The 46,842-nt window shown below is 41.0% G+C and carries 35 protein-coding genes and 3 pseudogenes; 9 read left to right on the top strand and 29 right to left on the bottom strand.

Features of this window, described 5'->3' with window-relative positions:
• From GNE10_RS03385 to GNE10_RS03375, 3 genes and pseudogenes are all read right to left on the bottom strand, one after another.
• Positions 1-947: hypothetical protein (locus GNE10_RS03385; protein ID WP_185563644.1), on the bottom strand; the 947-nt coding region annotated here is incomplete at its 3' end.
• Positions 948-1,035: 88 nt separating this feature from the next.
• Positions 1,036-1,734 (bottom strand): annotated as a pseudogene (locus GNE10_RS03380) (hypothetical protein); the annotation flags it as partial.
• A gap of 500 nt (positions 1,735-2,234) precedes the next feature.
• Positions 2,235-3,611, bottom strand: coding sequence for an ATP-dependent RecD-like DNA helicase (locus tag GNE10_RS03375; RefSeq protein WP_260446775.1), 1,377 nt, complete (start codon positions 3,609-3,611; stop codon positions 2,235-2,237).
• A gap of 96 nt (positions 3,612-3,707) precedes the next feature.
• On the opposite strand from GNE10_RS03375, the gene GNE10_RS03370 reads away from it, so the two are divergent.
• Both GNE10_RS03370 and GNE10_RS03365 read left to right on the top strand, forming a co-directional pair.
• Positions 3,708-3,872 (top strand): hypothetical protein, encoded by a 165-nt coding sequence (locus GNE10_RS03370; protein WP_185563643.1) that lies wholly within the window; start codon positions 3,708-3,710, stop codon positions 3,870-3,872.
• Between the two features lie 283 nt (positions 3,873-4,155).
• Positions 4,156-6,855, top strand: a complete 2,700-nt coding sequence (locus tag GNE10_RS03365) for an ATP-binding protein (protein ID WP_260446773.1) — start codon at positions 4,156-4,158, stop codon at positions 6,853-6,855.
• Here the strand turns inward: GNE10_RS03365 and GNE10_RS35740 are convergent.
• The 10 genes and pseudogenes from GNE10_RS35740 to GNE10_RS03315 form a co-directional block, all read right to left on the bottom strand.
• Entirely contained in the window at positions 6,833-7,777 is a 945-nt protein-coding gene (locus GNE10_RS35740) for a hypothetical protein (RefSeq protein WP_260446771.1), read from the bottom strand. The two genes, GNE10_RS03365 and GNE10_RS35740, sit on opposite strands and share 23 nt — an antisense overlap.
• Positions 7,778-8,048: 271 nt before the next feature.
• Positions 8,049-9,695 (bottom strand): TrbI/VirB10 family protein, encoded by a 1,647-nt coding sequence (locus tag GNE10_RS03355; RefSeq protein WP_185563641.1) that lies wholly within the window; start codon positions 9,693-9,695, stop codon positions 8,049-8,051.
• Positions 9,696-9,712: 17 nt separating this feature from the next.
• Positions 9,713-10,444 (bottom strand): hypothetical protein, encoded by a 732-nt coding sequence (locus GNE10_RS03350; RefSeq protein WP_260446769.1) that lies wholly within the window; start codon positions 10,442-10,444, stop codon positions 9,713-9,715.
• Positions 10,445-11,073: 629 nt separating this feature from the next.
• On the bottom strand, positions 11,074-12,192 hold the full coding sequence (locus GNE10_RS03345; protein WP_185563640.1) for a hypothetical protein: 1,119 nt from the start codon (positions 12,190-12,192) through the stop codon (positions 11,074-11,076).
• 11 nt (positions 12,193-12,203) lie between these two features.
• Complete coding sequence (locus GNE10_RS03340; protein WP_185563639.1) at positions 12,204-13,019, bottom strand: hypothetical protein; 816 nt, start codon at positions 13,017-13,019, stop codon at positions 12,204-12,206.
• 33 nt (positions 13,020-13,052) lie between these two features.
• Positions 13,053-16,397, bottom strand: a complete 3,345-nt coding sequence (locus tag GNE10_RS03335; RefSeq protein WP_260446767.1) for a hypothetical protein — start codon at positions 16,395-16,397, stop codon at positions 13,053-13,055.
• 593 nt (positions 16,398-16,990) lie between these two features.
• Entirely contained in the window at positions 16,991-17,623 is a 633-nt protein-coding gene (locus GNE10_RS03330) for a hypothetical protein (RefSeq protein ID WP_185563638.1), read from the bottom strand.
• Positions 17,624-17,645: 22 nt separating this feature from the next.
• Positions 17,646-19,658, bottom strand: coding sequence for a hypothetical protein (locus GNE10_RS03325; protein ID WP_185563637.1), 2,013 nt, complete (start codon positions 19,656-19,658; stop codon positions 17,646-17,648).
• 178 nt (positions 19,659-19,836) lie between these two features.
• Positions 19,837-20,548: pseudogene (locus GNE10_RS03320) on the bottom strand (IS1 family transposase).
• A gap of 182 nt (positions 20,549-20,730) precedes the next feature.
• Entirely contained in the window at positions 20,731-21,033 is a 303-nt protein-coding gene (locus GNE10_RS03315; protein WP_185563636.1) for a hypothetical protein, read from the bottom strand.
• A gap of 493 nt (positions 21,034-21,526) precedes the next feature.
• Between GNE10_RS03315 and GNE10_RS03310 the strand changes: the two genes are divergently transcribed.
• The 3 genes from GNE10_RS03310 to GNE10_RS03300 all read left to right on the top strand — a co-directional run bounded on the left by GNE10_RS03310 (position 21,527) and on the right by GNE10_RS03300 (position 27,935).
• Entirely contained in the window at positions 21,527-23,338 is a 1,812-nt protein-coding gene (locus GNE10_RS03310) for a hypothetical protein (RefSeq protein WP_185563635.1), read from the top strand.
• A gap of 401 nt (positions 23,339-23,739) precedes the next feature.
• On the top strand, positions 23,740-26,457 hold the full coding sequence (locus tag GNE10_RS03305) for a TnsA endonuclease N-terminal domain-containing protein (RefSeq protein ID WP_185563634.1): 2,718 nt from the start codon (positions 23,740-23,742) through the stop codon (positions 26,455-26,457).
• The gene (locus GNE10_RS03300) at positions 26,457-27,935 is read left to right on the top strand and encodes an ATP-binding protein (RefSeq protein ID WP_185563633.1); all 1,479 of its coding nucleotides are present in this window, start codon (positions 26,457-26,459) and stop codon (positions 27,933-27,935) included. Before GNE10_RS03305 ends, GNE10_RS03300 begins: the two co-directional genes overlap by 1 nt.
• A gap of 275 nt (positions 27,936-28,210) precedes the next feature.
• Here GNE10_RS03300 and GNE10_RS03295 read toward each other — a convergent pair whose 3' ends face one another.
• The 4 genes from GNE10_RS03295 to GNE10_RS03280 form a co-directional block, all read right to left on the bottom strand.
• A complete protein-coding gene (locus tag GNE10_RS03295) occupies positions 28,211-28,579 on the bottom strand; it encodes a hypothetical protein (protein WP_185563632.1) in 369 nt (122 codons plus the stop codon).
• A 178-nt stretch (positions 28,580-28,757) separates the two neighbouring features.
• Positions 28,758-28,970 (bottom strand): hypothetical protein, encoded by a 213-nt coding sequence (locus tag GNE10_RS03290; RefSeq protein ID WP_185563648.1) that lies wholly within the window; start codon positions 28,968-28,970, stop codon positions 28,758-28,760.
• A gap of 86 nt (positions 28,971-29,056) precedes the next feature.
• Positions 29,057-29,692: a hypothetical protein gene (locus GNE10_RS35735; protein ID WP_260446765.1), complete on the bottom strand. Its 636-nt coding sequence runs from the start codon at positions 29,690-29,692 to the stop codon at positions 29,057-29,059.
• A 357-nt stretch (positions 29,693-30,049) separates the two neighbouring features.
• Positions 30,050-33,421 carry a hypothetical protein gene (locus GNE10_RS03280; RefSeq protein WP_185563631.1) on the bottom strand — a complete coding sequence of 1,124 codons (3,372 nt, stop codon included), beginning with the start codon at positions 33,419-33,421 and terminating at the stop codon, positions 30,050-30,052.
• Between the two features lie 427 nt (positions 33,422-33,848).
• Between GNE10_RS03280 and GNE10_RS03275 the strand changes: the two genes are divergently transcribed.
• Positions 33,849-34,175, top strand: a complete 327-nt coding sequence (locus GNE10_RS03275; protein ID WP_185563630.1) for a hypothetical protein — start codon at positions 33,849-33,851, stop codon at positions 34,173-34,175.
• Between the two features lie 129 nt (positions 34,176-34,304).
• On the opposite strand, the gene GNE10_RS03270 is transcribed toward GNE10_RS03275, so the two are convergent.
• Positions 34,305-35,444 (bottom strand): hybrid sensor histidine kinase/response regulator, encoded by a 1,140-nt coding sequence (locus tag GNE10_RS03270; RefSeq protein WP_185563629.1) that lies wholly within the window; start codon positions 35,442-35,444, stop codon positions 34,305-34,307.
• Positions 35,445-36,067: 623 nt separating this feature from the next.
• Between GNE10_RS03270 and GNE10_RS03265 the strand changes: the two genes are divergently transcribed.
• Positions 36,068-36,787 carry a response regulator transcription factor gene (locus GNE10_RS03265; RefSeq protein ID WP_185563628.1) on the top strand — a complete coding sequence of 240 codons (720 nt, stop codon included), beginning with the start codon at positions 36,068-36,070 and terminating at the stop codon, positions 36,785-36,787.
• Between the two features lie 274 nt (positions 36,788-37,061).
• Here the strand turns inward: GNE10_RS03265 and GNE10_RS03260 are convergent, their stop codons facing one another.
• From GNE10_RS03260 to GNE10_RS03245, 4 genes are all read right to left on the bottom strand, one after another.
• Positions 37,062-37,904: a ThiF family adenylyltransferase gene (locus tag GNE10_RS03260; RefSeq protein WP_185563627.1), complete on the bottom strand. Its 843-nt coding sequence runs from the start codon at positions 37,902-37,904 to the stop codon at positions 37,062-37,064.
• Between the two features lie 61 nt (positions 37,905-37,965).
• The gene (locus GNE10_RS03255; RefSeq protein WP_185563626.1) at positions 37,966-38,658 is read right to left on the bottom strand and encodes a hypothetical protein; all 693 of its coding nucleotides are present in this window, start codon (positions 38,656-38,658) and stop codon (positions 37,966-37,968) included.
• Positions 38,642-39,400, bottom strand: a complete 759-nt coding sequence (locus GNE10_RS03250; RefSeq protein WP_185563625.1) for a hypothetical protein — start codon at positions 39,398-39,400, stop codon at positions 38,642-38,644. Before GNE10_RS03250 ends, GNE10_RS03255 begins: the two co-directional genes overlap by 17 nt.
• A complete protein-coding gene (locus GNE10_RS03245) occupies positions 39,373-40,197 on the bottom strand; it encodes a hypothetical protein (RefSeq protein ID WP_185563624.1) in 825 nt (274 codons plus the stop codon). Before GNE10_RS03245 ends, GNE10_RS03250 begins: the two co-directional genes overlap by 28 nt.
• 22 nt (positions 40,198-40,219) lie before the next feature.
• Between GNE10_RS03245 and GNE10_RS03240 the strand changes: the two genes are divergently transcribed.
• Positions 40,220-40,723 carry a hypothetical protein gene (locus tag GNE10_RS03240; protein ID WP_221642717.1) on the top strand — a complete coding sequence of 168 codons (504 nt, stop codon included), beginning with the start codon at positions 40,220-40,222 and terminating at the stop codon, positions 40,721-40,723.
• Between the two features lie 147 nt (positions 40,724-40,870).
• Here GNE10_RS03240 and GNE10_RS03235 read toward each other — a convergent pair whose 3' ends face one another.
• The 6 genes from GNE10_RS03235 to GNE10_RS03210 form a co-directional block, all read right to left on the bottom strand.
• Positions 40,871-41,308 carry a hypothetical protein gene (locus GNE10_RS03235; protein ID WP_185563622.1) on the bottom strand — a complete coding sequence of 146 codons (438 nt, stop codon included), beginning with the start codon at positions 41,306-41,308 and terminating at the stop codon, positions 40,871-40,873.
• A gap of 5 nt (positions 41,309-41,313) precedes the next feature.
• A complete protein-coding gene (locus GNE10_RS03230) occupies positions 41,314-41,958 on the bottom strand; it encodes a hypothetical protein (RefSeq protein WP_185563621.1) in 645 nt (214 codons plus the stop codon).
• Between the two features lie 216 nt (positions 41,959-42,174).
• Positions 42,175-42,753, bottom strand: a complete 579-nt coding sequence (locus GNE10_RS03225; RefSeq protein WP_185563620.1) for a siphovirus Gp157 family protein — start codon at positions 42,751-42,753, stop codon at positions 42,175-42,177.
• A gap of 2 nt (positions 42,754-42,755) precedes the next feature.
• Positions 42,756-43,019 carry a hypothetical protein gene (locus GNE10_RS03220; protein WP_185563619.1) on the bottom strand — a complete coding sequence of 88 codons (264 nt, stop codon included), beginning with the start codon at positions 43,017-43,019 and terminating at the stop codon, positions 42,756-42,758.
• Positions 43,020-43,051: 32 nt separating this feature from the next.
• On the bottom strand, positions 43,052-43,807 hold the full coding sequence (locus GNE10_RS03215; protein ID WP_185563618.1) for a tetratricopeptide repeat protein: 756 nt from the start codon (positions 43,805-43,807) through the stop codon (positions 43,052-43,054).
• 123 nt (positions 43,808-43,930) lie between these two features.
• Positions 43,931-44,968: a serine/threonine-protein kinase gene (locus GNE10_RS03210; protein ID WP_185563617.1), complete on the bottom strand. Its 1,038-nt coding sequence runs from the start codon at positions 44,966-44,968 to the stop codon at positions 43,931-43,933.
• Positions 44,969-45,006: 38 nt separating this feature from the next.
• Here GNE10_RS03210 and GNE10_RS03205 point away from each other — a divergent pair, with 38 nt between their 5' ends.
• The gene (locus GNE10_RS03205; RefSeq protein WP_185563616.1) at positions 45,007-45,627 is read left to right on the top strand and encodes a hypothetical protein; all 621 of its coding nucleotides are present in this window, start codon (positions 45,007-45,009) and stop codon (positions 45,625-45,627) included.
• 165 nt (positions 45,628-45,792) lie between these two features.
• On the opposite strand, the pseudogene GNE10_RS03200 reads toward GNE10_RS03205, so the two are convergent.
• Positions 45,793-46,842: pseudogene (locus GNE10_RS03200) on the bottom strand (hypothetical protein); the annotation flags it as partial.

Below are 46,842 nucleotides of genomic sequence, written 5' to 3'. Positions count from 1 at the left end.
ATAAATAGCTCTTTTTGAATAGATTTTATTAGAATTAGTTCTTCAAAAAAAAGTTGCTCTCCACTGATTAATTCTTTAATCATAGGAAATCTCATTACAATGCGTTTAGAAGGTTTTTCTTCAATAGAAAAGAGAATATCTTTAAGTTCTAAAGCGAATTTTCTAGCGCACTGAATGAGAGAATTATTATCAATGATATTAAAATTTGCAATTAAATCAATTGAGTCAGCACTATGTTGAAGTTCATATTTTATATAGCCTAAGTCTATACTTTTTCCTAGTCTTTCATCAGGTGGTTCAATAATTACTTGATTTACTTTTCGTATAGCTTTATATCCAAAACAATCTAATAAAATCTCAATTTCTTTGAAATCAATTATCTTATAGAAACTTGAGAGATTCTTGATAAATATATTATCGCGTATACCTTTTATGTCAACTGAATTTAGCTGATTTATATCGAGATTCTTGTTATCATTAAGCTTAAAAAATAAAAAAGAAAAAGCGGAAGCTATTTCTTCTTTGCTATAGCCAAATGTCTGAAAATTGTTGTTTTTATTATTAAAAATATTATTGTTTATATGATTCGGCCAGAATAAAGAGTCTAGACAAACTAAATAGCTCTTTAATGTAGATTTATCAATTTCTTGAATTATCTTTTTAAAAGTTTTATTAAGTTCACGTCCGATAAATAAGAGTGATTTTACAGATTGAAAATAACTAGTAGATTCTTTTGAGAATAGTTTTTTTGATGTAGTATGATCAATTAAAACCTGTAAAGTGTTAAACTCAAAATCGTATGTAGAACAACGGAATATACCTTGTTTTTTTATTTCTTTCAATAATTCTACTTCATTTTGTGATAAGCCTTGCATCAGTAGAGGTAATGCTTGCTTTGAGTTTTTATTGAGAATATTGCTTCTCAACTCTTCTACTATTTTCTTCATAAATTATCTAATAGTTTTAATATAGACTATCTCATCAAAACTCTGTTGTCAATTTTTGAATGATTGCGATAGCCTCGCTCACCGCAGGCATGACTGATTCCCTCAGTGTTTGTTCTAAATTTCTGTCATACTGTTCGATAAACCGAGTTATTTGCCCTAAGCATTCAGCTTGTTTCTCTGACAATTGTTCACTGATGGCGGGAATAATGACAGGACGACCAATTACTACTTGTAAATAGTCCTCTAGTTCCTCCAAACAGGGAAAAGCTTTGGCTAAGTTCTGCTTAACTTCTTGTTGTTGTTCTACAGATAACTGCCAAGCATTGAGTGAGAGAAATTTGTCAATACGTTCTTGATAGTCTGTGTACCCCTTTTTATACTCTTCTTTCAGTTGAGTGCGTAAAACAGGTGCAATATTATCTCGAATTCCGATTAGTTGATTCCAGACCAAGGGCGCTAAGTCTATAGAACAAATCCAATCACCATTGTCATAATTCATCCATTCTTGGACTGAAGCAATTTCTTGCCTTAATTGGTTTGCTGCTTCGTCTAAAGCTTTGAAAACTTTGATGCCCTTTAAACCAACTTCTGAGGTTGTAACCTTCACTAAGTCAGATTCTTGTTCATCTTGAGAATATTTAAGAACATCTGTCCATTTTGGAGCATTACTCTTGGTTGTCTTCTTCAATTGAATCTTGAAACGGATGCGAGTTTTATTCAGCTTAGAGAGATTATATCTTTCAACAACAGCGTCTTTTAGAAAGGTTTCGCTTGAATTAGTAATCACTGCTTATACCACATTTACTAGGAATAATAATTTTTACCCTCAGTAAATAAAGTGTAAGCTTTACCTTTTTGCCACTAATTTAGGCTATAATTTTATTCATAAAAATCATTTAATTGCTTACTAAATATAGTTAAATTTGATTGTAGTTTTAAAAATAATTTGAGACTAAAAAGCTGCTAAAATCAGATTATCAGCAGAAAAATTGTAAAACAAGACAGTCTTTCTATAGTTATTAAGCAGTTCTTAAAGTGAGCAAATGTTTCATAATACATTATCTATTTTAGAATCTAGCAATCATAAGCTAATCGTCATTTTTTTCCAGATTTATTCGCTTTTAGTAATGGCTTAAACCCTGATTTAATGCAACTTAAATGCTCATTATCTTATTTGATTTGTGAAAATCATAAGGCACAGAACCCCGATTTATTTAATAAATCGGGGTTCTCACTGTTCACGAATGATTAATCGGAATTTTGTGTCGAGATTGCTATACACAATTATTACCGGATAACCAATATCCGTTGTCTAGCCCGTGAGCTAGAAACATAGTACAAACGATTAAACTCTCTAATCTTTGCCAGGACTGCCTTACTGTCATCTCCTCGTTCTGGATAAAGTCGTTTACTCAAATCTTGACCATCAATACCCGCTTCTAAGAAAGTGCTACCTTGGCTATTGTGAACAGTTAATGCAAAGCAGTTTCTGATGTTGGCAAACTGCTCTGAATGTTTGTAGTACTGCTTCCACAGAAAGGGATTACGCTTGGCACTTTTGAGTAAACGTTTGGTTTCTTGGTCAAATTGTTTTTGCTCATCTTCATGCAGAACATAGATTTGACGCACAATCCCTTCATCTGTCTCTACCTTTAACCTCCAAGTATCATAGTTGTTATAACGATCCCCAAAGACATCTAAAACAGTAAACTCTGTAGATGTAGAAAGAATCGTAGTTTTACCATCAGGAGCCATCACAGGATCTCTGGTGATTAATCTCTCTCCAGGAATAAAGCGATTGATATTTTCACCATATAAATGTGTGCGAATCTGCTGATTGTAAAAGTCAACTTGAGTATTAGTCCATGACAAAATTCGGAAACAATCTGGGTTTTGAGCAAATTCTCTCTTCATCTTTTTGCAGGCATAACGCAGCAAAGTTTGACGTTTAACCATCAGCGCCCCATTACTTTTATCAGGCAGATATTTGGCATAAGGCTCAAAAGGAAACTTGCTCTTGGTGACTGCATAGCGAGAAGCAGTGACAAACTCTAACAAAGGGCTACCAGTTCCCTGACGCACAACTTGAGTCAATACTGCTTTATCTGGCACTTGAAAACTAGGGGATTTTCCTTCATTAACTGGATTTAACTGTGCTGGGTCGCCCATGAGAATAATTTTGATTTTTGTCCAGGTGGATGATTGGTTAGCAACATCCTCAATCCAGCGCCAGAGTTGTTTGCCAATCATGGAACATTCATCAATAAAGACAACATCAAATAGATTGATGTAAGAAGGCCCAGTTTGGTCAAGTACTTTCTCTTTACCTCTAGTTACCATACCCAGTCCTAACAACTGGTGAATGGTGAAGAATTCTACCCCAGTTACGCCATTTTCTGCCGCCATACGTTGCAGCACACCTACAGCTTTATTAGTGGGTGCAGTCAGTACAACTCGCTTACCCGTTGCGACAAGAACTTTAACTAGTTGGAATACAATAGTTGACTTGCCGGTTCCCGCATAGCCAACCAGCAGAAATAAAGCAGTCATCACGGTTGGCTGTATAAATGTCCACATTGCATCTAAAGCTTTTTGCTGCTGTTGGGTGAGTTGAAATGGAAAAGAACCTGTTGCAGCGAAAGTAGGAAGTGTTTGGATCATCATCGCTTCGCTAATTCCATTAATTGATCCACTCAATGCAGCGATAGCTGTTGGTTTTACTTCTCCGAAAAACAATACTCCTTCTGGTTTGAGGAATATATGTTTCTATATCCATTCGGCATCATCAGAAATCAATATATTAAAAGTTTTGGTATTGCTGAATTATGGGATAATTCCGGACAATTTGGAACAAATCTTCAATGGTTTCAACCGCCAATTAATGCCGCATTTATGCAACGCCAAAGTTTTTTAAGATTCAGATGATTTAGTTAAATCTGAAATTGCACATATATATTTTTCCATGAAGGTAAACATCTTCAATCTTAAAATTATTGTTACTCGGAAATCCTACTTTAATTCTTGTCATTACAAATTTTCGCGCTCGTCACCATACATTAGACCTAGTAAATCTGACTACGCATTAATACGTGTTTTAATATACCGAATACTGTAATATACTGAAAATAGTTTTTAGCGTAGGCGTGGCCCGCCTTAGACATCGCTCGTTTTTTAGCCGGCCTCACTTTGGAGCGTTGCTCCCATCTCTATGTTATTTATCAAACAAAAATACCTGCCCTACAGGATTGCATTTTTCAGTGTGGGAGTAACCTTGCTAGTAAAGCTGGGACTAGAGCATCTAACCGGAATCACAAGTTCTTTCAGCTTGTGGCTGATTGCGAGCGCTATAAGTACTTGGTACGGTAGCATTATTTCAGGATTGGCATCAGTGTTTTTGGCTGCTTTAGCTAGTCATTACTTTTTTACAAATCCATCTTCTACTCTCGATAGTCTGGAATTTGTATTATTTGTTATCGAGGGTCTATTAATCAGTGCGCTAACAGCTAATTTCCAGTCAAGCAAACAGCAGTCAGATACTGATAAAATAGAAGCCCAAATCAATCTAAAAGATTTATTACAGAGTCAGCGTTCACTTCGTCAAGGTGAAGAACTATACCGAACATTAACCCAAAATCTACCCAATGGAGTAGTTTTTCTCTTTGATCGAGATATGCGCTTTATGGGTGCTGAGGGTACAGAACTGCAAATCTTTGGTTTACCAAAAGAAGAGTTCCAAGGTAAAACGCTGCACGAAACTGTTCTCCCTGAGACTTACGAACTGATAGAACCAGCTTACCGTAGTACCTTACAGGGTACTCCAATGTGTATTGAAATTCCTTATAACAATCAAGTTTATCTAATACAAACTTTTCCAGTTAAAGATGAAAATAGCAAAATTCTGACTGGCTTGGCAATCTTCCAAAATGTCACGAACCGCAAACAAGCAGAAGCAAAAATTATTAAGCTGAACCAAGCTTTAAATCGACGAGTTAAAGAATTACAAACTTTGTTAGAGGTGATTCCAACTGGCATTGCCATTGCAGAAGATCCAGAATGCCGAACTATTCGAGCTAATCCGGCTCTTGCTAAACTGCTTGGCATACCTGTTGACGCAAATGCCTCTCTCAGCGCTCCCAATGATGAACGTCCAACTAACTTTAAAGTTTATCAGTCAGGCAGAGAATTAGCTCCAGAAGAACTGGCTATGCAATATGCTACCACTCATGGGGTGGAAATACTGGATTCGGAAATTGAGGTGGTTCGTGATGATGGTGTGAGAATTAACCTATCGCAGTATGCTGCCCCTTTATTTGATGAAGATGGAAAAGTGCGGGGGTGTGTAAGTATATTTCTAGATATTACCCAGCGCAACCAGGCAGAAAGAAAATTGCAAGCAGCTAGAGATCAGTTACAGACTGTACTGGAGGCTGTACCTGGAATTGTATCTTGGGTCAGTTCCGATTTGTGCTATCTAGGTGTCAACAAGCACTTAGCTAATAGTTTTAATTTGTCTCCCGAAGCTTTTGTTGGTCAGGATATTGGTTTCTTAGCTAGTGGTAATGGGTTTCGTGAGTTCGTGCAAAAGTTCTTTGCTGGAGATCGATCTGAAGCATTATATGAGTTGAAATCCATAAGCGCAGATCGTAGCTATTTAATTGTGGCTCAAAAATATGACCAAAACAGAGCCGCTTTTTTAATCGGCATTGATATCACCGAACAAAAGCGTGTAGAAGAAGAACTGAGACAAAAGACTGAAGAACTGGCAGAAATCAATCGAGTAAAGGATGAATTCGTTGCTGTCTTGTCTCATGAGTTACGTACTCCCATGCATAATCTTCACGGTTGGGCGCAACTATTGCTAACTGAACATGAGATGGATGAAGCACTGAAAATTGAGGGACTGGAAACGATTGAGCGGAATGCCCGTCTACAAGTTCGCTTAATTGACGATTTGTTGGATCTGGCTAGGATGCAGAAGGGCGAAATGAATTTGGAAATCGAACCTGTTGATCTAGCAAGTGTAATTCGGTTAGCAGCAGATACTATTCGATTGTCAGCCGAAACAAAGGGCATTCAAATTCAGTTACATCTTGATGCTACTGTGTCCAACGTTTTAGGTGATGCCATTCGTTTACAACAAGTGGTTTGGAATTTGCTTTCAAATGCAATCAAGTTTAGTTCCAAGAATGAAAGTGTAGAGGTGAGGCTGGAGGAAGTTGAGTCTCAGGCTCAGATTACTGTTATCGATAGAGGGAGGGGCATAGAAGCAGAATTTATACCCTATGTTTTTGAACGGTTTAGTCAGCGTGACGCTTCTACTAGTCGTTCCGCTGGTGGATTAGGGTTAGGGCTAGCGATCGCTCGTTATATTGTAGAACTTCACAATGGCAATATCACAGCAGCCAGCGCGGGATTCGGCAAGGGTTCGACATTCACGGTGAGACTACCTATCGTTAAAATGACAGGGCAGTTAAGCAATGATGAACTAGTACTAGGAGAATTGTTGCATGGCAATAAGGAAATTGACCAATTGCAGAACTTGTGCATTCTGGTTGTAGATGACGATGCAGATGCTCGGATGTTAATGCAGACTGTTCTTCAAAGCGCCGGGGCAGATGTATTAGTGGCAGCATCAGTAAAAGAAGCATTGGCAGTTTTAGAACAGCGCTTGCCCGCTTTACTGATTAGTGATATCAGTATGCCAGATGAGGATGGCTTTACCTTGATTCGTCAGGTTCGCTCCCGCAGTATAGAGCAAGGGGGACAAATTCCGGCGATCGCTCTTACTGCTTTTGCTGAAGCCAAAAATGAGCAACGTATTTTAAAAGCAGGGTTTCAACTTTTTATTGCCAAGCCAATTAAGCCAATGGAACTTGTGGATAAGATCATTGAGGTGTTAAAAACTTGATCGAAGAGCGCTGCTGTCCTAGTCTGAGTAGGCGGTCATTTAAGGCGATTCTTCCTAATTCAGAAATAACCTCAACTGGAACACCAACAGATTTAGCTGCTTCTGGGATTGTGACTCTGCTATTTCGCAACAAAGATAAAGCTTGCTGCACTTTAGCAACAACTGGATCGCTTTTGTTGGTATAACCCCGATTAATAGCAATTCTCAGCCCGGTTTCAATATCATCTACTCTAGCTCTGCGATTTTTATCTATCAATAGTGTCTGCTGTCCAGCGATTGTGCTACTTTCAGAAGCCGCTTTGCGTCTACGTGCAGTGCTGGGGGCGATGCCTTCTCTTCTCCTGTCGGAGACGCTATGCGTAGCTTGCTTAAGCGTAGGGGTACGAGAGGCTTCTCTACGATAGGCTGCGCCAACGCCAACGTCTTCTGGTGCGTCCACTATGCGTAGCTTGCTTCCCTGTAGGGGCACGACCAACGCATTTGCAATCTGAATACCAACATACCCAGTGTTTCTACGCACTGGGACAATATCGAAGTTGTAGAGTCGCTTTTGTCCCGTTTTGTCTACAGTCTGGACAAGTAAGTTAGTAATGGTAGTGGTGGTAGCCCCTGGAAACTTTAGCGGTTGGATTGCACGCAGAAAGATGGTTGTGGCGCGTCCGCTTTTTAAATCTGTATCTGTGGTGTAGACCAGTCGTGAAGGATCTGCTACCAAAATGTAGGCGATCGCCTCGTCGGTTTGAGTGAAGCTAATGGGCGTAGCACGTCCTGGAGTAACTTGAACCTGAATTCTGTTGTTTGCAGCCATATCCGGTTCAATCAAGCGATATGCAGGAGTTTGTGCTTGTGCATATACAACAGGTATCGTTACCCCAAACAGTATTGTGGTGCTAGTAATAACAAGAGTGACAAATAGTTTCATACCAATTTTTAATTTTGGACTAGAAGCTTTGACTTATAGGCTGTTCCAGTAATCTCAAATATTAAGTTGTAGAACGTTCAGTTTGTATCTATTCAATAACCAGGATGCTGTATATGAATTGATTCCAATTTGTTTGAATTTTAAGCATTGGTGAATCAGGGGATGATTTCGTCCAATTTGTCAGGAATTTTCAATGGTTTCAACCGCCAATTCATCCCGCATTTATACAACGCCGAATTTGAAATTGCTGACTACCCGCACCAAATTGGTATCATCGTTCAACTTTCAAAAAACTATTGACGACAACGGAGACTTCTGTACCTTCAGGTAAAAACTGGATATTGGGACGTTGTAGTAATTCTTGCACTGCTTGGTCAGAGCGTCTAGACATACGTTCACTGATTGGACTAAAAAAGCCTTCTAGCGCCGCCGCCCAAATCTGAGGATTAGAGTTACTAGTAATAGTACTTTGATTAAAAGTGCCACTAGAAACAACAGTGCTAGATTGAGTGCGGGGCTGATTCACTATGCTTCCCACCTTACCCAAACTACTGAGTAATCCAACTAATAAATCTTGTTGGGCAATATCTGTCCCCACATCATTCAGCTTTTTAGCAATTAACGGTTGTTGTCCTCGACCGCGAATTAACAGAGTCTCAGCGGGAATAGTTTCTTGTTTGACTGTGCCTTGGGAGTCAGGGTAAACAAGCGCGATCGCACTAGCAGATACTAAGTTATTCTTTTTACCTACTGCCACTGTTTTCGTTACTAAAACAGTACCAGCTGGGAGTGCCACCGTGCCATCTGTGGCTGTGAGAGGTTTGGTTAACTCGATAGCAAAGCGATCGCTCTTATTATTCCCTCCCTGATCCCAAATCATTGGCATGATAATTCTACCTGGAGCAGATGTACCCAGTGCTACCTCTTTAGTTTCATTTACATTGAGATTGGCTAGAGCTACAGGGGTGCGATTGAGGATACCTACCATTCCTGGAGTCAAGTTATCAGTTTTACTGTCAGTGCTTTTGGAGCCAATTAAAACTGTTTGAATACCAGGGTCTTCGGGAGTGGAAATGGATGCCCTAGCTGTTGGTTTCAAGCCTGTTGGAGTTTGAGTGTTCACAGCAACTTCTGACTGAGTTTCAGCTGCTTTAGAGTTACCGATTTGCGACTGTCCCAGGCTAGCTAGTTGGCTCCACTGCTGGAAAGGATCGACATTACTTTCAGGCTGTCGTATTGGTGATGAAGCTTGATAACTAACAGGATTTGGAGAAATATACCGCACTACTGGGGGCGCAGGTTGAGAAATTCTTACGGGAGTTATTGGTGTTATGCGTGATGCAGGAGTTGTGCGCGGTGAAAAAGTCTGAGGTGCTGTACTTTGAGGTTGAGATGGCGTTGCTTTGGGTTTATTTTGTAGAGTTGGACTTGGGGATTTAGCAGCAATAGGTTCCACTTTAAGTTGTTGCCGTTGGTCTTGAAAGGCTAATCTGCTTTTCAGTTCGGCAGATTCATCTAAAACTGGTTCGCCTTTTGGAGATGTAGTAGGGGTTTGGACTACTTGTTTGACAGGAGGTTTCGGTTGGAGAAATCCAAACCAGATCAGTGCTACAGAGCCAATAATGATTCCCACTAAGGCAACTACTGAACCTAGTCGCACACTAGGTTTTTCTGCTAACGGTCGTTCTACTGCTCCTTCTGCATCTTGTTTCAAGCGATATTCTTCGGAAATGAGGTGATTTGCAGTAGGGTTATAACCTGCCAACAACTGCTCCTCTTCAGGGCTGATATCATCATCAGCAACCAAAGTGGCTTGGTTAGAGCGATGATTGCCGTTAGTACTGTTGAATTCCGACGAAAAATCAGCAGAGTTTTCGTTTAGGTAGTTAAATTCATGGTTTTGATTTGAATTGGTCATAATTCTACTTTTTTCCTTTAGCGTCGTTGTTGAGAATTGAACTCAACCATCTTGGTAATTTGCAGTCCAGACGATCGCACTTCATAAATTTTCTGTTCTACCAGGGGGGCATCTTTACCTAAAGGAGATCGGGGAATCTCCACTGCTTGGACGGTAAAGGTGCGGTTAAAAGGAATACGCTCATCTCTACCAGTAGTGCGGTCAACTAAGATGCGGGTAGCAATCATGTCTATTTCCCATTCCCCAGGTCGTACTGCTCTCGGTTCTGACAGATAGGAAATAATGGTGGTGCTACGCAGCTGACCTGAAAAGAAGGTAGTAGGAACTAATTCGGCAATCTTCGGTAGAGAAGCTTTGGCAAATTCCGGTTCTAGCAGCAGGGAAGCAAACCAAGTATTTGTGGGAATGCGTCCATTTCTACCAACTTGAATGCCTTGGTCTGGTTGATTAATGCCAGTGAGTTTGTCATCCCAGTTAAATGTTAGGGTTGTCCAGTCACTAACTACCTTTTGAATTACAGCTGGATAGCGCCAGTTGCGGTCTTGCTCAGAAATGTAGATTGTCTCACCATTTACCAACTGGGCAAAAGTCGTCTTGCGATCGGCAATTTTATTGACCCTGAAAGCGGTGAATAGAGTCAAAAAAAATATCAAACCGTTAAATGCAGTTAGGCAGATAAAGCAAACAGCCAGGAGGTTTTTGGCTTCTGGAAGTAATGGAGCTTGAAGTCTTTTAATTTGCAGAGTCATACCAAATTGGCATAAGTAGTATTGTTTGAAAATCCACCGAACAGCCTTGTGTTAAAGGTTTTTAATTCGTCTTGGAAAGTTCTGATGCCTGTTTTGAAAATATGGGACTAGGGACTGGGGACTAGGGACTAGGGATGAGGGTAAGTTAATTTTCATGCCCCCGTTGTGTGATTCATTACATAACCGTTTAGCTCGTTTAGCTTGAAAATAGGGGGCGTTGCTCAGTGGAAATATGAATTTGGATCGCGCACAGCCGCAGCGAAAAGTTTGAGCGCCGGAAGCCGGCGCTCAAAGCTTTTCAAGACAGAGGCGCAGAGAGTAAGAGTTGAGAAGAGTTGATTTTTGAATTTCATATTCAAATTCAGCAACGCCAAATAGCAAACAGGGAATAGGGGAATAAGGATTTTCATCCCTTGATTGTGGGATTTTCCCGTGATTGACTGTCTTGAAAAGTAACGCTCCTCCGTCGCTCTAAGCGTACCCCTGCGTGGAAGCAAGCTACGCGTAGCGTCTCTAAGAGTTGCTGTAGGCTTTACGCTGCGCTAACAAAGAGGCGGAAGTCGGCGCACCCTGCGGGATCTTGCTACAAACTTTCCGCAAAATCCAAAATCTAAAATCCAAAATTGGTATTACCCCCTACGGAGTAAAGCAATACTGGTTGCAGTTCCAATGGCACTGCTAAAAATATCAATTAAGCCTTTGACATTGGCAGAAATGCCGTTATAGATTGCCATTCCCCCACCTCCAGCTATCAATACCGCCAAAACTGGTGCAAAGATGCTCAGGAAACATAAAAATGCGACATCAGATGCTAATTCAGCACCCGACTTCACAAGCACGACGGCTGCTAAACCTACTAAAATGTTGTAACCAAGTTGAACACCAAACAAGGAAATAAACCCTGTTAGCCACGCCCAAATAGGACGACCTTGTAATGGCAGCAAAGATAAACCAACTGCGATCGGTGCAAATAGTGCTGTTAGCAACAGAGCAGCTTCCAAAATATTTACAAAGCCCCATTGCAGGGCATACAGGATAAAGCGAATGATGGGGATGGCAGTATCTCGAAACACACTACCTGGATCGTTGGCAAACTGAACAGCAGTACCGATTTGACCAGGTAAAGTTCTATTCCAAAGAAAACTAGCAAAATCTCGTAGTGGTTGAAGTGGAGATTTAGCTTGCTCTTCAGCTTTGGTAACAATTGCCTGTGCCTGGGCTTGCTTTGAGTTCCAGCATTCAACTAACTCTGTACCGACTTTTCCTTGACATTCGCTATAGAGGTTTTCTAGCTGTTGTCTAGCGATACTACTAATTGCCACATTGGTAATAGCATCTCGAAATGTTAGTTCACCAACTTGAAGCTGAAGAACGCTTTGCACTTGGTTGTAAGCAAAGCCTCGCATAACAGTAATTGTCTTCGCCAGCATATTGCCGTTGGCACCCAAAAAAATCATAATCACGATGGGCCAAACAAAGATTGATGCCAGTTCTGACCATGATTGCTTTTCAATGATTTCCTTGCCAGTGGTCAGCGCCACAAATAAGATGCTGGCGGCTCCCAAAGTGATGCCCAATTTAATCAAGCCAATCCATAATGCCGAACCGAGCGGATCTAAAGTAACTAGCCAGACGGTATTCCACGACTCAACTGTGGCGCGAGAAAGTTCTAAAGAACTGGAGATAATTTCTAGGGCATCGGATTCTCCGCCTGTTACCGGAAATGATTGAGCAATAATATGCATCATGAGTGTCAAAGCTACTGATTGGCACCAAGGGTAATGCCACCAGGCATGATCAATAAGCCTGCCTGTTGAGTGGCAGTATTACCTGCGGCAACACTCTTACGGCGATCGGCAGTATTGATGGCTGAAAGTTCCTTGGCTGTTTGAGCGGTTAAAGTGTTACTCAATGCCCTGTCAATGCGTGCTTGCTGGGCTTCAATAAGCATTCGCTCGTTGACGCGACTGGTAATGGCAGTCTGTTGGGATAGGTTTTGCAAAATCTGTTGGGTGACATCTAAACTTTGGGATTCCTCACCCAAGCTGACGCTTTCTTGAGTATCTTGTTGAGTAGCTTGCTTAATTTGAGCCATCTGACTTTGGGCTGTTTGGCTCAAAGTAGCCTGATTAGCGATCTCTGTGGCAACTGTTCTAGTAGCATATTTACCAAGGTCTTCACGGATACCATAAGAGCTTTGACCATTGGTTTTGTTCTCCAAAGTTTCAGACAGCACCGCACTAGGGTCATTGTTGGCAGAACCGTTCATGATTCCTGCCAAAACTTTGTTTAAATCTGGAATTTGAATTGCACCCAAGGCAGAATTGAGCAAATTGTCAAGAGGATTAAATAGTTCATTTTGAGCGAAATTTTTGACATCTCCCACAAAATCATTGATTTGAGATGCTGTGTCTGAAGTGAAAATACTACTACCAGTAGTTTTATTACTAACAGCAGCAGCTACCGGATCTCGACCGTTGTCTTGAGTGCGAGCAAGGGCTGGACTGGCGATAGAACCAAGTTCAAAAATTAGAATTAGTGCTATCAATCTGATAAAGGTAAGTTTAGATTTCATGATTCACCTTCCTTAATGCAGTTTTTAGATATATCAACTTGCAATCAGCCTACTTTCAGCCTGTTGGCCATCGTTACTCTCTTGGCGATCGCTTTCTTGTTGCAGAGATGCTCCGCTTTGGTGGATGTCCGCAGGACTTACGGCTGGATGTAGCCAATCGCGCAATGCTATTTTTTGATGTATCTCTCGACCAATATGCTTAAAGCCTTTGTTTTCCTTCAAAGCAGGAATGTAAGCATCGGTAAACGCTCTTAGTCCTAACAGGTTGCCTTTGGGGGTATTTGGATACTGAGCCATCACCCGTTCTCGTGCTTCCCGTTCATCCTGGTTATTGGCAACACTGGCCAACATCATTTCGCCAGGGTAAAAGCGGGTACGCCAGAATCTACCACCTGTTTCTACTAGCCAGCAGGAATAAAGGTCGCTGGTACGGGGCAAAAATGCTTCAGTTGCATTTTGACTGATAATATTGACGGGATAGCCCAGATATCTTTGGAAAGAAGTAACACCGCTACTGGTAATACGTCCGGTAATCCGGTAAGTCATGTTCTGCATAATTTGAGCGCCTGTCGAACACTCGCAAATGGTATCCGGGTCTTGGGACAACAGCAGAACAGCAATGCCTTCTTTCCTTCCCGTGGCACAAGTTTCGCCTATAATCTGGGCAAAGCCATCTTTACGTAATAATACGGAAAGCTCATCGCCAATAAACAAACTCTTGGGATGGGATAGGGCGTTACGGATACAGGCACTATGGGCGTTAATTGCCATCAAGTAAGCATCCTGTTCGTTACTCAATCCACTGAGGGCAAAGAATTTAATCGCCGGTAATGGGGAAAAAGTGCTGGGACGAGCGATCGCTTTCCCCAACCTAGATGCTAGTAAAGCGCTAACCTGATTTTGGATTTGGTTGAGTGCCTGTCGGTCAATCTCTTCAAAGGATCTCAGATTAAGGCGCTCTCTAGTGCAGAACTTGACGAAATCTGGTAGCGTGGGTATCTGCTGCCATTCTGGTGAAAGCCAGCCCATCTCAAAGGCTCGGTTGTAGCGAGTAATAATTTCTGGGTCTTTTAAAAATACGTCCAAAGCTTTGACTAGCAAGGCATCAACCCGTTGAGCTAGATGGGGGTTTTTGACTTTACCCATTGCGATCGCTGTTAATGCTTTGCGAATAAAGTCCTTCCAAGATTCCATGCGCCGTTCCCGTTCTGACTTGTCGAACCGTCGCAAATCTGGCGGTTCCAGTAGGTTACTGCTGCCACTGGAAATATCGTAATATGCTCCTTGTTCGCCCAAAAGTTCAATTGCCGTCTTGAAAGTGCTGTTACCACTAGCAGAGATATCCATACCAACAACGGGAATATTGTTAGCTAATGCCTCTAGAGCAAAGCGCCATCCCAAAACGCTCTTTCCTGAGCCAGAAGTACCTGTAATTAGAGCGCGTCCAATCTGCTGGTGAAATAAATCTACATAAATAGGCTTGCCACCACGGCTGGTAAGGAATTCCACACCTTGTTTATCAATGTCCTTCGGGACAGTTAGGGGCATGATTCCAGCCACAGTATGAGTATCTAAAGTTATTCTGCGCTCGCTGAGATTGCCTCCATGCAGCAACCATTTGCAGGTAATCGGCAGGGTTTGCAGCCAAATTTCCCAAGCAATATTACGCTCTCGAATTACTTTGGCAGTCTCAAAACTGTTAGCCAATAAGTTGCAAGCGTGGGTTAACTCTTGGGCACTGTGGCGGTAAACTAGAAATACAGGTGCACAGTGCAACGCTTTCGTGCCTTCGTAAAGTCGTCGCTGGGCTTCAAAGGATTCCTCCTGTTTGATTTCCGCTCCAACGTCCCGTCCCTGTCCTTTGGTGATGGCTAAAGTGCGGGCTGTTTTGGATTGTTTTGCTTGACGCGCTAGGTTGTCTTGGATGAAGAAGTCATTGCTGCGGCTAATTTCAATCCAAGCTTCTGTATCGTGGACGTAGCTGGAAGCAAGGATTTTCCAGACCCACTTTAGCTGCTCTTGGGCATTAGACCAACCGACGGGGGGATCTGCTACGACCATGACTCCACAAACTTTGCTTTTACCTGTGAGGTAAACTCGGTCATTATCTCCCCGATGTTCGGGACAAGCGGAACGTCCCTGTTGTCCTTCAATCAATAATGTACAGATGTGTTTATCGGTGGTTAGGGTTTCTGTTAACTCCAGTCCCGTCTCAGTCTCCTTCAGTGTAATGACTTGGGAAATAGGAGGTGCTGCACCCTCATTAAATCGATTCCAAAGCCACTGCCACAAATCTGTAGCACTGCAAGGCGTTACTTCTAAGCCAATTTTGGTATTGAGCAGCAATTCCCACTGGATAAACCCTTGCTGAAATCCTTGCAGTAAGAGCTTTTTGAAAAACTCCTCTTGGTAAATGCGTTTATTCCCTGTAATCAATTCAACTGCCCAAGAGCCGAATTTTCTGCATTTTTCAATCAGTCCACCCACAAAATCCTTTTGCTGTGAACCAGCTTCATCATCGCTCGTCCAAGTACAGAAGGCGATTTGGTTCCAGATTTGGCGAGAACCTGCTTCCTTGAGTTGTTCCACCCGCAATTGCTCGTTGCGAAGCAGCACAGAAACTGGTTTCAAGTGGCAATCGTCTGCTAAGGCAGTAAGCGGGGTTTGGCGTTTGTGGGGTACTCCCTTGGTAGAGCCTGTCTGTAGGGGATATGACTCAGTATCATCACTATAACAGCCTGTACAAAAGGTAATTTTTTCACCGGGGGGTAGTTCTTTCAAACCCTCTTCGATAGAGTGGGCAAATTCGCTGACTTCATTTTCATGCAGTATGTCATGCAGTCCAGCGATGCGAAACCCAAACACGAGTTGATACTGAGAGTTGCCTTTATCTAATAACAGGGCAGCCACTTCACGATCATCCTTTTTAATTTCTGCAATACAGCAGATGTTTACCTCATTTTGGAAGGGCATGAGCTTACTTTTGCCTCCATATTGATTCGGTACAATCAGTGGCTTGAATCGGATTTGCACTTGCGAGTCTGCATAGCGCCGACGCACCCACCAGGGTCGATATTCGGGAATCGGTGAGATGTAAATGCTGTTACTATTGCACCACTCTGTTCCTGGTGGATTACGCCATCGATCTAAAAACTGATGGGGCTGTTTGCCTGTGAGAATCCACCAACTGATAATTAGCCAGAACGAGGTGGCAAAGAACCAACCCATACCTAAACTGAGTAAACCATTGGTGAGAACATAGCAAACTACAATGATGGCAATCCAAGGAACTAACTGTTCAGCCGGAATTGGCCCAATGCTGGCTTGCTTGCCCAGAATCCGATTGACTTTGATGAATTCTCGATTGTCTTGTGCCATATTTGTGTAATTCTCTGGTGCTGCATTAATAGTCTGTCAACCAAGAAGTGACAAGTGAAGATAAGCGGGAGAATAGGACTTTTATTCTTGTCATGAACCTCTCAAAGTTGTCTTGACGAACTATTAGCAGAATTTTTCATTATTTCCAATTTTTCTCGATAACTGACACCGCCTAAAAATTATGAGCAATATGTTATGAATGTGCTATCTGTGAGAGCCATATTTAACAAGAAATAATTCAGGAGTCATGAGTCAGAAGTATGCTGAATTCTGTAGGAGTGGTGGATGAATAAATGGTGAAAAACTACACTAAATTTGTATAAGCTGTCGCGTCTTTACTTTTCCAAAACATTCTCAATATATCAATAGTTACGGTTTTCAAAAAGTGCAAATTGTAGGTGCGACAGCTTATTGAGTGGTCAAATTTCGTGGTGGCGAGTCTAAGAGGAAAGTGAGGCTACTTAGTAGTTAACAGATACCAACTGCGGGGGCTGCCGTTGCGACTTTCCGCGTTCATCCCCCACTGATGAATTCTGACGAATATTTTCTGACTTCTGAATTCTTATTTAGTGGGTATAAAATTCAAGTTGGGTTTAGTTTATGGCTGTTGTTCCTGTGCCATTACCGACAAATATGAAAGTGATGACATCAATGGCAATTACGATGGAGAACGCTAGACCAACTTGAGTAACAATCGGCCGCCAGTCGTTACCTTGCTGTGCTTGGTTATAGGCAAATAGAGAAGCAGCAGCAACCAGCAGCAAGAATGCACCTCGGATGAGGTTAAATGTTAAACCAACAACGTTTGTATCCAAAGTGCTAGTGGAACCACCTCCTGCTTGGGAACTTTGTTGAGCTAGATTGTTGAAGAAGCTTTCTAACCCGCTTAAGAAAATAGCTTGGGCTGGAGTTGTAAAGGTATCGAGTAAAGCAGTAACAGTTATAATTGCGGCAACAATATGCCAGAAACGAATTTTTCTACCTAAATACTTTTCTAGAATTGGTACTGTCCGAATTATGTACCCAATACTCAAGAAAACAATGGTGGCACATCCCAAAATACTGACGAATATGGGTTTGGTAGCTAATAAATAAATTCCAATCGCAAGACATAGTAAAATGAAAAGTAAGTCAGTGCGGTTGATTTTCAGGTTTCTCAAGTTGGTTGAAAATTTACGAGATGACAGCAGTTTTAACTTAGAAATGTGAGATTTTGTGTTGTTCATTTTTCTCTTCTCGTTTGTAGAATTAAACTTGCATTTCTGGTTTGCTGGCTTTTCTTTGAGTTTGTTTCTGGCGTTGTTTTGCAGTATCTTTATCAGTCTGGGCTTGGGTAGAGCGAGTTGATTGCTGATTGCCCAGTAGCGCTTCTATCTCACGCAGGGGAATGCTGCACTGCAAAATCTCCGGGGGTTGCCCTGGTACTAAAACGGCATCAAGTACTTGTTCATCGTTACTATTAGGGTTAAATCCTTGAAGTAGCCGTGTACCATTGGGCAGTTTCACGACTTCAAACTCGTACTTGACTTTGCCCTTTTCAGTCCAGGTGAATGTCGGTTCATCGTCGCTGTTAAATCGGTTAGGTAGTTGTTCTTGAAATTTTTGAATTAATGCTTGGGTACTGGCTTTGAGGGAGTATTCTTCTTTCGACTGTGGTAATTTGCAGATGCCAGTCTTTTCATCAGGGGTGAGATTGTCTTGTGCGATCGCCCACTGTCCCTGAGTGCGAGTACCAGCAAAGAGTGTTTCACCTTGGGTATTTTCTAAAGCGATCGCTACCTGTTTGTCTTGTGCTTCTACCCATAAAGTTTTGTTACTGGAAATGGCGATACCTGCTTGGGGTGATTGGTCAAATAACTCACCAGCAACTTTGGCAAACCCCATTAAAGCATCAGCACAGGCAGCTTGTTGTTGCTGTGCTTGGCGTTTTGTCAGATGTTCTAAAATGTCAACATCTGCTGGCAGCTGGTTAGCAGAGTTAGGTTGGACAATATCTGCATTAGTTTCTGACTCAACATCAGAACTGCTTTGTTGTGCTGCCATCTGTTTTTCCAATCGGCTAACTACCATTTCTAAACGGTCAAGTCGTTTGGAAAGAACTTTCAGGTAGGCTTCAATTTGGTCAAGCTGTTCGCTGACGCTGGCATCCTTATTTAATTCAAATGGTTGTGATTGGTATTTGGGGTCTAGCTTGTCACCAAGATTGTCTACTTTAGAGCCGATTTTGGTAGCAGCTACAGCCAGTGGATTGTCTGCGGTTGATTCTTCAGATACAGTTTGAAAATCTTGAGACTTTTGAGACTCTGGTAAGTCCGGCTTTGCTTCTTGCAAACGACTGGCTATGTTATCTACGCGGTCATTCTGCTGTTGCAGTTCTTTGAGAATTCGTTCAAGCCGCTTTTCATCAGCCTCGGCTGCTAGCTGTTCCAAAACACCTTGTCCCACAGCAATTCCCAGAGATGCCAGTTGTCCAGCTAGTCCTGCTAAATTCACCCCATTCACTTCTCGCCCATTGGTGGCAGCTGTGGCACTTAAACGCGAAGCTTCGTCTAGAGGTTCTCTGGATTTGGAGTTTTTGGCCGCAGTTTTATTGGTATTAACTCTGTTCTGAGTTTTAGAGGATGTTTTAGGCTGAGAATTACTTTGGGTTTTAGTTGAAGTTTTGGCTTGAGTTTTAGTTTGGGCTGCACTAACAGGACTAACAGATGGTTCGTCTTCTTCACCTAAGTCATCTAAGTCGTCAAGTTTAGTGTTGAAATCATCATTTAATAGGTCGTCTAGTTCGTCGTTTATATCATCTTTTTCTTCATCTAAATCGAGTAGGTCATCTTCTAATTCATCATCGAGATCGTCTAGTTCTGTTTCAGCAAAACCGCAAATTTCAGCAATGTTAGAAGGGGTGAAGTAGTTTTCATCTTTGCTAGTAATTCCTTCGAGGTTTTTAATCAGGTACTTACCACTGGTTCTGTGGTTGGGATCGCTGGTGAGGTAGAAGCGATAGCCTCTAATCTCGTCATCATCCCCACCTCCAACGCAGAGTTCTACTGTGATGGGGGCTTTACCTGATTCCTGGCTGTAATTTTCTACATAGGCTTTAAAGTCTTCGTGGGACTGGATAGAATCATCCTGAATTGAGGATGCGATCGCTTTATCTAATGTGTTTTCAATATGGCGGAGTTTGCGGCGATCTGTCAGGTTTTCCCATGAGCGATTTTGAGAATTTTGTCTTTGCTTAGGTTTGGTCAGTGTTTTGGTAGCCATAGGTACTCAAAGCTGATTGCCTTAAGAGTTAGCCTAACAAGGCTTGATCTGGAAACAGCTAGACCAAATGGCGATTTATAAGTTGTCCAGTTGGCTAGTTTCCATACCAGAAATTAGTTATCCTGCTCAAGCATCCAATTAATTAATACGGCGTTGCTGAATGAAGGGATGAATTGATTTATGTAGGTACAATTTGATACTTCAAGTAATGAAGTAATAATTTAATTGAGTACCTCAGCATTTGTTCTGATTTAGAATAGCATAAAGTTTTTCGATGAAGACGAGCGAGATAATGACGTAACCGAGTATTCTCGTTTTCCACTCGCGTCATATATGTTTTACTCACAATTTGGTCTCCATCGGGTATAAAACTTGGGTAAACTTTCCAACCATCGGTCACATAAAAATAGCTTTTCCACTGTTCAACAATTTCCCACAATGGCTCAAAGGTTTCAGCACTATGGTCTCCTAAAACCCAAGCTAAAATTCCTTGAGTAAAGTGATTTACTGCTGTCCACAGCCACCCAACAGTTTTTTTTGAACCTATAAATGTTTCTAATTCATCTAGTTCTCCAACTTCTGGTACAGTATCGTCTTTTGGTACGTCCGGTAGCTTTTCTCCTAGTTGTTTGACCCAATAAATAATAGTAGTATGATGAACACCTTTAACCCGTTCAATACCGCGGAAACCCATACCATTAAGGTACATTTTTAAACATTCTTGTTTTAGCTCCTCTGAGTATCCTTTCGGTGGATTGTACACGTCAATAAATTGGCGTTAGCGAAGCGGGGCGGAACGCACGTCGCAGTTAGTGCAAATGTGATGAGAGTTTACCTCTTCGCTTTCCGTTTTTGCGAATTTTCATAGATCCGCAGTATGGACATTGCACAGTACATAACCTCAATTCATCCCTTTATTATGCAACGCCATTAATACTTATTTATAGCGATGGTATAAATATACAATACTTAATCAGCGACACTTTCAAGCAGTCTATACTTGAAACTATATTATCTGTGCTGGTTGCTGTACAGAGTTTATGATCATTCCTGAATAGGAGATAGAAATAAATTAATCATCAGACCAAAAATAGCCTTTTTCTCCGGTTCCTCCACCCTTCCATTCCACAGGTTCATTTGTAGCTTTGACATAAAAAGTGATTCGGTCAGGGCGTTCGGAACAACGTTCCCAACTTTCTATTATTCCTTGTCGATAAGACTGCTGATTTTTACTTTCATGCAAAGCAAGATATTGAGCAGTGTTAGGATGACGTTCAGCTATCTTCCAATGACCGCTTTTGAAATACCCGTTCTCTAAATCTTCGACATTAAGATTGTTGTGGCAAATTAGATGAATTCCTAAAACTTTTGGCATTCTAATTATTACTGTTTTCGTGTGTTATATATTATAAGTGTAGCAAGTGAATTACTATAGATGGCAGATTTGCACCGTTAGTTAAACTTTACATTCTTAGCCCGACTGCGATCGCATGATTGCACTGCGCTCCGGACAATCGCTACTCACAAAACTTCTCCCGTCGTTATGCTGATATTTTCTCAACTGAAACTTGGTGCATAATTTGCTGTTTCAAAGAATCTGTTACAACTAATGTAATAGTTTCCCAATCCTATTGTGTCGATATTTACCCAAACAATTCGCGTAACACTTATCGGTTGGAAATAAACTCTTCACTAAAAAACTCATGTATACTATGCTGTTATCGGATTAGACAGGGTACGGATTGCGGGAGTAACATAAGGGATGCTTACTGGCAAGATAAAGTAAAGGCTGACCGCCTTGGAAGACTTGTAGTGCTAATAGAAGCATTCATAGAATTGATAGTTATTGTAAATAGGCATCAAATTGTATGTATGAAACTTTTATTGACCTTGATGAATTGATAATACGTTGCCGGGATAAGCAAGCTAAAAAGTTTATCCAGGAAGCTGTCGCTTGTTATAGAGCCGGAGCATTTCGCTCTTGCATAGTTGCAACATGGAATGCAGTAGTATTTGATTTTCTTCATAAATTGAGAGAATTAGAGCTACTAGAAAATGGTGAAGCATCTAATTTATTAAAACAATTTGAAAAAATAAGTTCAGAATCAAAAGTCAGGGAGTTATGGCAATTTGAGTCTGATATTCCAAAATGGGCACTCGAAAAATTTGAACTTATTTCACCCGTAGAACAAGCAGATGTAAAAAGGCTTTTTGAAGATAGGAGTCGATGTGCCCATCCCTCTATGACATCTCTAGAAGAACCATTTGAAGCTACAGCAGAACTTGCACGCTATCACTTGAGAAGTGCAGTAATGCATCTTTTACAGCGTCCACCTGTTCAAGGTCGTTCCGCTCTTAATCAAATTTGGCAAGCTATAAAATCTGAGTATTTTCCTAAAGATACAGAAGGTGCAGTGAGTTCTCTTCATAAAGGCCCACTAGCTCGTGCGCGTTTTAGCTTAATAAAAGATATTGTTATCGGATTAACTAAAAGCCTTTTAAATGAAGAAGTACCAGAAGATGAAAGAGAACGCCAATTTTCCGCACTTAATGCTGTATCAAAAATGTATTATAAGGAAACCGGAGAAATATTAAATGCTCAATTATCTAATATTATTCTCAGAATAGTTGATACAAGCTGGGATAAAGTAATTATTTACCTTGACAATGTAACAGCTTGGGAAAGTATCAGTGAACCATGTCAGATCAAAGCAAGAACCTTCATTGAAAGGCTGAATATATATGAAGAGAAATCAAGCTATATAAATAAATTGTCAATTGAAAAAATTAACATATTAGTAAAAGCATCTCGTATAGATTTCCTTACAGATGCAGTCATTAGTAAACTTCAAATACCTTTCAAGGATTTGCTATCCCTAAAAAAGCTTTGTCAAAATAAGCAGTTTAATGAAAATATTGTTAATCCTATTTTAAAAACATTTGTTCCACAAGCATCTTTTAATGAATTAATAACAATACTTACTGATGAGAATAAATCACTTAATGAAGAAATGGAGTTTTATTTAAAGGAAAAAATAAAGGAAACTTCAGTAAAACGTATACTTTCAGTTATACAAAGAACTCAAAATGATAAGATAAACCACTTGATTGAAACCTTTTTTAAAGAAAAGATTAGCACAGCTTCGTTGGATGAATTAATTTTAATTAGAGAATATTTCATGGATGAATTGGAAGACCAGGATAAAGAGGTAATCGAATTAAATAACATAATAGATATTTCTGTAAATAGACTCATAAAAGAATGTTCTTTTGAACAGATTGACAAACTCTGGGAAATAAAATCAAACTACCCTGACCTACTAATTGATGAACATATTAACTTTTTACTTCAAACAAATGTTTCAAATATAGTAGATCAATTTATGAAATCTGGCACTTTTGCAAGTGCTAAATCTAATGCTTGCCTAATATCTAAAGTTGTTGATTTCTTGAAACCTGTACACTGGAATTACATTCTCGAAGCTTTTTGTACAAATAATCAAATATATGACTCATATGGTTGTCCAGATATCTTTATATCTTTGTTTAATCAATCTATAGAAATCACCGGAACTGTACAGCCTTACTGGTTCTCTTTCAGAGAAAAACTCAATGGTTTAAATGGAGTGGATATCAATAGACTAAAACAAGTCATTGATTCCTATCAAGCAAGAGAGTAGAGTCATTGTCACCAGATGAATATCTGAGCTTAATATTACAGGTTGATCGTAATAAATTATTATCGCAGTATGCTTTGAATCATAATATGAGAAAAATTTTGAACCATAAAGCGAGAAAAAGTTAACGCAATTTCGGGCTTTCTCACCAATCACAACATCAAACTTTGAATCAAATCATGAGATAGAGTTGAAATTCTGAAGCATAATTAAAGAATGAGTTGAAAAAACACAAAGAGACAAAACTTGGACAAAAAATCTCAGAAAAAATTGCTCTAACTTAAACTTTCAATTCAAAATATGGTTCAAAACTCCAAGATATGCTTCACTTAAAACCATGACTCTGTAGTTTTTTCTTGCGGACTGAAAGCCTGAAACAGTCTCCTGGGAAGGAGAAAGACCTCATGACAGACGATGAATTTGACCATTGGTGTAGGCAACAGCAACTAACGGCATCCTGCAAAGACTTAATCGCCGCAATTCGCGCTGCCCCACCTTCTCGCAGAGTACAAGGACGCGCCAAAAACGTTAGTGGAGTTTACCCTAGCCGTAAAATGGGTCAAACCATTCAATTTGAGAGCCACACAGTAGAACTGTGGGCGATTTATCAAATGGAACATGACCCCCAGGTGTTAGAGTTCTACGACCAACCACCGCCATTTAAAATTCAGTACCAAAACCAAAACGGGCGAAAAATAGGTCATTATCATACACCAGACTTCTTCCTACTGCGTCCAAGTGGTGCAGTCTGGGAAGAATGGAAAACCGAAACCGAATTAAAACGACTAGCCCAAAAATACCCTTCACGCTACCAAAAAACTGAAACTGGTCATTGGCACTGCCCACCAGGAGAAGCTTACGCCGCATCTTATGGACTCAAATACCATGTTCGCACTGATACCGAACTAAATCCCATATTCACTCAGAACCTAATGTTTTTAGAAGACTACTTTAGGTTCACTGCCAATATCCCCCACTCCATTACAGAACAAATACTAGCAGCAGTTCAAGCCACCCCAGGAACAACCATAGCCGCCACACTTGCAAGCATACCTGGAGTGCGTGCTAACGATATTTACGCCATGATTGCCACAGAGCAACTCTACGTAGACTTGTATGCAGTCCCCCTAGTGGAGCATTGGCGAGTTCAATTATGGGCAGACCAACAAACTCATACTGCTCATACACATTTAGCCATAGGGACAACTGGGCATCATCAAAAAATCACCTCTGCCACAACACTTTTGCCCAATACCTTATTAGTCTGGGACGCACAACTTTGGACTTTAGTTAACTTGGGCGAGAAGACAACCACACTTTTACCCGAAGTTGGGCAACCAATGCAATTGCCCACAGCATTTTTTCTGCAATTATTTGATAGCGGCACTATCACCATTCATACTTCAGAAACACACACAACCATCAATGAAAAAGTGCGTGAATTGATGGATGCTGCCTCGCCTACGGATCTACAAAGAGCCAATCACAGATTTCATCTAGTACAAGCATATTTCCAGCACCGCACAGACATATATAAGGACATACCTCAAAGCACCTTGTCTCGATGGGTCAAACAGTTTCGTGAAGCCGAAGCCACTTTTGGTTGCGGTTATGTTGGGTTGCTCCCACGTACAAATAATAGAGGAAATCGCCTACCCAAAGCACCAACAGATGCCAGCGTTTTACTAGATCAATTTATTACCGAACACTTCGAGACACCAAGACAAGCTCCAGCCGCTTCCGTTTATCGTGCCTATACAAGAGCCTGCGAAAGAGCCAACATCCCCCCATTGAGTCAGCGCACATTTTATACTCGGCTAAAAAAGCGTCCCATCCATGAGCAGACTTTAAAACGTCAGGGAGCAAAAGCTGCATACGCAACCGAACCGATTGTTTTAGAACTAGCTAAAACTACACCCCGGCACGGAGACCGCCCCTTTGCTATCTGCCATCTTGACCACACCCAACTCGACATTGAATTACGCTCTCAAGTAACTGGTCGGAACTTAGGACGACCTTGGCTGACATTACTGATTGATGCCTACTCCCGTCGAATCTTAGCAGTTTATCTCACCTTTGACCCACCTTCTTACAGGTCTTGCATGATGGCACTACGGTTGTGTGTCCAGCGTGAGGGTCGTTTTCCCCAATCCGTAGTTGTAGATGGCGGCAAGGAATTTCATAGCGTTTACTTTGATACCTTATTAGCACGTTACCACTGCATCAAAAAGACAAGACCCGGAGGTAAACCCCGTTTTGGCTCAGTAGTTGAACGATTATTTGGCACAACCAATACAGAATTTATCTTTAACTTACTCGGCAACACCCAAGCCAGTAAACAACCGCGCCAATTGACCAAAGTTGTTGACCCCAAACAACTTGCCGTTTGGACATTGGCAGATTTATATACCTACCTGTGTGAGTGGGCATACACCATTTATGACACAAGCGTACATGATTCCTTGGGTGAGACACCATTACAAGTTTATACCGACGCTATTGCTGCCACTGGGGAGAGGGAACACCGACGCATTGCATACAACGAAGACTTCCTCATGGCAACACGCCCTAGCACACCCAAAGGCAACGCTAAAGTCCAGCCGGGACAGGGAATTAAAGTCAATTATCTTTATTACTGGAACGATGCTTTCCGCAATCCGGTTGTCGAAAAAACCAAAGTCAGTGTGCGCTATGACCCTTTTGATATGGGTGTAGCTTATGCTTACCTGGAGGGAAGATGGGTCAAATGTATCTCCCAGTATTACAGCACCTTTGCCGGACGCACAGAGAAAGAAGTGCTATTAGCTGCCCAAGAAATTAGACAACAAGATAAGCGTAATGCTGTGAGTACAAATATCTCTGCCAAACGCCTAGCAGACTTCATCGCGGCGGTGCAAGAACATGAAACCTTGCTCATGCAACGATTGCGGGATTTGGAAGCGGTTGGGGTGCTGGAAAATTTAACACCCGATATTTTATGTGTACCCCAGTTTCCAAGAGTCAGCACTCTTGAGACTGAGATGGAAGCACAAAGTCAAGATGACGAACAATTGCCACCACTGCAAAACAACGTTGAACTGTTGGATCTCACACGACTGCCGATACTGGGGGAATACCGTTAATGGACAAATTTTTAACCGGCAATCTTAACGGCGAAATACAGTCGAAACTGACTCAGTTTAAGGAGTATGCAGTTTTACATCCTCAGTTAGCACGGGTAGATATGCTGTTGATGCGTGCGATTCGAGAACCCGCCGGATTTGCTCATGTGTTGGTGTATGGGCCAAGCGGTGTGGGCAAGACAACCATGATTCGCCAGATTGCTAAACGGTTAAATGAAAATGTAGCCGAACAGTTACCGGGTGTATCCAATTCCTTAAGCTATCGTAACGGCTCTGGGCCCCCAATACCGTTATTGCTGTTAGAAACACGACCACCGGATGGTGGAGTGTTTAATAGGGCAGATTACTACCGCACTGCACTGAAACTTTTGGGAGAACCATTCTATGAGCGGCGAATGCTGATAGATATTGACGCGGAACAAACCTGGGAGAAGAAAGGACGTGGGCGGACTAAAACAGCCCAATTTAATGATTCGCCTGAACTGCGTCACGCATTAGAAGAAGCGATGACCAAACGTGGAGTGCGGGCGGTGATTTTGGATGAAGCACAGCACTTAATGAAGATTGGGACTGGTGCAAGTGCTGGTAAGCTTTTAGACCAGTTGGACTGGATTAAGTCCATGACCAATGTTACGGGGGTGCTACACATTCTGATTGGGACTTATGAACTGCTGAATTTTCGTAATTTAAGTGGTCAAGCATCCCGGCGAGGACTGGATATTCATTTTCCGCGTTATTTGTATCAAAATGAACAAGACCGCCAGGATTTTCAAGCAGCATTATTGGCACTCCTAATGCAAGTACCTCTGAATGTTGATGTCAAAGAGTTGATGCAGCATTGGCTTTACTTTTATGAGCGTTCCATTGGTTGTGTTGGGGTACTCAAGGACTGGCTTATTCGAGCTGTGGCGGCGGCATTGCATGATGGTCACGATACTTTGAGTTTAGAACGACTGCATGAACATACGCTCACATTAGCCCAATGTGAACGTATGGCTTTGGATACCACTGAGGGAGAACAAAAACTCTCTTATATGGAAAGTCGCCGTGAACATTTGTGGCATTTGCTACAGATAGGTATGGGTTCGACCTCTGTACCAAAAGCGGCTGTGGATTTATCTAAGAAGGATAATGATGTAGTTGCATCGCCCCCAAAATCTGACAAACCACCGTCAAGAGCGAAACGAACTCGTAAAAAGCCTGTCAGGGAGAGCGATGATGAAACGACTTCTACAACACCAGATGAAACGTCTATAGAGCCAGCACCCAAGAAAAAACAAACTCGTAAGAAAACAAAACTTGCTGATTCTTCAATTAGTGAAGCACCACTAAAGACAAATATTATCGGCACTCCCACATTAGAAGAGAAGACACTAGATGAAAAAGCAACTCAACAGGAAATACCTAAAACCCCTAAAAAGTCTTCCCAACGTGTTGGGCAACGCAAACCCAAACGAGATACTGTAGGGCTTGAGTGAACATCCAAAAATTCAGTAGTAAACAGTTTTTATCCAGGACTGTGAACAAATTTCTCGTCCCTATCCAGATGGTGATAAGTTCGAGGCAATTGCTGTTTCTTTATATCCAATTTTACAACGGTATTTTCCAATTTGAAGATTACGTCTAAAAAGAAAAGCAGATTTAAAATGTTACTTACTAAATTTTATTAAAATATCTTTCATGTTTAGCAACATTTTACTGAAGAAAACAACTAAACTCAGTCAAAAATTAATACTAATTTTATTTGAAAAAATTATTCACTAATTGTTGGTAGAGACAGACTTCCGTAAGCATTAGGCGAATCAAAATGAACAGCAGCACCACCTTGAGGAAAGTGTTTCCGAGCTAAATAATGGCGGATTACTTGATGAATATCGTAAGCGTAACGAGCTACTTCTGGGATATTTTCATCTCTGATTCCAGAGTTTGATTGTTTTGATGTAACTTTGATAATAGACTTGAGTGATTTTAAGGTATCAACTAATTCTTGATATTGCTCATCTGGCAAGTCAGAAAATAACAAAGCTACTTCTTCAAGTTGTCCCATGTAAATTCGAGATAGAAGTTCGCAAGCTTTTGAAATTATGTTTAATTGTTCATCATTAACTTCTAGATTTACCATGTTTGTCCTTCACTAGGATAAAGTTTTTAACACCTTTAGAAATAGAATTGTTAACAATTTTAGGTTTTTATTTCCTTAAAAATAAACTATTTGGTTTGCTTTTGATGACAGCTTTGTTAGATGTTACCCAACGAACTTGAATCAAGGTATTCTAACATATTTATATCTTTTATATACCTTAACAGTCTAAGTATTCAGTCAGTTCTGAATTCTCTAATTCCTTTAAGAAACCAGTTAATGCAAATGGACATTTACAACTTAGTGCTGTTTCTATAGAATCAGCATTTAACTGATATTCTTGACAGAGAATATCAAATATATCTTTAGTTGTTAATTCTAGATTCTTATCTAATTCCCAAAGTCTTATTTCTATTACAATTGCCAGCTTCATACATGAACAATATATCAATAATTGTTATCTAATTTTAGATTTCACTCTCACACGTAAACTTTTTAAACACTTTTGTTGAACACCTACTACTGCTCAAACCAGTTGAAGTTAGAACTTGCCCCGTGTTTTCGTCGGTCAGCCTCAGCACAAGCTTTGCTATAAACCTCATCCCAACCACGAAGAAAATCTTTTTCATGAGATTCTAAATCCCCATACGGTATAGCCATTTCTCGTTCTAAAGCTTGTAATAATTCTTCAAAAGTCTGAAAATATCCAGGTTCGATTGAGATTGCTTCAAAGAAACTCAACCAATTATTTTTAAATTCTTGACGCAATAGTTGCAATGCTTCAACATTCATCTTCTTCAAAGATGGAGTCAGTGACAATCTCGCCATTTTTAACTCTTGAATAAATGCCTCAATATGCTGTTTTGCTTTTTTGTATTCAGGTGCTTGCTCCTCTAGCTGCAACGATGCCAAATAGCGAGCGCAAACTTGTTGATAATCCTCAACGGTCGGTACAACTGGTGATAACGCAGCTTCCACTCGTTCTATTAGTTCAGTTGCTCCGTTGCTGTCTGGGTTTGTATTGCCAAAAAATTTTTGACGGTAAACGGCACTAAGCCTTTCTACAACAGGTTTGATCCCCTCAGCAATCCTGACGTGGGTAGTTTCGTAGGGGGCTTTGTGGCCTCGCCCTCCTTTGGCTATTGGGTCAGTCATAAACTTGTTAACAGCTTACACTCGCTAAAATATAAACTTGTTAACATCTTTTGGGATAAACCTGTTAACAATTTTTAATTTTCCCTGGAATTGAAACTAAACCGTTTAGTTTGCCCCTGGTGTCAGCTACGCTATACCTACCCGTATTTACAAGCGCACCTGTGGAATATGGGATATTACGCCAAAGAAGTTGTTTTTCTACTTTGAAGCTGATTTTTGAAGCATAAAATGGTTAATGCTTTTTGAAGCATATCATGAGCTAAAAGTTTATTTTATGATTCAAATCACACGCAGTTTCAAAAATAATCGTAATTTAATAAAATTGGCCGTGCTATTTAAATAATTTTCTTTACCATTTTAGTTCAACTCTATATCCTGACTGCTAATATGGTGTCCATTATGTGATAACTCCTGTTTTCTGTGAAGTAATTGTTCCCTCTCTAAAATCATCGCTTCTAGCTCACTAGCACGTTCTTCTGAAAGTGGAAATATCTCCTCACCCGTTTGGAGATTGCCTCGACAAATCGTCCGCTTACCTTCATTTCGCACAATAAAATCACCACTGGGTTGCACATAAGCAGTCCAATGGCTACCAATTTTAAACTGCTCAATTTCATTACTTGCAGATTGATTGGCTTGTCGCTGTTCGTAGGTAGTAGCGATCGCTCCTACCAAATTATCATACATTTCCTTACGCCAGAGTTCACGGTGAATGGCTCGGAATTGCCCAGCAGTATCTAACTTTGGTTCTGATTCCGGTAATGGAACTTCTGGCAGATTGATTGACTCAGGATTAACCTTGAGGATAATACTAGAGCCATCTGGTTGCAAAGTAGCTGCAAATGTCGCACCAATCGGCAGTTTCGGACTATCAGGAGCAAAAGTACCTAAATTCTTACCATCAATCTGTAATATCGGTGTACCGTTGTAACGATAATGCTCTGGGTGTGATTCGGGTAACTCAAAAATTCCTACTTCCAAAGTAACGCTACGCTTTTTCCATTGCTTACTAGAAAAGTTTTCATTGGCGAAGTGATTGTATTTGATCCCCAACACTTTTATTTCATCAAACTGAAAATCCTGAAGCTGTTGACATACTTCCTCTGTAAATAGGTTATATGCCAAAGCACCAACACCTGAATCCTGACGTGATGTTGCCCAATTATGATCTGCTGGCGGGATAATTCTTAAATCCTTGGGTATATTAAGTTCATCTAAATCGTTAATATTTTCGCCAAATTTAGCTGCTAATTTATCAACTACTTTGGGGGATAAGTCTTTCAAAGCAAATTCAATTAAAGGTAATTGAGGATGAATAGTGGCATCAAATTTAATTCCCTTTTGTTCTAAAGATTCTTTCCATTTAATAGCACCTGCACCAAAAGGAACACTTAAAACATAAATATCCTGTGGTAATGCAACGCTTGGCAGTTCATAATCGTGCTGAAACGAAAACGTAATTTCCATCTGTTCTGCCAGCTTTAAACAGTCTTTGCGATGCCGATCTAATTCTGGACGGGTGTGTTGTGTGTGCCATAGTGCCGCCGCGCCTTCTCTGCGAGACGCTACGCATTGGCGAAGCTTGTCCGCAGGATTTACAAACCTCTCTTCTGGACTGGTGAATAATTCATCAATTTCCGCCCGATAGCTTTCGTAGAGCTTTCCTAGTTCCTCATTAAAGGCTTCTCTGTCATCTCCCACCCGTTCCTTAATTTCGTCTCTAGCTTGCTGAAACCTTGTTTTCAGTTCTTCTGCCCATTCCAAGGCATCTACAGATAGCGTTTCTTTGGGAAACAGGTAGCGAAACTCGTGCCTATCTCTGCTGCGAATGCGTGTTGGTTCCCATAAAGGATTGACTACAACTCTTGCAATGACGTTAATTGAGCCGGGAGCATCCGCAGGCATGGCAAAGGAGCGATAAAGCCGTTCATCTTTTTTAAAGTCAAAAAAGTAACTGGGGTGAGACTCTGACCATTTTTTGGCATCGGCGAGTAAATTTTCCCCACCTATTTCCTTGATATCTTCCAATCTTTCTGCACTTTTGGGCGAATCTACCTCAACCTGAAGTGCCTGAAATAGGCGGTTTAGTAGCTTCCTTTGTCGTCTGCCAAATCGCTCCACATTCTCACCGTCTTTGGGCATTGATGACTGTACGCGCCCAATGTTTGTTGCTACCAACCCTACTTTATTTTGACTGCTGGCAGCAGCAATCTCTGCTAAATTTTTGTATTTTAAGTTGCCTTCTTCGTCTGTAATTTCCGTATACGCCAGCTTAGGGCGTTGTTTAACTGGCTCAAATCGTCCCGGTTCACCTGTGCGGAGAGTTTCTTGAGCAATATTAGGCAGTTTACTGGCAGAACTGACCATTAATTGGTCGCCGTCAAAATCGGCTTGGTGGTATTCCTCGGCATCCTTGGGATGAATCCACACTACGTTGCGAGTTTTTTTCAATTCTGGGTCGTGGATGTTTTGGTAGAGGCGGATGTTGTCTGAGTTGACGATGGGGTAACGGGTGAGAATGACATCTCCTTCTGGTAGATGGGGTACACAGATTGTGCCACGAGTTAGGCGATCGCACGGCATTGCCATACCCGAATTATGGTTGTATCCTCCCTTAATCGCTAAATCGCGCCATTGATTGGCTATGTAATCGGTAGCAAACTTGCGGAATTTGGGGGTTTCAATCAATTGACCATATTTATCGCTGCCTAATAGGGAAATCCAGCGAGATTCCTGTGCTTGATTGTTAGCATTACCCTCAATTTCGTTAAAAGCTTCTTCTGACTGCTCTTGCTGCGATCGCTGTTGTTTGTCATATTGTTGGATGATGTATTTTGCTAACATCAAGGGATTGCGCTGCAACTCGGCAAGTTCTCTAGCTTTTTCTTCGGTGGGTTTACTCAAATCTTGTTTGACTGCTTCTTCTGAGTACCAAATAGTAAACTGCCAACTATTATCGTAGTTGGTAGCTTTGGCGTTACCTCGATTACCAATAACCGCTTGGGGAAACTCATAGTCACCGCAGGGTATTAAGTTTTTGAGTTCCGACTTTTTAATGCCTTTAATTGAGGAACGATCCATAACAATGTCGTAGCCTTTAGCATCAGTCAGATTCGCATCGGGTAGGAAAGTACCTTTGGACAAGAAGCTGGTTTTTGGGCACTGGGAATTATCTGGTTCAGCCCAATTACTCCTCCAGGCAAACCGAAATTGGAATGGACAATTCCCTTCTCCTCCCAATTGTTTGGCAAGTTGGGGCGAAATCTTGCCGTGACAGTCTCCTGTTTTATAATGAGCATACTGTGGATCTTCAAAGTCCACAATTTTAACTCGCAGCCCTGTAAAAGTTTCTGAGCCTTTGTAGCAATTACTAACTAGTAAAGAACCATAGCGACAGGCAGTATCAGGTTCTGTAGCGAAGAAGCGTCTAATTTTTTTATGCAGTGAACCATCAGCAAAGTAATAACTATTGCCAGAACTGAAAACTAACTTGCGTCGGATTCCATCCTGAAAGTTTCTTTGTCTTAAATGGTTGGCATCTGGATTTTTGCTGTCAATTTTAACCAGTAGTAGAGATTGTAAATCTTCTGCTTCAAACATCTGTTCGAGCAGAGAATTTTTAATGATTTCTGGTTCAGATAAATATCTCCCTTTACCATTGTTATACGACCCATCAAAGAGAGGTATGCTCAAACCAGAACCTTCTAAGACTCTAGTGGTTAAATCCATTACCAATCATCTATTAGATAGCTTATCTAGCAAGCATGAGACTCCAATATTCACCTTGGCACGAAATTACACTCGATAAAATCATCCAAGTGGATAATTTACTGATTTCATGGCAGACGGTATTTTATACGGTATTAGCTCTGCTAGATAACCCTCAATAAATAATAGTTGACAATATAGACACAATCTGAATTCAAAGCGATCGCTATTTCAATCACCCAGCTGACTTGCTTGTATTTTGTCCAGTTCTCTAAAAAATAAAAAATTGACTTCCAACAAAAGCTGTATTTCGTCAAGCACGAATACTTGACCGACTCTCTAGCAGGCTTCCGAGAAAGTTAAATACCTGAACAGCACTTTTAATCGTATTATCCTTTGTCCACTGTATTGCTCAAGTTACCCCATTTTGAAGCTACCACTATATTTTATGAGTAAAAGAATTCAACGGCTAGAAGATGGTTTATTAGTAATGCTTTATGACGATGACCCAGATTCACCAGGAGATGAGTTGATCGTTCCTTCTGATGATATATCCCAAGATGAGCATTACCCCGAATATGCTCATCTCAAACCTGGTGAAAGCATAATAATTAAGGAAAATCCTATCAAACCTACATCAGGTTATTATTATCCAAGTGAATATGAAGATTTAGATGAATTCCTCAATAGCGATCCTGGAGCAATTGATAGACTAGGTGATGAAAGTTCAACTATTCGTGGTTGGCGTCCACCTGAACCAGATGAATCTTGGTAAAACTTCCCTTAAGAGGCACGCATTAACAAGTTACTTTTTGGAATAACTGAAAGCTTTGATTATCAGTTTTTTTCATAAACTAGGTAAGTTATTTCAGTACAAATCATTAAGCTCGATTTCCCAAATTTTTTATGCTGATAACATTTTTGAATAAGCTGTTTGTACAGGTAAATAAACTGTAAAAATACTGCCTTTCCCGACAGTCGATGAAACAGAAATATTTCCCTGATGGGCTTCAACAATTTGACGAGACAAATATAATCCTAAACCGTTCCCCCGACGTTGATGCTTACCCTGTCGAAAGCGATCGAATAAGAGTAATTGTTCTTCTGGATTCATGCCAATACCTGTATCCTCTACTTCAATCGTTACCCCTTGAAGAGTTGAATTGAGGCGAACTTCTACTGACCCAGCATCACTGAAACGAATGGCGTTACCAACTAAGTTAGTAATAAGTCGGCGTAGTTCCAGGCGATCGCCTCTAACCCTAGCTAAAGAAGCTTCAGTACCCTTTGTCAAGATAGCTTTGAGAGTTAACTGTTTAACATCAGCCAAAGGCATTAGTTCTTGCACTACTTGCTGACATAATTCCCACAGGTCAACCACAAAGAAATCCAAAGTTTTGGCTCCAGCTTCATACTGGTAAACTTCTAACAAGGTATCGACCATTGACAACAAATTTTGGTTACTCTGAGCCATTTGTTCTAAAGATTCACGCATTGCTGATAAGGTATTGCCAAAAACACCTCTTTGCAGCAACTTTAGGAATTGGTCAGCAGCTATCAACGGAGTTCGCAGGTCGTGAGTGAGACGGGTCACAAAATCTTCCCGTCGCTGAATGAAGAACAGTTGTTCGTCCATACTGTGTTTCAGTCTCAACAAAGCCCGCACCCTGGCCAGTAATTCTTTCTTATCTATCGGCTTGCGAATAAATTCATCTGCACCTGCATCTAAACCTTTGACGACACTTGATTTTTCAGAAGCTGTCACCAGCAAAATTGGGATAAAAGGTAAGTTTGAGTTGTGCTTAATTTGCCGGGTAACTTCATAGCCATCCATATCCGGCATCACCACATCTAGGAGTACCAAATCGGGAGGAGATTCGGCAATTTGTACCAATGCTTCAGCACCACTGTCGGCGATGGTGACGTTGTATCCCTTCAGCTTCAATGTGACTTGCAGCAAGCGGAGGCTGTCAGCTGAGTCATCCACCAACATAATTCTTTGGTTTCTTTCTTCTGAAGTTGTATTCCAAGAGAAAGTGTTCATAAAACGCCTTTGATAAACCTAATTACTTTTGAGTAGAAAAAAAGAGTAGTAAAGCTAAATTTCGTTGGCAAAAGTTTATTTTCAAGCGCCATGCTAACCACTACGCGGCGATGAAAATTCATCAGATTTTTCTCAAACTCAAGGCATTGGTCAACATAATTACTAATTCGTAAGTACGAATTGTTAATCTGGCTATGTTTATGTGTAAGAGCCAGGGTTCTCGGTTAGAGATAAGTTACATCCTCCTGTAAGTGTGATGTGGACACAAGTCAGAATAAACTGTGTTGGTTTCAGTCTAACTTCAGTACTTTTATATTTTTTTATACTTTAGGAAGATTTTTTCAGAGAATTTTCAGATTAAACGATGTCCATTTTGAACATTGGAGCTTTTTCAACAGCTAGTTGAGATATGTAGTCCTTGATATATAAACTTTTCAGCCAATACTGGAAAAACTACTGGTTTCAACCTGGATGAGGTTTAATAACATTGAAATGCCGCTTTGCATCTCAAAAGCCACATTTTGGCTGAATAGCTAAAATTTTTCGTCCAATGGAGTAATCCTTTCCTTCAAACCATATTCGATATTTAAAAAAGTATAGTTACCAAGCTGCTGAGGTAAATAATGGGAGATATTCGAGTAGCAATTATTGAAGACCACAGCTTAACGCGGATTGGGATGCGTAGTTCTCTCAACGAGCAAGAAGGTATTCAAGTCGTGGGTGATGAAGCTACAGCGTCCAATGGATTGAAACTGCTCCAAAGTACAAAACCAGACATAGCAATCATCGATATTGGCTTGCCGGATAGAGACGGAATATGGCTTGTGCAGCAGTTTCGGGAATCTATGGTGTCGGAAACAGCAGCACAGACAAAAGTAATGATGCTCACTTCCTTTGCCAAAGAGCAGATGGTACTGGCAGCGTTTGCAGCCGGGGCAGACTCTTACTGTGTGAAGACAATTAAGTTCGAGTTGTTGCTGGAAGCGCTGCATATCACCCATGGAGGTCAGTCGTGGATTGATCCAGCGATCGCTCGTATTGTTCTCAAGCATACTCGTACTGGAGCAGCGGCGACAGTAAAACCGAATGCTACTCAGACGGTAACTATCTCTGCAATTGACCCAGAGCAAGCAAGCATTCTGGAAGCAGATCCACTGACAAATCGGGAAATGCAAGTCTTGGAGTTAATTGTCCAAGGCTATAGCAATAAAGAGATTGCCCAGAAACTCTATCTCAGCTTGGGAAGTGTAAAAGTATATGTGCGTGGGATTTTGAACAAACTTTGTGCAAGCGATCGCACCCAAGCAGCTGTATTAGCGTTGCGGGCTGGTTTGCTCAATTGAAGTCACTGTACAGTTGCTTCTGTACAGTGGTTGGTTGTTGTGACTTTTCACAGGGCTTTTTGGTTTGTGCGATCGCCCTTTGAGCAGCTCCTATTACGCCACGTCTACAACGGGCGCAAACCGCGTAGGCGCAGCCCGCCGTAGGCATCGCTTCTGAAAGCACCTTTCCAAAGCCTGGTTTCTTCGTTATATATTCTCATTAATCGAATTTTAATGAGAAAATGAGCAAATGAAACCAAGTTCCTAAGTGGATTTTGAAGCTTACCGTGAAAATTTAGCTTGGGTTATTAACTTGAGAGTTAGGGATTGCCTCAATGACACGAGCTTGCGTTGTATACAGAGATTTTCCGCTACCACTCTCTAAGTCGAAATAAGTAGCAAATCGTCGTAGTTTCCCCGTCGTCAATTGCAACAAATAATCAAAGGCTTCCGCAGCTACTCGCTGGTTAATGCTCAAGGACTGACTATTGAGCAAGGCCATTTCTTCACAGGACAAGTTGTTGTCTGCCAACTCTTCTGGTTGTGGAACCAGTAGGTCGGGTTGCTGTACTGTTGGGGCAGGCAAGCGAAAGCAGCCTAAAGCCTCGAAATCATAGTCATTGGGGTTAGTAGACAGATGGGAACCTAACAGTACCTGACCACTGCGCTTGGAGTTACCACAATCCAAATGCCAAATGTGAGGGGCAGGGCGATGAGTGTTGTGCTGGAGTACTTGGGCAATTGACTCTCTGGCTTTGGCATTATCTACGCAAGCAGTGATAACAATCAGAGTATTGTAACTGGGGAGAATCCATTCGGGTTGGAAAGGTTGAGCGATCGCTGTAACTTCCATCTTCCAAGCCAGGGAGTAGCGCAGCGCCAGCGTTTTGGCTTTGTTGAGTCCAATTTCTGCATCACAGAAGCACTGGCGGAAAACGTTAGCTGACTCAACGCGATCGGGGTCAACAAAGTAGAGTTTCACCTGTTTACCTTGCTGAAAAAGAACTCTGCCTAACCGAACCAAAGAAGGAGCCAACCAAGAACCAGTACCGCCGCATCCAACTAGCCACAGTTCTATCTTCGAGTAGTTGACAGTCACGACAGGAGAAGCATTTGCCAAATCAAGATTTAGCTCCATAGTACGTTGGTTAAGTTAATACAGGTATCGGTGAGGGGACAGGGATTTGCCAAATTAAAATTCACCTCCATAAGTTCTCCATTACATTTACAGGCGATACATCCGTACTGTAAAATTTGCAGCCAGATGAAAGTGAGACATCAACCATAAAAAAGTCTGGGTCAATGTCAAACACTTCTCTAGCAGGTACATCCCAACAGTGGCGAAACAGTCCAACCCGTAATTTAATCTCTGGTTTGAGTGTATTAACTCTGCCTAGTACCCCATAGATGCGAAAGCCAGATTCGTCAGCATTATCAGTGGTAGAGAAAAAGGCAGGTAAGGAACCGTGGGAATGGATGTCTACAGCCGCTTTTTGGTGGGAAGAGTCACTCCCAGAATGAGTTGGCTGGCAGCTAGTTGGAGTTTGAATTTGCTCTGGGACTTGTAAATCCCAGCCTGCATCAGTACAGTGGAGGTGAAAGAGAATTTCATGAAATTGATTGCCAGCTTGATAACTCAACCGCCACATTTCCAGTAGTAGCGGTTTGGGAATTAAGGGAGTGACTTTGAGATAAGGTGTTAGGTAAGGTAGCCCTTTGATAGTTTGGGAACACAAGCAAATAGGCATTAATACCTCTATGCCAGGACGAATGGCTCTAGCAAAGATGCCATTTCCGGCATAAAGGTACTCTAGTCCACTGTTGGTGTGTGTTGGCAGAGATGAAGTTGTGACAATTTTGTAACCAATAATACCTTCAAGCAATGGGTTCATCAAGGATTTCCTGTACAAGCATAGCGACACTTTTCTGATTGCCGATAGGCACAAGATCAGATACAGGATAGGTTGCTCGTCTACATCTTTTGTGCAGTTTTAGAAGTTGCTGGCGAACATCCTTGCGGTATTTTTGTGATTTACTGATTGTTAAATGGTTAGTGAAAATACTGGAAATAAACAAATTCCAAACATGGTTAATTGATACACCATTAGCAGCAGGTGGTTCGTTCACTCCCCAACACACCTGTCCAGAACTGTAGACATTGGGTAGTGGTACATGGAAGGCTGGTGCTTGAGGAGTAAACTCCTGTTCTTGAATTGCCCAAACCCAATATTTTAATCCCTTGCCCACAAACACCATTGCAGGTAGTGGAACGGTAAAAGATCCAAGTTCATCGCAATTGATTGTATGAGTGGCTGGTGGGATAAATTTTACCAAGTATGTGTCTGTACTGCCCGTACCCCAGCGCACAATTCCTGGTTCCATCCAACCAGTATCAATGGGTTCATTGCTAAAGGCAGTTCTCAGGGCTGCCGGTGAGATACATTTGTAAATATGAGCATCGGCAATTTCTTTGTCTCGGTGGTGGAAGATGTAAATGCCATCCAAAAACAGCAATTCTGCTTGAATTACTGGAGATTTTCGGGGAGGGTCTGCCAAAATTGCTCGTAGAATTTCGCTGGATAGAATTGGTGTCGATGTAACGTCGATTAACGTGGTTTCAATGCTTGTTTCCATAGTTTTAGTAGGATTTGAGCATGAGGTTTTAAGTCTGCTTCTAGCCAATCAATTAAGTTGGTTGCACAGTTAAGCATTCGGTCGGCTTGCTGCCATTTTCTGGTGAGCAAATCAATAGATGCTTTTGACCAAGGCAGAGATGTGCTGTAAGGTTGGTAGTAATAATCGTTTGCGTACTCGTCTAGCCAAACGTTTTTGGTTTCATGATCTAGGAGCCTTAAAGCTATAGGCAAAAATTTTAAAGGGGTATTTGACTGATGGCACTGCCGTTTCAGTTCTTTTTGGTCAATTTTGTCTGGGTGGTCGATGTCACTGTATGTAATTCCGTAAATTGCAAATTCACTATCAAACCACTCACTCCCTTCTGGGTCAATGTCATCAAGCCAACGGTGACCATCATGGCTAAATGGTAAAAGTAGCTGCCAACCATCTTTGAGATGTTCAATTTCTCCATCCATTGTCCAGTCAATACCCATTGTGGTAATAGGAATGCTGTGCAATCTTTGTTCGTAGGCTGTTTCTACAGTCCAGTGAGATAACGGAAATAGATGAGTGTAAATCAGTACAATGAATTCCAATTCTCTGGGACTATGGCAATCTACATCTGTCGGTGGGTAAATAGAAGCTTGGCTGGCTTTCCATTCAGTGGGAAAGTAGTGCTGATACAGTGCTAGTAAGGAGTAAATGTTGAGTTGGGTTTCCAGATAATCAAGTGATTCTGTAGCATCTAAGGTAAGTTGGCACTGACAAAGACTATAGATTGCCTCTGGCATACTGAGGGGTACGAGGTGAGACATATTTTAGTGCAACTCGTCATTCATGGGAGTCGGAAGTCAAAATTTTGATTCATTTGAACAATCATTCATTTCCGGTAAAATTACTGTGAGATGTGTAAAGAGCAAAGCTTATGAGTTATGGCGAGTGGCTGGAAGAAAGAAACACTCTCTCAAAACTGTTTCTGCTGCCCAATTAGAGGAGGCTATCTCGAAAGCCTTAAGCGAATTGCTGGATTACCCCCATGAAGTAAAGATTGAACACATTGAGTATGCGGAGAGCCTGCGCGGGTCACAATTGAGGCTTGCCGTTAACCAAGGATATAAGGAGGAAAAACGTGAGGGAAGCGAACCAGATGAACCAAAAGTTCCATCAAAAAGAGAATCATCTTTAAGTGGGCTTGAACTGCAATGGCAGGAAGAAGCGGAATTGGTGCAATGGTTTGAAATAGCCAAGAACAAAGGAATTGCAGTAGCTTCGCAGCGAGATAGGTTCTCTCAACAAGGTGTGAACGCCCACTCGCATCCTGCCAGTAGAGGATTGCAGTAGCTTCGCAGCGAGATAGGTTCTCTCAACAGCTTTTAATTTATTTAAAAGACGAAAAAGTTATGACCTTTGCAGAAGCCAAAAAGTTATATCCCATCGAAAGTCTGCTCGATAGCTAGGAAAGTACTGTGTCGTATCACTTATATGTACTCAAAAACCTTCAAGGATAACGCTAGATGTGGGAGTGCAGGCTGTTAAGGATTTTAGGGTTTGGTTGAGTGACTCAGAAAATTCTGTTCCAGATGCGATCACCTCTTCAATTTCAATTGATAACTGTGCTGCATTTTGCCAGTCAATTCCAGTAATAACCTGACGTTGACGCATTTGGTAGCACATTTTGACTGCGGGGTTGATTTCTTCAGGAGCCACTATCAGGCAATCTAGAGAAGAAGCGCCTTTTTTACCAGGCTTCTTGATGATGTGAATGGGTTTTCCTGGTTGACGCTCAATGTCTGCGTTTGCCAGTTCAGCGCAAAGAGGAGTGAAGGCATCTCGTAGTAATTGGTCGTCAAAAGCGATCGCTTCTGGAATCCAGTGTTGTTGACCTTCGTAGATAACAAGTAATTTGTTACTATTTGTAGTAGTCATGGCATTTAAAACAGTGAAATTTGCGTAGTATTACTGGCTGGTTTAGTAGTATCTGAACTAGCAGTTTCAGTGCGAACTGGAGTCTGGGCAGTGGGCGGTTTATTGGTTTTGACAGCTTTAGTCTGGGCTATATTCCGGCGAATTTGGCGATTAGGAAAATCGGCTTTCAGTTCGTCCAGTAGTTGAACAATTGCAGGTGGTAAATCACCGAGTTCTTCTTGATTGAGTATGGTAACTACAGGGAAATCACCATGACTGCTGGCAGCAATCATTACAGGTTTATCTCCTGTTTGTTGTGTAGGTAGTAAAGTGATGACAATTTGAACTTTGCATTGCTCAAAAATAAATGGTTCTAGTTGATTTACCTTGTTGGTAGCAGATATTTCTATGTCATCGTCATCTAACTGATGAGAGTCGATTTCATCTTCGCCGTAGCTATTTTCATCACTTACGGGTTCTAAAAGTTGCAAAAAGTTAGGTTTACCTGCACGCAAGCGTTCCCTGTCAAATAGCAATCCTAAAGCTTGGAATTGTTCTTGGGCAGTAGTTTTTCCCTGTTGTTCTGAAATGTAAGATTTTAAGGTTTCAGCTGTAACAGTGAGATTGGCTTTGACAATGGCCTGTTCTGGTGTTAACCATTTTATGGTCATAACTTTTTGGTATTGTTAAATGATGTGCAAGCCGTTGTGGCGGTAGCCAGAAGCAAAAACAGTTTTTGAAAGTAAGTGAGGAGATAGGAATATAAGAGTTTGGTTTACAAATATGAAACCTGCTGTAAGTGTCTAAAAAAAGTGATGAATAGCAGCCAACAAAACAGTAAAATTCCTGCTGTTGGCTGATAAATTAGTTAAAGCTATTGCTTATTGCTAAGTTAAAAGTGAGTCTTTGAAGTCGTGAATTGCCGTTGCTGTCAAAGCATAAATAACTCGGCGCTTACGCATGATGTGAGTCCCATTTACAGGAATACCTTTCTTCCAAGCAGCAATGATAGCTTTCTTGTCTGCCAAGTAAACAGTCTTTTCTCTACGGTATTTTGGAGACAATAGTTCTGCATCTATCAGCACCTCACAACTTGGCGGATTTTCTTTAATTGTGATGCGAAGTGAATTACCAATCATTTGCTCAGGTAGAATTCCGGCGGCGGTTTGTTCTAAAATAGTTTCATCTAATTTTTGTCGCCAGCGTTCTAGTCTTAACAATGCTGATTGATGTACAGCTTTTAGATGTTCTAGTCGTTGCTTAATAGCCACTATTTCAGCATCCAGTTGCAATGCTAATTCTGCTTGGATATCAACAGCTTCTTCCTGAACTTCCTGAGTTTCCCAAATAGCAGTGATAATAGCAGCTTCCTCTTCAGGAGTCTGGCAATTACTTAGCTGTTCCCAGAGATGAGCAGCAGTTTGGGAAAGTCCTGCTAAGGATTGTTGAGCGAGTGCTAAATTCATAACTACCACTCCTCACAAACTTGGTAGTATTCATATTCAGCTTCAATCTGTTCTAAGATAGCTATAGTGCCTGAATCTAAATTAGTATTGTCAGATAAATTTGAATTGACCTTTTGTGTAAGTTGAGGATTTTGATAAGCAGCAGTAGTTGAGTTAGGTGAAGTTGGAGTTGTTATTAATGTTTGCATAAATGTTGCTTGCTTAACGCCAGAAACAATGGCGCGATAGCGCATCTGGATAATAACCGCAACAACTTTCTCTGCCAATAGTTAGGATTTCAAATCCTGATACAATTGACCTAAAAACTCCAATTTATTAGTCGCTTTTTTCCTTCCATTGCCTCAGTTGAATCTGGTTTAATTGCCAATGCTCTATCATAAGCAATACTAGCGTCTTGCCAGTGATTTAATTGTTCCCATTGTTGACCTAATTTACACCAAAAATTGTGGATTTTTTGCCAAGCAGCATAATCTGTTTGAACAATATTGTGGGGATATTCATCTAATGATTTTGCAAGTTGCTGACATAAATAAATGCGTTCTTGAGAAAAATTGCTAAATAAAGGAAATACCCAATTAAATAAATGCCAGGAAGTAGGTTGTAATTGAATTGCTTGCTGCAATGAATTTATGGAATTGGGATAAAGTTGTAAAAGAAAGAATACCCAACCGCGTAGATACAAATTCTCAGGATCGTTTTTTTGTTCAGGTGTGAGTTGATTATAGCTATTAATTGCTTGTTGATAGGAGGTTTTTGATTCGGCTGGACGTTGTAATAGTTCTAAGATAATACCTCGATTAAACCACGTTGTAAACGGATTGGTGGGTTTCAGTTGTAAGGCTTTATCATGGGATATTAAGGCTTCTGCATATCTTCCTAATTGACGGAGTATCCACCCTCGATTGTCCCAAGCATCTGCAAAATCTGGGTATTTTGAAATAACTGTATCGTACACTTTTAAAGTATCAGAATACAAACACGGATAACTAATTGCAATTTTATGTGCAGATCCACTATTGGTCGAGGCTATAATTAGGTCAATAGCTTCATTCATATAACGTTCTGACCTTTCCTTGTGGAGCCTTTCAGACAGTTGTTTATAAGTTTCTCCCATGTTATTTTACCTTATCAATCTATACTTTTGTACATTTTTGATTTACAAATTTTTGAGGAGTATTTAGGGTTTTTGTGGTAGAGGCACAAATTTAAACAGAGATTGAAGATTAGATTGATTACTTGTTACTTGAACAGGATTTTGATTAACTACTACCTGAACAGGATTAATCAAACTTTTCACTGACCCTAAAGCTTCTTTAGCTGAATTATAACGCTTGTTAAAATCAACACGCACCATTGTCTCTAAAACTGTTGCTAAACTATCACTCACCTGTACTAAATTACGCCAACTCACCTCAAGAGTATTGGGGTCAAATTGTAAATTATATGGCTGTCTTCCTGTCAGTGCTTGGATACCAATCATTCCTACAGCATAGACATCAGAAGATAATTTTGGATGACCTTTTGCTTGTTCATCAGGCATATATCCTGGTGTACCAATAGCCCAAGTACCACTAGAAGCTTTGCTTTGCTGAATGAGAATGGTGTTAATTTCCTTAACCGCACCAAAATCAATCAAAACCAGCTTACCATCTCGCTGACGGCGGATGAGATTAGCGGGTTTTAGGTCACGGTGAATGATATTATGCTGATGGACAAGGTTTAAAACTTCCAGAATTTGCTGTAACAGTTGAACAACTTCTATTTCAGTTAAATATCTTCCTGCGAGTTCGGTTTCTAAGTTGTTGCCTGCAATATATTCTTGCACTAAATAAAGCTGTTGATTTTCTTCAAAGTAATCAAATAAGTTAGGAATTTGATCGTAACTGCCCAGTTGACCGAGTTTTTCGGCTTCTCGCTCAAACCAGTCTTTTATTTTCTGCTGAACATGAGGGGGTTCATTGGTGGGAATTTTCAACTGTTTGAGAACTCGCGGCGGTTGTCCAGGGAGTTTAGTATCTTGAGCGAGATAGGTGATACCAAAACCACCACTTCCGAGTTCTTTGATTATTTGGTAGCGTTGGACTATGAGCATGGCAGATAAATCAAAAAGTTTGTTATTAGCATTGTAATATTTATAACTTATAGATAAGTAGATGTGCTTGGTCAGTCCGTGAGAAGAGTTTTCTTGAATTAAAATTAAGGTTGATACTTGCAAATAAAAACTGTTAAACGCGAGCAGTCTGATAACTACTAATGTCTATGGGTTATTATCCGATTATTTTTTATCCACCACTAGCAAGGCGCTTTACTAACAACGATCGAGGAAAGGGGTATCTAAAAGCGTTGCTTCAAGGATGCGTTGCATTACCAGATGGAAATGGTACAGCCAAGCAAGGTGTGAGCGAAAAGGAGTTTTTTCGCCATTTACTGTCTGCGTTTCCAGGAAATCTTATCTGTCAAGCGGTTGAGTTTAAGATTCCTGGTTCACCCCGAAGCTACTCAGCCGATTTTATCCTTTACCATCAATCTTCTGGGTTAGCTCTCGATATTGAGATTGATGAACCTTATACTGGAGATACAGGTAAACCTCACCACTGTATTGATGTTGATGACGATAAAATCCGTAACCGTTTTTTCTTGGAGCGCAATTGGGGTGTAGTGAGATTTGCAGAAGTTCAGGTAGTGCGTCATCCTTGGAGTTGTTGTAAGGCGATCGCTCAAATCATCGCTAGATTAACTGGAGATAATAGTGTCTTCATATTATTACAAAGATTGGCTGATGTACCTTTACAAAAACAGTGGACAAAGCGTGAGGCTAGGCTGATGGCTAAGAGCAATTATCGTCAGTCTTATTTACCAAAAATGGGACAGTAAAACTAAAGATAGTACCTTCAATACTCATCTTTAATAGTCATATAATCTTCCCAGAATAGGGCTACCGTGTACACACAAGTCTTTGAGAGTTGCCTCACACCGTTTTAATCCTGGTACAAAGATATGTGTACACGGTAAGATTATGGGTAGAGAATTGGAAGGGTGTTACATCGATTTTGTCAATCTTACGTTAACTAATCTTTTTGGTTTTCTGACGCATTGTTTTTTTGATTTGCGGTGTAACTTCCACTCACGAATGCTCATGACAATTGACCCAAAATCCCGACTGGCAAAGGCTGTTGTTTTATTCGCACTGTGCCAAATTGTATCCGCCTCAGTTGGTTCAAGTGGAGGTGTACAGCGATCGCAATATCGGTCAAAGAGTTGGCGTGGTTCGGGATGATAAGCGATTCGGTTTCTAGTGAGTAAATTAGATGTACCCAGTAGGTTACGAGCTAATTTGTAGCCAGCATTGTTTCTGTTTCCCTCGAATTCGCCATAAGTTAGTAAAGTGCGATCGCTCAAAGTTAAACAGATAGACAAAGGAACAGACACTCCGCTAGCGCGTAGCTGTTTAAGAGATGAGCGATTATCTCTGGTAGCCTGTGTTACTGTCCCTCGTCGGCAATGTAAGGTTGAGCGAGGGACGGTCATAGAAGGTTGCAGTAGCGCTGCTTGTGGGTCGATAACTTCTCCATTTTTCGCTCTTGTGAGAAGCTGCACCCACTTGCGCCAACGTTGCTCAGAAAGTTCGTAGGGAAATAAGGCTGTAGAATCAAATGCGGTTTCTAGCTCTTTGACGTTGTACTGATAGTTTGACCAATACTCTAGGGTAATGGGGATGGTTGCACTCAATATTCCATCCACCATCCGTCTGCGAACCATACCTGGCAGTCTCATGGAACGAGCCAAGTTGCAAATGGCTGGATCTGCGTTTTGGATAATCGTCAGTTGGCGATTGAGGTACAGCCATTCAGCAGGATTCAAGGAATGGCTGCATTTAAAGTAAACGTGCAGGGATTTCCCACCTGTGTAAACTACGGCGGCGGGTTCCAAGTTGATTTCATCCCTTAGCCGGTCTACAGCTTGTCGCTGCTTACTCAATGCCAAATCATCAATTTCGTAGAACAAACATTGGTGTGATTTGAACGATAATTTAGCCAAACGGTCACGAAATACTTCACTTTGTACTAGGACAACATATAGTTCAAAGCT

Source organism: Nostoc sp. 2RC, from assembly GCF_014222165.1.
In the GTDB taxonomy this organism is placed as follows: domain Bacteria; phylum Cyanobacteriota; class Cyanobacteriia; order Cyanobacteriales; family Nostocaceae; genus Nostoc; species Nostoc linckia.
Note: the sequence above shows the minus strand (reverse complement) of the source record. Positions and strands in the feature narration are given on the sequence as shown.

Excerpts from the sequence above, each read along its gene's own strand:
- GNE10_RS35735 (WP_260446765.1), bottom strand. The coding sequence starts at position 29,692 with ATGACTGACCCAATAGCCAAAGGAGGGCGAGGCCACAAAGCCCCCTAC.
- GNE10_RS03355 (WP_185563641.1), bottom strand. The coding sequence starts at position 9,695 with ATGACCAATTCAAATCAAAACCATGAATTTAACTACCTAAACGAAAAC.
- GNE10_RS03290 (WP_185563648.1), bottom strand. The coding sequence starts at position 28,970 with ATGAAGCTGGCAATTGTAATAGAAATAAGACTTTGGGAATTAGATAAG.
- GNE10_RS03310 (WP_185563635.1), top strand. The coding sequence starts at position 21,527 with ATGTATGAAACTTTTATTGACCTTGATGAATTGATAATACGTTGCCGG.
- GNE10_RS03265 (WP_185563628.1), top strand. The coding sequence starts at position 36,068 with ATGGGAGATATTCGAGTAGCAATTATTGAAGACCACAGCTTAACGCGG.
- GNE10_RS03365 (WP_260446773.1), top strand. The coding sequence starts at position 4,156 with ATGTTATTTATCAAACAAAAATACCTGCCCTACAGGATTGCATTTTTC.
- GNE10_RS03350 (WP_260446769.1), bottom strand. The coding sequence starts at position 10,444 with ATGACTCTGCAAATTAAAAGACTTCAAGCTCCATTACTTCCAGAAGCC.
- GNE10_RS03330 (WP_185563638.1), bottom strand. The coding sequence starts at position 17,623 with ATGAACAACACAAAATCTCACATTTCTAAGTTAAAACTGCTGTCATCT.
- GNE10_RS03245 (WP_185563624.1), bottom strand. The coding sequence starts at position 40,197 with ATGTCTCACCTCGTACCCCTCAGTATGCCAGAGGCAATCTATAGTCTT.
- GNE10_RS03370 (WP_185563643.1), top strand. The coding sequence starts at position 3,708 with ATGTTTCTATATCCATTCGGCATCATCAGAAATCAATATATTAAAAGT.
- GNE10_RS03240 (WP_221642717.1), top strand. The coding sequence starts at position 40,220 with ATGGGAGTCGGAAGTCAAAATTTTGATTCATTTGAACAATCATTCATT.
- GNE10_RS03305 (WP_185563634.1), top strand. The coding sequence starts at position 23,740 with ATGACAGACGATGAATTTGACCATTGGTGTAGGCAACAGCAACTAACG.
- GNE10_RS03325 (WP_185563637.1), bottom strand. The coding sequence starts at position 19,658 with ATGGCTACCAAAACACTGACCAAACCTAAGCAAAGACAAAATTCTCAA.
- GNE10_RS03280 (WP_185563631.1), bottom strand. The coding sequence starts at position 33,421 with ATGGATTTAACCACTAGAGTCTTAGAAGGTTCTGGTTTGAGCATACCT.
- GNE10_RS03340 (WP_185563639.1), bottom strand. The coding sequence starts at position 13,019 with ATGAAATCTAAACTTACCTTTATCAGATTGATAGCACTAATTCTAATT.
- GNE10_RS03375 (WP_260446775.1), bottom strand. The coding sequence starts at position 3,611 with ATGATGATCCAAACACTTCCTACTTTCGCTGCAACAGGTTCTTTTCCA.
- GNE10_RS03345 (WP_185563640.1), bottom strand. The coding sequence starts at position 12,192 with ATGATGCATATTATTGCTCAATCATTTCCGGTAACAGGCGGAGAATCC.
- GNE10_RS03250 (WP_185563625.1), bottom strand. The coding sequence starts at position 39,400 with ATGGAAACAAGCATTGAAACCACGTTAATCGACGTTACATCGACACCA.
- GNE10_RS03275 (WP_185563630.1), top strand. The coding sequence starts at position 33,849 with ATGAGTAAAAGAATTCAACGGCTAGAAGATGGTTTATTAGTAATGCTT.
- GNE10_RS03255 (WP_185563626.1), bottom strand. The coding sequence starts at position 38,658 with ATGAACCCATTGCTTGAAGGTATTATTGGTTACAAAATTGTCACAACT.
- GNE10_RS03235 (WP_185563622.1), bottom strand. The coding sequence starts at position 41,308 with ATGACTACTACAAATAGTAACAAATTACTTGTTATCTACGAAGGTCAA.
- GNE10_RS35740 (WP_260446771.1), bottom strand. The coding sequence starts at position 7,777 with ATGAAACTATTTGTCACTCTTGTTATTACTAGCACCACAATACTGTTT.
- GNE10_RS03295 (WP_185563632.1), bottom strand. The coding sequence starts at position 28,579 with ATGGTAAATCTAGAAGTTAATGATGAACAATTAAACATAATTTCAAAA.
- GNE10_RS03215 (WP_185563618.1), bottom strand. The coding sequence starts at position 43,807 with ATGAATGAAGCTATTGACCTAATTATAGCCTCGACCAATAGTGGATCT.
- GNE10_RS03335 (WP_260446767.1), bottom strand. The coding sequence starts at position 16,397 with ATGGCACAAGACAATCGAGAATTCATCAAAGTCAATCGGATTCTGGGC.
- GNE10_RS03300 (WP_185563633.1), top strand. The coding sequence starts at position 26,457 with ATGGACAAATTTTTAACCGGCAATCTTAACGGCGAAATACAGTCGAAA.
- GNE10_RS03230 (WP_185563621.1), bottom strand. The coding sequence starts at position 41,958 with ATGACCATAAAATGGTTAACACCAGAACAGGCCATTGTCAAAGCCAAT.
- GNE10_RS03205 (WP_185563616.1), top strand. The coding sequence starts at position 45,007 with ATGTCTATGGGTTATTATCCGATTATTTTTTATCCACCACTAGCAAGG.
- GNE10_RS03260 (WP_185563627.1), bottom strand. The coding sequence starts at position 37,904 with ATGGAGCTAAATCTTGATTTGGCAAATGCTTCTCCTGTCGTGACTGTC.
- GNE10_RS03315 (WP_185563636.1), bottom strand. The coding sequence starts at position 21,033 with ATGCCAAAAGTTTTAGGAATTCATCTAATTTGCCACAACAATCTTAAT.
- GNE10_RS03270 (WP_185563629.1), bottom strand. The coding sequence starts at position 35,444 with ATGAACACTTTCTCTTGGAATACAACTTCAGAAGAAAGAAACCAAAGA.
- GNE10_RS03225 (WP_185563620.1), bottom strand. The coding sequence starts at position 42,753 with ATGAATTTAGCACTCGCTCAACAATCCTTAGCAGGACTTTCCCAAACT.